Origin of the sequence: Haemophilus sp. HMSC068C11, assembly GCF_001815355.1 — a bacterium.
Classification (GTDB): domain Bacteria; phylum Pseudomonadota; class Gammaproteobacteria; order Enterobacterales; family Pasteurellaceae; genus Haemophilus_D.
This window is the reverse complement of the sequence record NZ_KV820361.1, coordinates 69,797-127,467: the sequence shown is the minus strand read 5'-3', so window position 1 is coordinate 127,467 and position 57,671 is coordinate 69,797. Positions and strand designations below refer to the sequence as shown.

56 protein-coding genes and 3 tRNA genes (1 of these 59 cut by a window edge) are annotated in these 57,671 nt (G+C 39.1%); 21 read left to right on the top strand and 38 right to left on the bottom strand.

What is annotated here, in order from left to right; all coding sequences use genetic code 11:
• Positions 1 to 534, bottom strand: the start of a protein-coding gene (locus HMPREF3020_RS04400; protein ID WP_070775681.1) for a porin. It extends 837 nt beyond the left edge of the window; only the first 534 of its 1,371 coding nucleotides appear in the window; the start codon lies at positions 532 to 534; its stop codon lies beyond the left edge, outside the window.
• A 209-nt stretch (positions 535 to 743) separates the two neighbouring features.
• Here HMPREF3020_RS04400 and HMPREF3020_RS04395 point away from each other — a divergent pair, with 209 nt between their 5' ends.
• The 10 genes from HMPREF3020_RS04395 to mtgA all read left to right on the top strand — a co-directional run bounded on the left by HMPREF3020_RS04395 (position 744) and on the right by mtgA (position 8,478).
• Positions 744 to 1,031 carry a YfcZ/YiiS family protein gene (locus HMPREF3020_RS04395; RefSeq protein ID WP_049369142.1) on the top strand — a complete coding sequence of 96 codons (288 nt, stop codon included), beginning with the start codon at positions 744 to 746 and terminating at the stop codon, positions 1,029 to 1,031.
• A 153-nt stretch (positions 1,032 to 1,184) separates the two neighbouring features.
• Positions 1,185 to 2,222, top strand: coding sequence for a phosphoribosylformylglycinamidine cyclo-ligase (gene purM / locus HMPREF3020_RS04390; protein ID WP_070775680.1), 1,038 nt, complete (start codon positions 1,185 to 1,187; stop codon positions 2,220 to 2,222).
• 68 nt (positions 2,223 to 2,290) lie between these two features.
• Complete coding sequence (gene purN / locus HMPREF3020_RS04385) at positions 2,291 to 2,929, top strand: phosphoribosylglycinamide formyltransferase (protein ID WP_070775679.1); 639 nt, start codon at positions 2,291 to 2,293, stop codon at positions 2,927 to 2,929.
• A 111-nt stretch (positions 2,930 to 3,040) separates the two neighbouring features.
• Entirely contained in the window at positions 3,041 to 3,820 is a 780-nt protein-coding gene (locus HMPREF3020_RS04380) for a beta-methylgalactoside transporter (RefSeq protein WP_070775678.1), read from the top strand.
• A gap of 1 nt (position 3,821) precedes the next feature.
• Positions 3,822 to 4,376 carry a septation protein A gene (locus HMPREF3020_RS04375; RefSeq protein WP_014064871.1) on the top strand — a complete coding sequence of 185 codons (555 nt, stop codon included), beginning with the start codon at positions 3,822 to 3,824 and terminating at the stop codon, positions 4,374 to 4,376.
• On the top strand, positions 4,376 to 4,846 hold the full coding sequence (gene yciA / locus HMPREF3020_RS04370; protein WP_070775677.1) for an acyl-CoA thioester hydrolase YciA: 471 nt from the start codon (positions 4,376 to 4,378) through the stop codon (positions 4,844 to 4,846). The genes HMPREF3020_RS04375 and yciA overlap by 1 nt, the downstream gene beginning before the upstream one ends.
• An 11-nt stretch (positions 4,847 to 4,857) precedes the next feature.
• Positions 4,858 to 5,154, top strand: a complete 297-nt coding sequence (locus HMPREF3020_RS04365; RefSeq protein WP_070775676.1) for a YciI family protein — start codon at positions 4,858 to 4,860, stop codon at positions 5,152 to 5,154.
• Positions 5,155 to 5,220: 66 nt separating this feature from the next.
• Positions 5,221 to 7,413, top strand: coding sequence for a transglycosylase SLT domain-containing protein (locus HMPREF3020_RS04360; RefSeq protein ID WP_070775675.1), 2,193 nt, complete (start codon positions 5,221 to 5,223; stop codon positions 7,411 to 7,413).
• Between the two features lie 32 nt (positions 7,414 to 7,445).
• Positions 7,446 to 7,754, top strand: coding sequence for a trp operon repressor (gene trpR / locus HMPREF3020_RS04355; protein ID WP_065244193.1), 309 nt, complete (start codon positions 7,446 to 7,448; stop codon positions 7,752 to 7,754).
• Positions 7,732 to 8,478 (top strand): monofunctional biosynthetic peptidoglycan transglycosylase, encoded by a 747-nt coding sequence (mtgA, locus tag HMPREF3020_RS04350; protein WP_070775674.1) that lies wholly within the window; start codon positions 7,732 to 7,734, stop codon positions 8,476 to 8,478. Before trpR ends, mtgA begins: the two co-directional genes overlap by 23 nt.
• A gap of 55 nt (positions 8,479 to 8,533) precedes the next feature.
• On the opposite strand, the gene HMPREF3020_RS04345 is transcribed toward mtgA, so the two are convergent.
• Together HMPREF3020_RS04345 and gltX are read right to left on the bottom strand one after the other, a co-directional pair.
• Positions 8,534 to 8,609, bottom strand: a tRNA-Ala gene (locus tag HMPREF3020_RS04345).
• A gap of 80 nt (positions 8,610 to 8,689) precedes the next feature.
• Positions 8,690 to 10,132 carry a glutamate--tRNA ligase gene (gene gltX / locus HMPREF3020_RS04340; protein ID WP_070775673.1) on the bottom strand — a complete coding sequence of 481 codons (1,443 nt, stop codon included), beginning with the start codon at positions 10,130 to 10,132 and terminating at the stop codon, positions 8,690 to 8,692.
• Between the two features lie 172 nt (positions 10,133 to 10,304).
• Here gltX and HMPREF3020_RS04335 point away from each other — a divergent pair.
• Both HMPREF3020_RS04335 and HMPREF3020_RS04330 read left to right on the top strand, forming a co-directional pair.
• Positions 10,305 to 10,380 (top strand) — tRNA-Val (locus HMPREF3020_RS04335).
• Between the two features lie 59 nt (positions 10,381 to 10,439).
• Positions 10,440 to 10,515 (top strand) — tRNA-Val (locus tag HMPREF3020_RS04330).
• Positions 10,516 to 10,633: 118 nt separating this feature from the next.
• Here HMPREF3020_RS04330 and HMPREF3020_RS04325 read toward each other — a convergent pair.
• The 3 genes from HMPREF3020_RS04325 to HMPREF3020_RS04315 form a co-directional block, all read right to left on the bottom strand.
• Positions 10,634 to 11,626: an amidohydrolase family protein gene (locus tag HMPREF3020_RS04325; RefSeq protein WP_049383223.1), complete on the bottom strand. Its 993-nt coding sequence runs from the start codon at positions 11,624 to 11,626 to the stop codon at positions 10,634 to 10,636.
• A gap of 191 nt (positions 11,627 to 11,817) precedes the next feature.
• Positions 11,818 to 13,560, bottom strand: coding sequence for a DUF3413 domain-containing protein (locus tag HMPREF3020_RS04320; protein ID WP_070775672.1), 1,743 nt, complete (start codon positions 13,558 to 13,560; stop codon positions 11,818 to 11,820).
• A gap of 1 nt (position 13,561) precedes the next feature.
• Positions 13,562 to 13,780, bottom strand: coding sequence for a YejL family protein (locus HMPREF3020_RS04315; RefSeq protein ID WP_005698664.1), 219 nt, complete (start codon positions 13,778 to 13,780; stop codon positions 13,562 to 13,564).
• A 138-nt stretch (positions 13,781 to 13,918) separates the two neighbouring features.
• Between HMPREF3020_RS04315 and yejK the strand changes: the two genes are divergently transcribed.
• The 4 genes from yejK to cpxA all read left to right on the top strand — a co-directional run bounded on the left by yejK (position 13,919) and on the right by cpxA (position 17,583).
• The gene (gene yejK, locus HMPREF3020_RS04310) at positions 13,919 to 14,935 is read left to right on the top strand and encodes a nucleoid-associated protein YejK (RefSeq protein ID WP_070775671.1); all 1,017 of its coding nucleotides are present in this window, start codon (positions 13,919 to 13,921) and stop codon (positions 14,933 to 14,935) included.
• Between the two features lie 62 nt (positions 14,936 to 14,997).
• Positions 14,998 to 15,411, top strand: a complete 414-nt coding sequence (bamE, locus tag HMPREF3020_RS04305; RefSeq protein WP_049365683.1) for an outer membrane protein assembly factor BamE — start codon at positions 14,998 to 15,000, stop codon at positions 15,409 to 15,411.
• 64 nt (positions 15,412 to 15,475) lie between these two features.
• Positions 15,476 to 16,180: a response regulator gene (locus HMPREF3020_RS04300; RefSeq protein WP_070775670.1), complete on the top strand. Its 705-nt coding sequence runs from the start codon at positions 15,476 to 15,478 to the stop codon at positions 16,178 to 16,180.
• The gene (gene cpxA, locus HMPREF3020_RS04295) at positions 16,180 to 17,583 is read left to right on the top strand and encodes an envelope stress sensor histidine kinase CpxA (RefSeq protein WP_070775669.1); all 1,404 of its coding nucleotides are present in this window, start codon (positions 16,180 to 16,182) and stop codon (positions 17,581 to 17,583) included. The genes HMPREF3020_RS04300 and cpxA overlap by 1 nt, the downstream gene beginning before the upstream one ends.
• A gap of 37 nt (positions 17,584 to 17,620) precedes the next feature.
• Here the strand turns inward: cpxA and HMPREF3020_RS04290 are convergent, their stop codons facing one another.
• Positions 17,621 to 19,789 carry a heavy metal translocating P-type ATPase gene (locus HMPREF3020_RS04290; RefSeq protein WP_070775668.1) on the bottom strand — a complete coding sequence of 723 codons (2,169 nt, stop codon included), beginning with the start codon at positions 19,787 to 19,789 and terminating at the stop codon, positions 17,621 to 17,623.
• Positions 19,776 to 19,985 (bottom strand): heavy-metal-associated domain-containing protein, encoded by a 210-nt coding sequence (locus HMPREF3020_RS04285; protein ID WP_070775667.1) that lies wholly within the window; start codon positions 19,983 to 19,985, stop codon positions 19,776 to 19,778. The genes HMPREF3020_RS04290 and HMPREF3020_RS04285 overlap by 14 nt, the downstream gene beginning before the upstream one ends.
• Positions 19,986 to 20,065: 80 nt before the next feature.
• Here HMPREF3020_RS04285 and cueR point away from each other — a divergent pair, with 80 nt between their 5' ends.
• Positions 20,066 to 20,452: a Cu(I)-responsive transcriptional regulator gene (cueR, locus tag HMPREF3020_RS04280; protein ID WP_005699815.1), complete on the top strand. Its 387-nt coding sequence runs from the start codon at positions 20,066 to 20,068 to the stop codon at positions 20,450 to 20,452.
• A gap of 1 nt (position 20,453) precedes the next feature.
• Here cueR and metJ read toward each other — a convergent pair whose 3' ends face one another.
• Positions 20,454 to 20,771, bottom strand: a complete 318-nt coding sequence (gene metJ, locus HMPREF3020_RS04275; RefSeq protein WP_005696757.1) for a met regulon transcriptional regulator MetJ — start codon at positions 20,769 to 20,771, stop codon at positions 20,454 to 20,456.
• A gap of 227 nt (positions 20,772 to 20,998) precedes the next feature.
• On the opposite strand from metJ, the gene aqpZ reads away from it, so the two are divergent.
• Positions 20,999 to 21,688 (top strand): aquaporin Z, encoded by a 690-nt coding sequence (gene aqpZ, locus HMPREF3020_RS04270; RefSeq protein WP_065244183.1) that lies wholly within the window; start codon positions 20,999 to 21,001, stop codon positions 21,686 to 21,688.
• Between the two features lie 114 nt (positions 21,689 to 21,802).
• Here the strand turns inward: aqpZ and galU are convergent, their stop codons facing one another.
• The 8 genes from galU to HMPREF3020_RS04230 all read right to left on the bottom strand — a co-directional run bounded on the left by galU (position 21,803) and on the right by HMPREF3020_RS04230 (position 30,452).
• Complete coding sequence (gene galU, locus HMPREF3020_RS04265) at positions 21,803 to 22,690, bottom strand: UTP--glucose-1-phosphate uridylyltransferase GalU (protein WP_070775666.1); 888 nt, start codon at positions 22,688 to 22,690, stop codon at positions 21,803 to 21,805.
• A gap of 226 nt (positions 22,691 to 22,916) precedes the next feature.
• The gene (gene csrA, locus HMPREF3020_RS04260) at positions 22,917 to 23,108 is read right to left on the bottom strand and encodes a carbon storage regulator CsrA (RefSeq protein ID WP_049363188.1); all 192 of its coding nucleotides are present in this window, start codon (positions 23,106 to 23,108) and stop codon (positions 22,917 to 22,919) included.
• Positions 23,109 to 23,186: 78 nt separating this feature from the next.
• Positions 23,187 to 25,811, bottom strand: a complete 2,625-nt coding sequence (gene alaS / locus HMPREF3020_RS04255; protein ID WP_070775665.1) for an alanine--tRNA ligase — start codon at positions 25,809 to 25,811, stop codon at positions 23,187 to 23,189.
• 187 nt (positions 25,812 to 25,998) lie between these two features.
• Positions 25,999 to 26,424, bottom strand: a complete 426-nt coding sequence (uspA, locus tag HMPREF3020_RS04250; RefSeq protein WP_005698692.1) for a universal stress protein UspA — start codon at positions 26,422 to 26,424, stop codon at positions 25,999 to 26,001.
• A gap of 103 nt (positions 26,425 to 26,527) precedes the next feature.
• Positions 26,528 to 27,820 (bottom strand): Xaa-Pro aminopeptidase, encoded by a 1,293-nt coding sequence (gene pepP / locus HMPREF3020_RS04245; protein WP_070775664.1) that lies wholly within the window; start codon positions 27,818 to 27,820, stop codon positions 26,528 to 26,530.
• Positions 27,821 to 27,832: 12 nt separating this feature from the next.
• Entirely contained in the window at positions 27,833 to 28,381 is a 549-nt protein-coding gene (locus tag HMPREF3020_RS04240; protein WP_070775663.1) for a YecA/YgfB family protein, read from the bottom strand.
• A 111-nt stretch (positions 28,382 to 28,492) separates the two neighbouring features.
• Positions 28,493 to 30,139 (bottom strand): chaperonin GroEL, encoded by a 1,647-nt coding sequence (gene groL, locus HMPREF3020_RS04235; protein ID WP_049367871.1) that lies wholly within the window; start codon positions 30,137 to 30,139, stop codon positions 28,493 to 28,495.
• Between the two features lie 22 nt (positions 30,140 to 30,161).
• On the bottom strand, positions 30,162 to 30,452 hold the full coding sequence (locus tag HMPREF3020_RS04230; RefSeq protein WP_005696765.1) for a co-chaperone GroES: 291 nt from the start codon (positions 30,450 to 30,452) through the stop codon (positions 30,162 to 30,164).
• 222 nt (positions 30,453 to 30,674) lie between these two features.
• Here HMPREF3020_RS04230 and aspA point away from each other — a divergent pair, with 222 nt between their 5' ends.
• Positions 30,675 to 32,093 carry an aspartate ammonia-lyase gene (aspA, locus tag HMPREF3020_RS04225; protein WP_005696766.1) on the top strand — a complete coding sequence of 473 codons (1,419 nt, stop codon included), beginning with the start codon at positions 30,675 to 30,677 and terminating at the stop codon, positions 32,091 to 32,093.
• A 67-nt stretch (positions 32,094 to 32,160) separates the two neighbouring features.
• Here aspA and HMPREF3020_RS04220 read toward each other — a convergent pair whose 3' ends face one another.
• The 14 genes from HMPREF3020_RS04220 to pyrH form a co-directional block, all read right to left on the bottom strand.
• Positions 32,161 to 32,760 carry a DJ-1/PfpI family protein gene (locus HMPREF3020_RS04220; protein ID WP_070775662.1) on the bottom strand — a complete coding sequence of 200 codons (600 nt, stop codon included), beginning with the start codon at positions 32,758 to 32,760 and terminating at the stop codon, positions 32,161 to 32,163.
• 34 nt (positions 32,761 to 32,794) lie between these two features.
• Complete coding sequence (rnhB, locus tag HMPREF3020_RS04215; RefSeq protein WP_070775661.1) at positions 32,795 to 33,397, bottom strand: ribonuclease HII; 603 nt, start codon at positions 33,395 to 33,397, stop codon at positions 32,795 to 32,797.
• Entirely contained in the window at positions 33,390 to 34,559 is a 1,170-nt protein-coding gene (gene lpxB, locus HMPREF3020_RS04210; RefSeq protein WP_070775660.1) for a lipid-A-disaccharide synthase, read from the bottom strand. Before lpxB ends, rnhB begins: the two co-directional genes overlap by 8 nt.
• Before the next feature lie 95 nt (positions 34,560 to 34,654).
• On the bottom strand, positions 34,655 to 35,443 hold the full coding sequence (lpxA, locus tag HMPREF3020_RS04205; protein WP_005696773.1) for an acyl-ACP--UDP-N-acetylglucosamine O-acyltransferase: 789 nt from the start codon (positions 35,441 to 35,443) through the stop codon (positions 34,655 to 34,657).
• 23 nt (positions 35,444 to 35,466) lie between these two features.
• Entirely contained in the window at positions 35,467 to 35,916 is a 450-nt protein-coding gene (gene fabZ, locus HMPREF3020_RS04200; protein ID WP_014064844.1) for a 3-hydroxyacyl-ACP dehydratase FabZ, read from the bottom strand.
• Between the two features lie 96 nt (positions 35,917 to 36,012).
• Complete coding sequence (lpxD, locus tag HMPREF3020_RS04195) at positions 36,013 to 37,038, bottom strand: UDP-3-O-(3-hydroxymyristoyl)glucosamine N-acyltransferase (RefSeq protein ID WP_070775659.1); 1,026 nt, start codon at positions 37,036 to 37,038, stop codon at positions 36,013 to 36,015.
• Positions 37,039 to 37,050: 12 nt separating this feature from the next.
• The gene (locus HMPREF3020_RS04190) at positions 37,051 to 37,659 is read right to left on the bottom strand and encodes an OmpH/Skp family outer membrane protein (protein ID WP_049368923.1); all 609 of its coding nucleotides are present in this window, start codon (positions 37,657 to 37,659) and stop codon (positions 37,051 to 37,053) included.
• A 103-nt stretch (positions 37,660 to 37,762) separates the two neighbouring features.
• A complete protein-coding gene (gene bamA, locus HMPREF3020_RS04185) occupies positions 37,763 to 40,141 on the bottom strand; it encodes an outer membrane protein assembly factor BamA (protein WP_070775658.1) in 2,379 nt (792 codons plus the stop codon).
• Positions 40,142 to 40,167: 26 nt separating this feature from the next.
• Positions 40,168 to 41,499 (bottom strand): sigma E protease regulator RseP, encoded by a 1,332-nt coding sequence (gene rseP, locus HMPREF3020_RS04180; protein WP_070775657.1) that lies wholly within the window; start codon positions 41,497 to 41,499, stop codon positions 40,168 to 40,170.
• Positions 41,500 to 41,507: 8 nt separating this feature from the next.
• Entirely contained in the window at positions 41,508 to 42,374 is an 867-nt protein-coding gene (locus tag HMPREF3020_RS04175; RefSeq protein ID WP_070775656.1) for a phosphatidate cytidylyltransferase, read from the bottom strand.
• 11 nt (positions 42,375 to 42,385) lie between these two features.
• Positions 42,386 to 43,105, bottom strand: coding sequence for a polyprenyl diphosphate synthase (gene uppS, locus HMPREF3020_RS04170; RefSeq protein WP_070775655.1), 720 nt, complete (start codon positions 43,103 to 43,105; stop codon positions 42,386 to 42,388).
• Between the two features lie 40 nt (positions 43,106 to 43,145).
• Positions 43,146 to 44,345: a 1-deoxy-D-xylulose-5-phosphate reductoisomerase gene (gene ispC, locus HMPREF3020_RS04165; RefSeq protein WP_070775654.1), complete on the bottom strand. Its 1,200-nt coding sequence runs from the start codon at positions 44,343 to 44,345 to the stop codon at positions 43,146 to 43,148.
• An 89-nt stretch (positions 44,346 to 44,434) separates the two neighbouring features.
• Positions 44,435 to 44,992, bottom strand: coding sequence for a ribosome recycling factor (gene frr, locus HMPREF3020_RS04160; RefSeq protein ID WP_005696784.1), 558 nt, complete (start codon positions 44,990 to 44,992; stop codon positions 44,435 to 44,437).
• 124 nt (positions 44,993 to 45,116) lie between these two features.
• The gene (gene pyrH, locus HMPREF3020_RS04155) at positions 45,117 to 45,830 is read right to left on the bottom strand and encodes a UMP kinase (protein ID WP_049367890.1); all 714 of its coding nucleotides are present in this window, start codon (positions 45,828 to 45,830) and stop codon (positions 45,117 to 45,119) included.
• Positions 45,831 to 45,955: 125 nt separating this feature from the next.
• On the opposite strand from pyrH, the gene HMPREF3020_RS04150 reads away from it, so the two are divergent.
• Positions 45,956 to 47,515: a phosphoethanolamine transferase gene (locus HMPREF3020_RS04150; protein WP_070775653.1), complete on the top strand. Its 1,560-nt coding sequence runs from the start codon at positions 45,956 to 45,958 to the stop codon at positions 47,513 to 47,515.
• 71 nt (positions 47,516 to 47,586) lie between these two features.
• Here HMPREF3020_RS04150 and tsf read toward each other — a convergent pair whose 3' ends face one another.
• The 4 genes from tsf to mtr form a co-directional block, all read right to left on the bottom strand.
• Entirely contained in the window at positions 47,587 to 48,438 is an 852-nt protein-coding gene (tsf, locus tag HMPREF3020_RS04145; RefSeq protein WP_049381735.1) for a translation elongation factor Ts, read from the bottom strand.
• Between the two features lie 133 nt (positions 48,439 to 48,571).
• Complete coding sequence (gene rpsB, locus HMPREF3020_RS04140) at positions 48,572 to 49,294, bottom strand: 30S ribosomal protein S2 (protein ID WP_005698638.1); 723 nt, start codon at positions 49,292 to 49,294, stop codon at positions 48,572 to 48,574.
• Positions 49,295 to 49,463: 169 nt separating this feature from the next.
• Positions 49,464 to 50,237: a class I SAM-dependent methyltransferase gene (locus tag HMPREF3020_RS04135; protein WP_070775652.1), complete on the bottom strand. Its 774-nt coding sequence runs from the start codon at positions 50,235 to 50,237 to the stop codon at positions 49,464 to 49,466.
• 65 nt (positions 50,238 to 50,302) lie between these two features.
• Positions 50,303 to 51,559, bottom strand: coding sequence for a tryptophan permease (gene mtr / locus HMPREF3020_RS04130; protein WP_070775651.1), 1,257 nt, complete (start codon positions 51,557 to 51,559; stop codon positions 50,303 to 50,305).
• 121 nt (positions 51,560 to 51,680) lie between these two features.
• Here mtr and HMPREF3020_RS04125 point away from each other — a divergent pair, with 121 nt between their 5' ends.
• Positions 51,681 to 52,460 (top strand): M48 family metallopeptidase, encoded by a 780-nt coding sequence (locus tag HMPREF3020_RS04125; protein WP_070775650.1) that lies wholly within the window; start codon positions 51,681 to 51,683, stop codon positions 52,458 to 52,460.
• A gap of 129 nt (positions 52,461 to 52,589) precedes the next feature.
• Here HMPREF3020_RS04125 and HMPREF3020_RS04120 read toward each other — a convergent pair whose 3' ends face one another.
• Genes HMPREF3020_RS04120 through HMPREF3020_RS04110 form a run of 3 tightly spaced genes read right to left on the bottom strand, consistent with a single transcriptional unit; the run spans position 52,590 to position 57,528 of the window.
• A complete protein-coding gene (locus HMPREF3020_RS04120) occupies positions 52,590 to 55,694 on the bottom strand; it encodes a multidrug efflux RND transporter permease subunit AcrB (protein WP_070775649.1) in 3,105 nt (1,034 codons plus the stop codon).
• A gap of 13 nt (positions 55,695 to 55,707) precedes the next feature.
• Positions 55,708 to 56,904, bottom strand: a complete 1,197-nt coding sequence (locus tag HMPREF3020_RS04115) for a multidrug efflux RND transporter periplasmic adaptor subunit AcrA (RefSeq protein WP_070775648.1) — start codon at positions 56,902 to 56,904, stop codon at positions 55,708 to 55,710.
• A gap of 30 nt (positions 56,905 to 56,934) precedes the next feature.
• Positions 56,935 to 57,528, bottom strand: coding sequence for a TetR/AcrR family transcriptional regulator (locus HMPREF3020_RS04110; RefSeq protein ID WP_070775647.1), 594 nt, complete (start codon positions 57,526 to 57,528; stop codon positions 56,935 to 56,937).
• Positions 57,529 to 57,671: the final 143 nt, after the last annotated feature.

The window sequence follows — 57,671 nt, the reverse complement described above, 5'->3', positions numbered from 1 at the left end:
TGCATTTAAACCCACACCAGCAGTTAAACCTTGAGAGACACGATATGAACCGCTTAAATTTAAGTTAATCGCACTTAAATCAGTTTTACCGCCGAATACTCCCGCGTTGTAATCTGATTCATATTCACTTTTTAATCCAAAATTCACATTCATACCACCACCAATGGCAAATTTGTCATTAATTGGTGCTACAAAATACATATTCGGAATCAATGAGCCAGGAACAACACTATTATGATCTGCAGAACCTACAGCAACAGTACGACCTAGCGCATTAACTGTAACTGGACCACTCATGTGAATTTTAGAATCTACATAAACGCCACCCACAGAGAATTGATTGGTTTTGAATAAGCTCATTAATGCAGGGTTAGTTGCAACCACTGAAGCATTATCAGCAATTGCTGCTTCACCAGCATAAGCACGACCAAGACCTGATGTAGAAACTTCTGCTAATTGGAATGCGGCTGCATTTGCACCGCTTGCTGCTAACAATATGGTCATTGCTAATAGCGTTTTATTAAATTTTCTCATTTGGAACCTTTTGTTATTAATAATAATGAAAAAAGCCGCGAGATTCTAAAACTCCAATAAATGGAGTGCAAATTATTTTAGATTAATTTTAAAGTGTTCCGACCAGTTATAAATAAATGATATTTAAATTAAAAAAATGTGGCTACTTTGGCAGAGCGTTTTAAAAATGCTAGAATATAACCAATCTTAATTTTAAATAAGGAAATCCTATGACAGTAACATGCAAAGCAGAAGAATCTCTCACTTGTAGTTGTGTTGATGTGGGTACGATTATTGACGGTTCAGATTGTTCTGTTGATATTCATCAAACCTATGCGAATAAAGCTGAAGCTGAAGCTGCACTTAATCGTTTCATTGAAAAAGCTCGCAAAACAGAAAGCGATCCTTGCGAGATTAAAAGTGAAATCACAGAAACTGAAAATGGCGCCAATTTAACGGCGCGTTTTACATTTAGCTGCCAAGCTGAAGCGATGATTTTTGAATTAGCGAATCGCTAAAAACTTTTTAGAAATTGACCGCACTTTATCCTTTAAAATAAAGTGCGGTTATTTTTTTAGTTAAAACCCAATTAAATCACTATCGCAAACGTTTGCTTAATCTGATACAATCACGCCGTTTTATCATTTAACCTAAAAATATAGGATAACATTGTGAGCAAACCATCATTAAGTTATAAAGATGCAGGCGTGGATATTAATGCCGGTAATGAATTAGTTGAACGTATTAAACCACACGTGAAACGAACTACTCGTCCTGAAGTCATCGGGGGATTAGGTGGGTTTGGCGCATTATGTGCTATTCCGGGCAAATATAAAGAACCGATCCTCGTTTCAGGTACAGACGGTGTAGGAACAAAACTACGTTTAGCCATTGACTTAAAAAAACACGATACCATTGGTATTGATTTGGTTGCGATGTGTGTTAACGATTTAGTGGTTCAAGGCGCCGAACCATTATTCTTCTTAGACTACTATGCGACAGGAAAACTTGATGTGGATGTTGCCTCTGATGTGGTAAAAGGCATTGCAGAAGGCTGTGTACAATCGGGTTGTGCATTAGTGGGTGGTGAAACCGCTGAAATGCCGGGTATGTACCACGCTGGCGATTATGACCTAGCAGGTTTCTGTGTGGGTGTCGTCGAAAAATCAGAAATCATTGATGGTAGCCAAGTTAAAGTAGGAGATGCTTTAATTGCACTAGGTTCAAGTGGCCCGCATTCAAATGGTTATTCTTTAATTCGTAAAGTCATTGATGTTGCTGGCGTCAACCCAGCCACTGAGCAATTAGATGGTCATCCATTAAGTGAACAAGTGCTTGCACCGACAAAAATCTATGTAAAATCTGTTCTCGCTTTAATCAAACAAACGGAAGTCCATGCTATCGCACACTTAACGGGTGGCGGTTTCTGGGAAAATATCCCTCGTGTATTACCGAAAAATACAAAAGCGGTTATTGATGAAAGCAGTTGGGAATGGCAACCCGTATTCAAATGGTTACAAGAAAAAGGCAACATTGAAACCTATGAAATGTACCGTACATTTAACTGTGGCGTTGGTATGGTGATTGCATTACCACAATCGCAAGTGGAAACTGCTTTAGCGATTTTAAAACAATCCGGTGAAAATGTCTGGTTAATCGGTCATATTGAAAATGCGACAGATAACGAACCACAAGTCATTATTAAATAATTTCTCTTTTCCATTTCAGGGCGAAAATTTCAGAATGAAAGGTTCGCCCTTCTTTTATGTAGAATAATATGAAAAAAATTGCCGTCCTGATTTCAGGGCAAGGATCAAATCTTCAAGCGATAATTGAGGCTTGTCAAACTGGGTTTATTCCAGGAAAGGTCGTGACTGTCATCAGTAATAAAATTGATTCATTTGGCTTAGAACGCGCTGAAAGTGCGGGCATTCCTAGCCGAGTTTTTTTGCACCAAGATTTTAGTTCCAATCCCGCTATGGATAAGGCTATAGGGGATTATTTAGACGCTCTCAATATTGATCTCATTGTGTTAGCCGGTTACATGAAAATCTTAACCAAGCCATTCACACAACGTTTTACTGGGAAAATTTTAAATATTCATCCTTCCCTTCTGCCAAAATATCCTGGGTTACATACTTATCAAAGAGCACTTAAGAATGGCGACAGCGAACACGGTACAACTGTGCATTTTGTCAATGAAGAGATCGATGGTGGTGCCATTGTGTTACAAGCTAAAGTGCCTATTTTCCCTGGTGATACCGTCGAGGAAATTGAACTTCGTACGCGTGAACAGGAATATAATATTTATCCTTTAGTGATTAAATGGTTTATTGAAGAGCGATTAAAACTGATTGAAAATCAAGCTTATTTAGATGGTAAGTTGCTACCGCCTAATGGCTATGCTTATGAATAAAACGATATTCTCTCTTGAAAATGGTAAATGAAATCACCATTAAATAACCTGATTTTATGAAAAAAACAATAAACCCTGTATAATCGGGGTTTTATTATTGTGGGATATAGTATGCAAATTAATTTTACTCAGATTTTTCAAGATAGCCTCAACTTTATGCGTAATCAGCGAAAAACCGTGCTGATTTTCATTGGTATTTTCGTCATCTCACAATTGATTAATGCACTAGTCAGTGTCCCAATGCCGAGTTTGGGTGATAATCCTAATCCATCACAACAGGATATTATTGATGCATTGAGCAAAGTGGAGCCAACTGTGCTGATTGGATCTTTTTTATTCCAACAATTGTTAATGTCTTTTATTGCAACCTTCGGTATTGCAACTATTCATCATATTAGTCAACAAAATGAAAATCCGATTAATCAAGGTCTCATGCTGACATTGCGTCGTTTTTTAGGTGTGGTCGTTTTAGATATTTTTATGAGTTTGCCACTTTTATTTGGCCTTGCTGATGTTATGAGCTCATTTTTAAGCAAAGATGAGCTCTCTCCTTTAAGCCAAAATGCGCTCTCTCCCCTAGCCTTTGTTTCAATGGTATTTGGTTTATTTTTCTTTGTTCGCCTATGCTTATCGCCTGTGCATTACATTGCATCCAATCAATCTATAGGACAAAGTGCTTTACAAGTGTGGCGTGCGGGTGTTAAACGTAATGGCATATTGATTATTTATGCTTTGATCACTTATTTACTTCTACCTTTATTAGTGAATAGCGTTGGTGCAATCCTAGGTACATCATTTCTAAGTGTGATTTTTGGTATTTTGGTAGCATTATTTCAAATATTTATTTTGGTATTTACTTACCGTTTTTACAGCTTATTTATGAAGGCTTAATATGAAACAACTTCTTGAATTTATTCCGCTTGTTCTCTTTTTCATCACCTACAAAATGTTTGGTGTGCGTGAGGCGGCGATTGTCTTAGTTATCGCGACCATCATTCAGATGGTTGTACTAAAACTGAAATATGGCATGATTGAGAAACAACAAAAAATCATGGCAATTGCTGTCGTCTTTTTTGGTTTGCTCACTGCCTATTTCAATGAAATCAAATACCTACAATGGAAAGTCACGATTATTAATGCCTTATTTGCCATTGTTTTATTGGTTGCACAATTCCAATTCAATACGCCACTGGTGAAAAAGTTATTAGGCAAAGAAATCCAATTACCGGATAATGTGTGGAACAAATTGAATTTAGGCTGGGCAGGATTTTTCATTCTGTGTATGCTTGTAAATATTTATATCAGCCAAAATATGTCTGAAGATGCTTGGGTTGATTTCAAATCTTTTGGTTTACTTGGTATGACCTTTGTTGCAACAATCGTCAGCGGTGCTTATATTTACCGTTACTTACCTAAAGATGATCAAAAAAATGATGGGGAAAAATAATGGTTTCAAATCTTACTGATAAAGAAGGTCGTCAATCTAAAGGCGTATTATTATTACGTACCTTAGCAATGCCTTCAGATACCAACGCCAATGGCGATATTTTCGGTGGTTGGATTATGTCACAAATGGATATGGGCGGAGCGATTCTAGCGAAAGAAATCGCTCATGGCCGTGTGGTCACCGTTGCCGTAGAAAGTATGAACTTCATTAAGCCTATCTCGGTAGGGGATGTGGTTTGCTGCTACGGACAATGTCTTAAAGTGGGTCGTTCTTCTATTAAAATTAAAGTAGAAGTCTGGGTAAAAAAAGTCTCTAGCGAACCCATTGGTGAACGCTATTGTGTCACCGATGCGGTATTTACCTTCGTTGCAGTGGATGCTGACGGAAAATCTCGCAGCATCCCACGTGAAGGCAACCATGAATTAGAACAAGCCTTAAAAACGATTGAAGAATTGCACTTAAGTTGCTAATAGGAGAAGCTATGTACTATGTAATTTTTGCCCAAGACATTCCCGGCACCTTAGAAAAACGTCTTGCTGTACGTGAACAACATCTTGCTCGTTTAAAACAATTACAAGAAGAAGGTCGTTTATTAACCGCAGGTCCTAATCCGGCCATTGATGATGAAAATCCAGGTGAAGCTGGCTTTACAGGCTCGACTGTGATTGCTCAATTCGAAAGCCTGTCTGCAGCAAAAGACTGGGCGGCACAAGATCCTTATGTTGAAGCTGGCGTTTACGGTGATGTGATTGTGAAGCCTTTCAAAAAAGTTTTCTAAATAAAACGAACTCTACACTCAAAGACGGATCTAAATATCCGTCTTTCTCTTTATATGGAATCTCCTATGCGAGCACTTAAACACACGACAATTTCGTTATTAATTTTAACCGCACTTTCAGGCTCAGCTTTGGCTAATCAGCATGCCCATAAAAGCAAAAATGAAACGGTGCCACAAACTAACCTTGCAGAAGAACAAGCCAAATGGGCACAACAACAGCACGCGCATGAATTAAAGCTGATTGAACAACGCGCGACTTTTCTGCAACTAGAATCGCTTCTAAAAAGTGCGGTCAAAAATAATCATGTTTCTAATAATGCCAAATTATTTCTTGGGCTTATTGATTCTTTAAAAGGCTATCCATTGCAAGCTGATGCTATGGCGGCTTATTTAGATGCGCGTGTAAAAACCGTTAATCGCGATACGCCTCGTGAAGAAGTAAATGCATTACGAACAAACATTGAACAATTTATTCAGCAGCATGCCTCTCATTTTCTACGCGGAAAATTAGAACAAAGCATTTTTACGTTATTCACCAATGCTGAAGATACTCAAGCGCTCGCTAAACTCACGCCAAATAATTTGGAAACACAAATTGCCGTGCTCACGGCTAAATATCAAATAGAAGCAGCCAATACCAATCAAACAGCAGAAAACCAATCAAACGATAAGAATAAATCGGCTATTTTGTCTGAATATGAACAACTTTGGCTCAATAATGCTGAACTTCCTAATGATGCGCAACTCTGGACGGCATGGTATTCACAGGGTGGACGTACTCCAGACAAAATATATCAAAAAGCGGAAATGCTCTTCAGTAAAAATGACGCGAAAGGATTAGAAATACTCGCTAAAGAGTTAGAAAAAATTGAGAATGCTAAAGAAGATGAGCAAGTGGTCACTAATTTAGCACTTTATCAGGATCTCTTAAAAAATCCGGCAAACTTAAAAACACTTGCGGATGCATCACCATTAATTGATAACAATACAAATAGCATTATCAACAAATTTGCTGTATTACAAGGCTTTGGTCGTTATTTGCGGACGATTCCGGAAAATATGAATGAGCCAACGTTTACCCTTTACGAACAATGGGCGAAAAATTGGCAATTAAATGAAACGGAATTACGTGATTGGAAAATCGCCTTTATTAGCCGTTTCTTTGATAATGAAAGCCCTAATTTTGCCCAATGGCGCGATCAGGAACTTCTCAAACTTAATGCCGATAATCTCATTGAGCGTCGTTTACGTACAGCTATTTGGCAAAAAACGGATTTACTCGCCTGGTTAAATGCACTTTCAGATGAAGCAAAACAAAAACAAGAATGGCGTTATTGGATGGCTAAAACAACCGCTCAAGCATCCGATAAAGAGGCAAAACAACACTTAGAAGCTTTATCGAAAGAACGTGGTTTTTATCCAATGTTGGCTGCGGTCAAATTAGGCCATTCCTATAAACTGGAAATGCCTAAAATTCCTCAAGAGTCCAATATCCAAGAGAAATATGCAACTGAATTAGCTGAGATTGCAGAACTACGCCAATTAGATCGATTAGGTGCAGCCAAACAACGCTGGCGTTCTCTATTGGAAAAATTACCGCAAGAGAAACAACTTGCGTTAAGCCAATATGCGAATGAACAAAATTGGTTTGAATTGGGCGTAGATGGCTCGATTATTGCAAAAGCTTGGGATTATATCGACTTACGCTTACCAAATGCTTACAGTCAATATTTTGATATTGCCCTCAGCAATGTGAACCTCAGCGTAACAGAACCTCAAGCCATTGTGGATAATCGTGTTACCAAAACCTTCGCCATGGCCATTGCGCGCCAAGAAAGTGCTTGGAATCCAATGGCACAATCTTCCGCAAATGCTCGAGGATTAATGCAGCTATTACCAAGTACTGCGCAAAAAACAGCAGAAAATCAACAGCTTCCTTATAACGGCGAATCAGATCTATTCAAACCGCTTAATAATATTTTACTCGGTACAGCTCACTTAAATGAACTAAATGCTAAATATCCAAATAATCGTATTTTGATCGCCTCTGCCTATAATGCGGGAGCAAGCCGTGTAGAAAAATGGCTTTCGAGAGCCAATGGCAAATTGGCTATGGATGAATTTATTGCCTCTATTCCGTTCTTTGAAACGCGAGGTTATGTTCAAAACGTATTAACTTACGATTTTTACTATCAACACCTACAAGACAAAGAAAAATTACAAACCTTTAGCAAAGAGGAATACGATCGGCTATACTAGTCGCACTAGTTTAATAGTATAGGATTGTTGATATGTATATTAGTCGCAATTTAGAACAATGGAATGCTTTCCTCGCGACCTTGCAAGCCGCGTTTGAACAAGGGAAAGCACAAGATTTATTAACGCTTCTGCTCACGCCAGATGAGCGTGATGCAGTGGGTTTACGTTTACAAATCGTGGCGCAGTTATTGGATAAAAATCTCTCACAACGAGAGATTCAACAAAATCTCAATACCAGTGCGGCAACCATTACTCGTGGTTCTAATATGCTCAAAACAATGGATCCAGATTTTATAAACTGGGTGAAAAGCCAACTCGATGAGCAAGCTGCAAAAAACTAAGCGAATTCTGACCGCACTTTTACATCTTTTTCGCCCATCTTGGTGGAAAAAAAATTGGCAGCGGGTTGCGTGGTGTTTTTCTCTCGCAATCCTGGCATTTTTCATTTGCTTCCGCTTTATCCCTGTTCCCTTCTCTGCCTATATGGCACAGCAAAAAATCGGGCACTTATTACAGTTGGATTTCAGCTATTCAATCAAATACGATTGGGTGAGCCTTGATGAAATCTCACCAAATATGCAGCTTGCGGTGATTGCCGCTGAAGATCAAAAATTTCCCAACCACTGGGGCTTTGATTTTGAGGCGATTCAAAAGGCCTTTAAATTTAATGAAAAATCTCGCCGAACCCGAGGCGCTTCAACGATTTCTCAACAAACAGCAAAAAACCTCGTTCTCTGGCATGGACAAAGTTGGTTTCGCAAAGGATTAGAAGTTCCCACAACGGCATTAATGGAAATCTTTTGGTCCAAAGAACGCATTTTAGAAGTGTATTTGAACATCGCAGAATTTGGTAATGGCATCTTTGGTGTAGAAGCGGCTAGTCGCTATTACTTCAAAAAATCAGCGAAGAATTTAACTCAATCAGAAGCGGCATTACTCGCAGCGGTTTTACCAAACCCTATCATCTATAAAGTGAATAAGCCTAGTGCGTTAGTTCGTAAAAAACAAAGTTGGATTATGCGACAAATGAATGGATTAGGCTTAAATTACCTAAAAGAAATGTAGATTTGCCATAAAGAAAAAACCTTGAAACTCACTTTAAGTTTCAAGGTTTTAAATTTGGTGGAGATAATCGGGATCGAACCGACGACCTCTTGAATGCCATTCAAGCGCTCTCCCAACTGAGCTATATCCCCAAATAACGCAAGCTATGATAAATTTCGGCTGATAAACTGTCAATATTGAAATAATCAAATCTCGCTTATCAGCCTAAATATTAAGCGTTTTGAGATTTAATAAAATCAATGGCACGTTGGATACGCGCTAACACACGTTCACGACCGATACCCACTAATGTCACATCCATAGAAGGTGATTGACCTGAGCCTGTTACAGCTACGCGTAATGGCATCCCGACTTTACCCATACCCACTTCTAATTCAGCCGCGGTTTGTTCAATCGCTTCATGCGTAGAATGTAAATCCCAGCTAGAAAGTGCGGTCAATTTTTCTTTTACTTTTTCAAGTGGTTCAATCGCCGCTACTTTAAAGTGTTTCTTCACCGCTGCTTCATCAAAACTTTCAAACTCTTCGAAGAAATAACGGCTTGCTGATGCCATTTCTTTTAAGGTTTTACAACGTTCTGCAAGCATCGTCACGATTTCAGTTAATGCTGGGCCATTTGATGTATCAATACCTTGATCTTTATAGTGCCATGCAAGGTGTTTTGCCACATATTCAGGTGGTAATTCACGAATATAGTGGTGATTTAACCACAATAATTTTTCTGTGTTAAATGCACTTGCAGATTTACTCACGTGATCTAATTCGAAGAATTTAATCATTTCTTCACGTGTAAAGATCTCTTGGTCACCATGGCCCCAACCTAAACGAACAAGATAATTGATTAAGGCTTCTGGTAAATAACCGTCATCACGATATTGCATCACACTTACCGCACCATGACGTTTTGAGAGTTTTTGGCCATCATCACCATTAATCATGGAAACGTGCGCATATACTGGAATTGGTGCGCCTAACGCTTTTAAGATATTAATTTGACGCGGGGTGTTGTTAATATGGTCTTCACCACGCACAACATGAGTAATGCCCATATCCCAGTCATCCACTACCACACAGAAGTTGTAGGTTGGTGAACCATCGGTACGACGAATAATTAAATCATCTAATTCACTGTTGCTGATTTCAATGCGACCACGCACCGCATCATCAAATACGACTGAACCTTCTGTTGGATTTTTAAAACGCACAACATGTGGCTCATCGGCTGCATGATTGTGATCATGTAAACAATGACGGTCATAACGTGGTTTTTCTTTGTTTTGCTCTTGTGTATGACGTAATTCTTCAAGGCGCTCTTTAGAGCAATAGCAACGATAAGCCAAGCCTTGTTCAATCATTTCATCAATCACTTGATTGTAACGATCAAAGCGTTTGGTTTGATAATAAGGACCATGCTCCCAAGCAAGGTTTAACCACTCCATCCCTTCAATGATTGCCGCTGTTGCTTCCGGTGTAGAACGCTCTAAATCGGTATCTTCAATACGTAATACAAATTCACCGTTGTTATGTTTTGCAAATAACCAAGAATAAAGGGCTGTACGTGCACCGCCCACGTGCAAATAACCTGTCGGGCTTGGGGCAAAACGCGTACGTACTTTGACATTCGGATCTAATTCAAAAGGAGGATCAATTTTCATTTTCTTAATAACCTATTCATTTACAAAAATTACCTTTATTTTACTACGACTTGCGTGACTTCTAAATAAAAAATCTGATTTTATGCCTATTTTTGCAACAACTAGACGCTTTTTCATAAAAATATATTGACTGAAATCTCATTATACTTATAATGCCAATCCACAACATTAAGGGCGATTAGCTCAGTTGGGAGAGCACCTCCCTTACAAGGAGGGGGTCACTGGTTCGAGACCGGTATCGCCCACCACTTTTCTAAAGTGTTCTTTCCGCTCAAACTTTCCCATTATTTAAACGCTTTTCTTATGTGGGCGATTAGCTCAGTTGGGAGAGCACCTCCCTTACAAGGAGGGGGTCACTGGTTCGAGACCGGTATCGCCCACCACTTTTCTTAAAGTCCGTTTTAAAATCAGTCAAATTAGCATTAGTTCTGTTTTATCTTATAAATAAAAACGGCCACAAAACGTTTCGTTTTATGACCGCACTTCTATCTAACTTTTGGATTAAACTGGCTCTAAACCTAACACTTTACGTCCGTTGATACTCGCAATATCAACCATTGCATCAAGATGTGGGAAACGACAGCCTGCAGCAAGCAAACTTAGCTCTTGCCACAAATCCCCTTCGCAAAGTGGTACCATGTAATCACAGATATTATCCGTACCTAATGCCACGGTAATTCCCTCTGGAATCATTTCATCTGCCGGTGTCAGTGCATTATGGAAAGGCATTAAATCTTCTTTGCGATTACTATCAATCCACGCCATTGGACAAGCAATCATCATCATTTTTGCCTGACGCATTTTCTCATAAAGTTTATAGCGGTATTCTTTGCTATGTGCACCAATGGAAATACCATGGATTGCCACGACTCGACCTTCCATACCATGTTCGATGGTTTTGTCACAAAGCTGCTCAGTTTCTTTTTCTTTCGGAGAGTTGAATTGATCCACATGCACATGACACATAATTCCGCGAGATTTAGCAGTATCAAGCAGAATGTCCATTGCTTCAAGGCCGCGACCATAATCAAGCTCATCACGATAAGGCAAGCCACCAATCATATCGACCATATCAGAGCCAATATCAAACCATTTGCGAGCTTCTGGCTCAATGACCCCTTTTAAGGTCTGATTTGCGAATTTCAAAATAATGTCATGCTTATAGACTTCGCGAGCTTTGTGTGCAGCAATGATGGCTCTGTCTTCACAAATCGGGTCAATATCCACAAAAGTACCAAATGCCGTCACCCCTTGGGAAATCATCAACTCAATCGATTGACAGAAACGAGCGTAATAATCATCAACACTGGATGTGCGTTTAACTTCGTCCACTAAATCCCATTTTTGTTGAAGATTACTGTTGTGGTAAATGCCAATTTTTTCGGGTGTCATTGTAAAAGCACGATCTGCGTGAGCATGGGCATTAACCCAGCCACCTTTTTTAATAATTTCGTCTCGAATAAACGTTTTAAAGCTACGAACGTGATTTCTCATAATAACTCCGCCAAAAAAGAAAGGAAAAGAGAGACGAGAAGTGTATTAATTGAAAAGCAAACCCAATAAAGGATCTGAGCTATTGTGAATTGTTTACAATGTTATGAAAAATTCGCAGATTTTAATTAATAACATCTTTTCAGTCTTTCAACTGGGTGCAAAGTATAAAATTTTAAGCACAAAAAAGCTATCTATTTATTGATAAAAGAACGCTCTTGTTTGAAAACCTCTAAGAATAAGCCGAGCGGTGGGCGGCTAGAAGATTGCTCAGTATAAGTGCGGTCAAATTTCTTATAGTTTCCTTTGCGATCAATATGATACTGTGTGCCATCCGGCTGAATAATGACATTCCAACGGAAATTCGATGCCAACGCCCAAGGATCGCCATTAAGCTCAAATAAATTGCGACCTTGTGCATAATCCGAAACTGGATTTTTCACTTTAAAGATTGATGACATCAATGCCGGTAACAAATCAGTATGACTCGTTAATTTAGAGACTTCTTGCACCGGTAAATCTTTCCAGTAAACAATAAACGGCACTTGGATTTCATCACGACCGAAATAGTTTTCTTGTGCTTTTTCATCCAGTTTATTAAACGTTTTACCATGCTCTGCCGTAATAATAACAATCGTATTATCTAAGGAAACTGATGCTAAAGTGTCATCAATTTGTTGATCAATCTCCGCAAGGGATTTGGTGTAATTTTCTTCCGTTAGATCCGCAATATCTAAATCCACATAAGCAAACCAAGGTTTATCCTCTTTTAAGAGAGATAAAACGCTATTTATCGCTTCTTTTGGCGAAGAGGCTTTCACTTTAGGTAATTTCACATTACGGAACAAGGCTTGTTTAAATAAGCTGTCTTTAAATGCCGTAGACGAATAAGCAACAAATTGATATTTCTCGTCTTGTAGCTTTTTAATTAATACCGACGGTGTGTGATTACTCAAAATACTGTCCGTATAATTCGCATTCAATCCATAGAATAAGCCTACTAAGCCGGCATTGTTCGTATTGCCGCTGCTGTAATGATTCGTAAATTGAGTAGAACTTGTGGCAAACTCAAACAATTTAGGCATTTTCTCGCTCGTTAGCGCATCATAACGTAAGCCTGAAACGGTAATCACGAGAATATTTGGTTTGTTTTCAACTTGCTCAAACTGAAGATCTTTTTTCGGATAATCAATTTTTAATGCATCCAAACGCCCTTCTTGCTCTAAACGCTGAGAATATGTTTCCGCATTAATAAATCCTTGTTTTTCCAAAAAGGTTCTTGCGGTCATTGGATAAGAAAGTGGGAAGTTTGAACGCTGCATAGTAATCGGACGATATAAAAATGCATCCGCCCAAGCGTAAATTAAGTGTGTCGCGACAAACGTGGAAGTCAGCACTAATCCAACTTTCTTCAGCCATTTCTGACGTTCTAAGCTACGTAATTTTTCCCAACTCCAACGGGAGAAAAGCATTTGGATTAGCAAAATAATCGGCATTGGCGCAAAGAAAATTTGCCAATCCCGTGAGAGATCGCCCTTTTCAGGGTTCACTAACAAATTCCAAACAATAGAAGAAAGGTGGATATTAAAGCGATTAAAAACTTCCGTATCAAACAGTAATAAAGTAGTACAAATCGTGGCAATAATTACCGTTAATCCACGGAAAGTGCGGTGATTTTTGATGATAAAGCTCAGCGGAAAAATAACCAGCAAATACAGGGCAAAAACACAAAAACTGAAATGGCCTAATAAGCTGATAAAGAAATAAATTTTGCCGAGTAAGGTATCTGGCCAGTCAATGAGAAAGGCATAACGACTGCCAATAAGAATTGCGATGATAATGTTAAAAAAAGCAAACCAATGTCCCCACGAAATTTTTCGTGAGGTTTCTTCACGGTATTCACGTCCGTTGAATTTGCTCTTTTTAAACCAAAACATTTTATTTTATTTTTACCGAATTCATTAGAGAGTTGGCAAAGGCTTGAGCTAAAGCTTCACGCTGTGCGGCTGGCACGCTAGTGGTCAATAAATTACTGGCCATATTGCCTAAAGCGATAAGAGAAAGATCAACGGGTGCTTTGTGAGTTTCAAGCACGCTAATCATGTCATTAATGATGGCATTAACTTGCCCATCTGAATACTTTGAATGTTGAGCCATTTGGAATATTTAAGCCTGTTCTAAATGCAAAAAACTTCTCATATCATACCCGATAATTTGTCCAATCTGAATAATTTCTTTTTTCTTGCTTAAAAAGTGCGGTTATAATTTAAGGTAAATTTTACGAAGGAAAAAATTATGAGCATTACGGTTAATCAAATCGTGCTACATCAATTAGTTAAGCACGCTGAAAATGAAACCACTACCATGGAAAGCGTGTTGCGTGATGAACTTCTCACCATTACGCCAGAAGTTGAACAAATGATGTTGCAATTACATCAAGGTTATCAAAATAAAGGCAAAGCATTTGGTGTCTTCCAAGAGAATTCCATCTTTGCACAAGATCTGAATCGTTTATTAGAAAATGAAATCAACTTTTTAAATTTCAGCCAACAATCCACAAAATTATTAGCGCAAGAATTGGGCAAATATAATTTTGCAGACAGCGGTACACTTATCCTATGCCAATATAACTTTTTAGCGACGGATTACCTATTCATTGCACTATTAGATAGTCGTATCAGCATGTTAGTTGACGAAAATCTTGAAATTCGTCGTACGGAATACTTAGATATTACACAATTTGATATTGCTGCGCGAATTAACTTAACTGATTTGCAAGTGAATGCAAACTCAAACCGCTATCTCACCTTCATTAAAGGTCGTGTTGGTCGTAAAATTAGTGACTTCTTTATGGATTTCTTAGGTGCAGAAGAAGGTTTAAATCCGCAAGTTCAAAACCAATGCCTATTACAAGCAGTCAGTGACTACTGTGAACAAGGTGAATTGAACAAAGAACAAACCCAAGCCGTGAAAAAGCAGGTATTTGAGTACTGCAAAGGGCAATTAGCAAGCGGTGATGAAATTGCCTTAACTGAACTTTCAGCCAATTTGCCGACTCTAAACGAGCGCCCTTTTGTCACCTTTACAGAAGATCAAGATTACGGCTTGGAAGAAACGATTCCGCCAGTACGTTCAGCCTTAAAAACATTAACGAAATTTTCGGGTTCTGGTAAAGGTGTGACATTAAGTTTTGATGCGGATTTATTGAATAACCGTATTGAATGGGATCCACTTACAGATACTTTAACAATCAAAGGGATACCACCAAATCTGAAAGATCAACTTCAAAAAGCATTAAAGTGCGATAATTAATTTGGCAAGATCATAAAGTTTCGGTATCATTCGACATAATTTTGCAGTAAAAGGTAAAAAATATGCAATTAAGAACATTTTTAGGTGCAGTTGTTTTAGCATTAAGTTTAACTTCTTGTTCAACGGTGCAAAAAGTTGTTTATCGTATTGATGTTCCACAAGGTAACTACTTAGAAGCAGCGACTGTGGCACAAGTTAAACCGGGCATGACAGCTCAACAAGTACAATATTTGCTTGGCACACCGGTTTTAATCGATCCTTATAGTAACCTAACTTGGTATTACGTGTTCTTACAACAACACTCTTACCAAAAACCTGAACAGCACACATTTACGGTGAAATTCGATCAAAACGGTCTAGTAAGCAGTGCTGAATTAGATAAGCCATTACCTGAAGTGGCAAAACAAGATGAAAATAATACTATTATTAGCACACCTGAAAATGCAGGTAAGAAAAGCTGGTGGAAATTCTGGTAATCATTAAAAAAATAACACCTGCTTGCCATATCAAGCAGGTTCGTTATATTACAAGGGAATAAAAATGTCAAAAATTCTATTAGTTGATGATGATATTGAACTAACAGATTTACTTGCAGAAGTTTTACGATTGACTGGTTTTGAAGTCGAAGTCGCGAATAATGGTCAAGAAGCATTAGACAAGTTAAATTCAAGCCACCAATTAGTCTTATTGGATGTCATGATGCCTGTATTAAATGGCATTGAAACACTCAAGAAAATTCGTCAAACATCAAACGTCCCTGTAATGATGCTTACTGCGCGTGGTGAAGAAATCGATCGTGTGCTGGGCTTAGAACTTGGTGCCGATGATTATTTACCAAAACCATTTAATGATCGTGAGTTGGTTGCCCGCATTAAAGCTATTTTGCGTCGCGTTAGCCCATCAGAAAGTTCTCAAAATTCGACCGCACTTCCATCAGAAGAGAATACATTGGAATTTTGTGGTTTAGTCCTTCATTCTGGTCTTCAACAAGCCTCTTATAAAGGCCAAGATCTCGGTCTAACCGGCTCTGAATTTGCCCTACTTCATAAACTTGTGCTTCGCCCTGGACAAATTGTCTCGCGTGAAGAATTAAGTATGAATGTGCTTGGCAAACACCTTTCTCCTTTCGATCGCTCGATTGATATGCATATGTCAAACTTGCGCAAAAAACTTCCAGAAAGAGACAATGGCTTACCATGGCTGAAAACGCTACGTGGTCGTGGTTATTTATTGGTTTGTGAATAATGCTTATTAAGAAATTCAGCTTAAATCAGCTCACTATACGCACATTCACTGTCTTTTGGTTGGCATTCTTTGCCATGACCGCGCTTTTGGTTGCCCTCCCTTATTTTGATAGCCGCTTATACTCAGATTTAAATCAAAATGAAATATCGAGCTATCAAAAGAAACTCGTCGAATCGATTCGTAACAATAGAATCAATGGTATCCTCGCTGGCGTTCCTGTGCTTCCAACCGATAAATTCGACTCTGCTCGCCCTGTCATCATGACGCCTGAAAAAGAAATCTTCGGCGCTTTAGGCGAAGAAAGAATACATATTGCTCAGTTCGCCCAAGAATCAAGTAACTTCGCCCAGCCACAACGCAAAACGTTTAAAGATATTCAAATTGCAGGACCTTTTAAAGTCTATATTGGTGATTCCGACCAAGCATCCGAATTATTCTTTGTGTCTCGAGCAAATGGCCAACAAGAAATCTTACGTTATATGCTTGATCACCCTTGGATCTTGCTGCTCTTAACGTTAATTATCACGACTCCTTTGCTTTGGTGGTTCACTCATACCATCGTCAAACCGATTACCAATTTGCAAAAAGCCGCTAATAGCGTGGCTTTGGGGCACTTCAAAGTTGATAATGAGTTAGCGAATCATGGCCCATCAGAATTGCGAGAAGTCGGTCAAAGTTTTAACAAAATGTCGATTGCGATTGATAATCTAATTTCAAACCAACACAATCTACTTTCATCCATCTCACATGAATTAAAAACACCATTAACGCGTTTACAGCTTTCCACTGCGCTAGTTCGTCATCAAACAGGTGATATTGAACCCGTCAAACGTATTGAAAAAGAAATCCAACGAATGGACAAAATGATTAGCGAGTTGTTACTCATTTCTCGTCAACAAACGCATTCTCAAATGGAGCATAATTTATTCCCTATCAATCAGCTTTGGGATGATGTGATAAAAGATGCCTTATTTGAAGCTGAGCAGCGCCATATTACCTGCGATATCAATATTTCTATTTTACATCCTGAAAAACATATGATTTATGGCAACCTAAGTTTGCTCACCAGTGCGATTGAAAATATCATTCGAAATGCCTTGAAATACACGAAAGATCGTATTTTCTTAACCATTGATTTACATAAAAATGAACAGGATGATAATTGTCTGCAAATTCGAGTAGATGATAATGGCTTGGGATTACCACCAGAAGAATTTGATAAAATCTTTAAACCATTCTATCGAGTTGATGAAACCAGAACACGGGCCACTGGCGGAACAGGACTAGGTTTAACAATTGTCTATAATGTAGTGAATGAACACAATGGAAAAGTATGGGCGGAATCCAGTAATTTAGGTGGACTTGCCGTCACGATTCAACTTCCAGTATGGAAACAAAGTTAGTTCAAACAAAAGGCGATATTTTCATATCGCCTTTTTCTTATCTAATTTTCACTCGTTTTAATCGCAATGCATTGGATAGCACAGAAAGTGAACTCATCGCCATTGCTGCGCCCGCTAATACAGGACTTAAATAGCCCAATGCGGCAAGTGGAATACCTAGCACATTGTAAATGAGAGCAAAGAATAAGTTTTGCTTAATATTCTTTAATGTCGCACGAGAAATCATTAATCCATCGACTAACTGATCCACCGAATGCTGCATGAGTGTCGCCGATGCAGTTTGTTCTGCAACATCAGAGCCCGATTTCATCGCAAAGCTTACGTTAGCCATTGCTAATGCGGGTGCATCATTCACACCATCACCAACCATTGCGACCACTTTGCCTTGCTGACGTAATCTCTCAATATAAGTCGCTTTGTCACGTGGACTGCAATTACCCTGTGCAGTTTTCACACCTACTTGCTGGGCAACATAATCAACGACAGATTGTTGATCACCACTCATCATCACCACATCAATATTATGTTGATGTAAACGTTGAATCGCCTGCAAACTATCCTCTTTTAGACTGTCTGCTAATGCAAAAGCACCAATTGGATTATTATCTACAGATACCGCAACAATACTCGCGATTTGCCAAATTTGAGGCATATTATCTGGTAAGGTTAAGTCACAATAAGTCGGCTTACCCACTTTAACCAAACCAACTCCTTCAATGTGAGCCGAGATGCCTATACCCACTTCTGAATGAACTGAAAGTGCGGTCGGAATTTCAAGTGATTTTTCCTGTGCAGCCAGGACTATCGCTTTAGCTAAAGGGTGATTGGCATTTTGCTCAACGGAAGCCGCAATACGATATAAATCTTCCTCAGAATAGATCGCACTTTGTGGTTGCCAAACAGCAGCTATTTTTAGCTCTCCTTGAGTTAGTGTTCCTGTTTTATCTAATACCACCGTATCAACATGAGCCGCCTCTTCCATAGATGCCGCATCTTTAAACCAAATCCCTGCATTGACTGCTTTCCCCATTCCCACCATTATGGCAGCAGGTGTAGCAAGCCCTAACGCACAAGGACAAGCGATAACTAACACTGCAACCGAATGAATTAAGGCAGTAACCCAATCTCCTTTTATCCACCAAGTTAATCCAAATGTTATCGCTGAAATCAACAACACGGCAGGCACAAATACAGCAGCAACTTTATCAGCAAAACGAGCAATAGGTGCTTTTGTACCTTGCGCCTCAGAGAGCGCTTTCATCATATCGCCCAATAGGGTTTGCTGACCGAGTTGATTGGCTCGATAAATAAGGCTACCTTGTGTCACCATTGCCCCCGCAAGCACAGGACTTTGAGACATTTTTTCTAATGGTTGAGATTCACCGGTTAAATGACTCTCATCGCACCAACCACTCCCCTGTTCAACTACGCCATCAGCTGCAATACGTTCACCTTGATTAGCTCGTAAAATATCGCCTATTTTTACTTGATCGAGAGGAATCGTTTCCCAACGATTTTCACGTTGAACACTAACTTGTTTTGGGGTGAGTTGTAATAATAGCCCTAAACTGTTTAAGCTTTGTTTCTTCGTTCTTTCCTCAAGAAATTTCCCAAGGCTGACAAAACCAATGACCATTACTGATGCTTCAAAATAAACATGAGATGCGCCATCATGCCCCATTGACTGATGATAAAACAGCATAAAGACCGAATAGAGATAAATCGCCAACGTACCAGTACTCACGAGTACATCCATATTGGCCAAACCACCTCGAATACTACCAATCGCACCTTTATAAAAAGGAATGGCTAACCCAAGTTGCACAATGCTCGCAAGAACAAATTGCCATATTGGTGGCATCATCCAAGAATGATGATTAAACATCATCCCGATCATTCCGATTAAAAAAGGAATGTTAATGAACAAAAGCAACCATAAACGCGGACTAATCTTCGTTTCATTAGGTGCGCTAGGCAGCACATTTTGCTTTAGAATGCCATTAAATCCAGCTTTTTGAATAATTGTCAAAATATCTTGTTCTGAAGCCTGAGATGAATCAAATACTACGTGCGCTTCCTCTGCCGCAAAATTCACGCCTGCTTCAGAGACAAAATCTTTTCGATTCAACACCTTTTCAATCCGATTAGCACAGGATTGGCAGGTCATCCCCTCGATTTGAATGGCTATTTTTTTATTTTGTTGCATAAAAACCTGCGTCTTCAATTGTTTCAATTAATTGTGCAATACTGACCGCACTTTCATCAAAGGTAACCACTGCTTTACCATCATCAAGTGTTACTACGGCTTTTTCTACGCCATTAAGTTCTTCCAACACTCTTGTGACGCTTTTCACACAACCACCACAAGTCATTCCTGTTACATGTAATGTAATTGATTTCATATTTACTCCTTAATTATTGATATAGATTGAAATTAAGCTTACTATAAACCTTAACATAAGGTTAAGGTCAAGGATTTTTTATGAACATTAGTGAAGTAGCAAAATTAGTCGGTTTATCAAGTAAACAAATTCGGGATTATGAGAAGTCCGGCTTATTAAAACCAGCACAGCGAAGCCTTTCCGGTTATCGCCACTATGAAGAAAAGGATTTAGAACGACTACGTTTTATTCGTCACTCTCGAGATGTTGGTTTTTCCCTCCAACAAATTCACCAACTTTTGCAATTACAAGATAATCCCAATCGTAGTAGCCGAGAAGTTAAAGCACTTACGACGCAGCATATTAAAACATTGAATGAGCAAATTCATCACTTGCAAAAAATGGTAGAGGAATTGGAACGATGGCATAACGCTTGTCAGGGCAATGATTGCCCTGAATGCAGTATTTTAGAAGGATTAAAAGGATAAATTAATATTCCCAGCTTTCAGGATCGATGCCTAAATCACGCATGATCTCTTTGGCATTTTCAGGAATCTCATCATGGCGTTCTTTCATTAAATCTGCATCAGTCGGTAATGGCTGACCTGTAAAAGCATGCAAGAATGCCTCACAAAGCAATTCACTATTTGTTGCATGGCGCAAACTTTTCAGCTGACGACGCGTACGCTCGTTCGTCAAAATTTCCAATACTTTAATTGGAATAGACACTGTAATTTTTTTGACTTGCTCGCTCTTTTTGCCATGCTCTGCATAAGGGCTAATATATTTGCCATCCCAGTTTGCCATAATGCACCTTAAATAACCTGATAATTTATCCGTATTTTAATGAAAAATAAGCAAAATGACAATCTAGACGGCTAAAAGTATAGCATGCTATTTCCCTTACATTCACTTACAAACATTTACAATAATTTGCAGAACTAAAAATCATTACCTTTGACTAAATGCCTGTTGCATTCGCAATACATTATTGTTATTTGAAGATAACGACATGTTTAATATTGAGGTCTATTATGTCAAAAAAACTTTTTGCTGAATTCTTCGGCACATTTTGGTTAGTGTTTGGTGGTTGTGGTAGTGCAATCTTTGCCGCTTCTGTCAACCTAGGTATCGGTTATGTAGGCGTTGCATTTGCGTTTGGTTTAACCGTATTAACCATGGCTTATGCTGTAGGTCACATTTCTGGTGGTCACTTTAACCCAGCTGTAACACTTGGTTTAGTGGCTGGCGGTCGTTTCTCTGCGAAAGATGCTCTTCCATACATTATTTCTCAAGTAGTTGGTGGTTTAGTAGCGGGTGCAGCACTTTATCTTATCGCATCAGGTAAAGCGGGCTTTGATGTGACTGCCGGTTTCGCATCTAATGGCTACGGCGAACATTCTCCTGAAGGTTATTCTTTAGAAGCGGTATTCGTAGCAGAAGTATTATTGACTGCATTCTTCTTATTAATCATCATGGGTTCAACTCATAAAAATGCAGCTGCAGGTTTTGCGCCAATTGCAATTGGTTTAGGCTTAACGTTAATCCACTTAATCAGCATTCCTGTATCAAATACCTCTGTAAACCCGGCTCGTAGTACTGCAGTTGCGGTATTCCAAGGTTCTTGGGCAATCGACCAATTATGGTTATTCTGGGTTGCGCCGATTATCGGTGGTATTTTAGGTGGTATTATCTACCGCACTTTATTAGCGAAAAATAACTAAGATTTCGTTTCATAGAAAAAGAAGAAGGCATCATTAGATGCCTTCTTCTTTTATCTTTTATATTGTGTAATCCAAATATATAAATAAAAACCACCTTTCGGTGGTTTCAGTCTATTATAAGGTTTTTGCAAGATCTTTTAGGAAAGCTTTAAACTCTTTACCTAATTTATCATGACGAAGACCATATTCTACAAAAGCTTCCATATAGCCAATCTTGTCACCACAGTCAAAGCTTCTGCCTGTCATATGGAACGCTTCAACGGTCTCTTTCTCAATAAGCATATCGATTGCATCCGTTAATTGGATTTCATCGCCCACACCAACTGGTGTTTTTTCTAATAAATCCCAAATTTCAGCAGAGAACACATAACGACCAACAACAGCAAGATTTGATGGTGCCTCTTCCACAGATGGTTTTTCAACAATGCTATTAATTTTAACGCTATCGCCACCTTTTAACTCTACGCCACCACAATCTGCGATACCATAGCTACTCACTTCATCCGCGGCAACAGGTGCTACCATAATTTGGCTTGCTTGTGTTTCTTTAAAACGTTTAATCATTGCTGAAAGATTTTCTTTCTTTTGATTTGCCGTAAAATCTGCTAAAAGCACATCAGGTAACACCACTGCAAACGGCTCGTTTCCAACGACAGGACGACCACATAGCACAGCATGGCCTAAACCTTTCGCATTGCCTTGACGAACGTGCATGATGGTTACATCTTTAGGACAAATAGAACGAACCTCTTCCAAAAGTTGACGTTTAACACGTTTCTCAAGCATGGTTTCCAACTCAAAAGACGTATCAAAGTGGTTTTCAATCGCATTTTTAGAAGAATGTGTAACTAACACGATTTCTTTAATTCCTGCTGCGACACACTCATTAACAACATATTGAATCAGTGGTTTATCCACAAGCGTTAACATTTCTTTTGGAATCGCTTTTGTTGCTGGCAACATACGGGTGCCTAGACCGGCTACGGGAATAATTGCTTTCATTGATTTTCCTTTTTGTTTAAATATTCAATGACCACACTTCTGTAACACAAAAGTGCGGTCATTATTTATTAAATTTTAATAGATTTAAGTTGGAAAAGTTCCTTCTCTACCTTTATAACTCAAATTCCGTTATTTTTAAAATCTTGCAAACCAATGGGTTTAATTTTTTGAAAAAACGTTAATTAAATTATAAATAGAATGTAAAACATTCATAAAACTCGTCGGTCTAAGATGCCCCATCTATATGTTCATCTTTTGACTGCAGAATTCGTTGGTAAATTTCCTCTCGGTGAACGGATACTTCTTTAGGCGCTTGCACACCGAGTTTGACTTGGTTTCCACGTACACTCAAAACCGTGATAGAAATATCGTCTCCAATGAGAACACTTTCGCCAACTTTTCGAGTTAAGATTAACATCTTTTATCTCCTTAGTTTGCATTTATTAGATATCCCTATCAATCAAGTAAAGATCGGCATCCCACCGACCTGCTTGTACTACAGATTATTGCTTAACCAGTTTTGTGCGACAGTTAATGCTAGATTCACATTTTCTGGTTGGGAGCCTCCTGCCATTGCCATATCAGGGCGACCACCGCCTTTCCCACCAACTTGCTGAGCCATTAAATTCACTAGCTCACCAGCCTTCACTTTAGTAGTTAAATCGCTTGTTACGCCAACGACGAGGTTGACTTTATCATCTAAAATAGATGCAAATACAATTACGCCTGAACCAAGTTGATTTTTTAAATCATCAACCATCACACGTAACGATTTAGTTTCAATTCCGTCTAGTTGATGTACGATTACAGAAACATCATTAATTTTAACCGCACTTTTCACTAAATCGGACCCCGCTTGCATTGCGGCTTTTTCTTTTAATCCTTGTAATTCTTTTTCTGCTTTCTTCGCTTTATCTTGAAGTTGCTGAATTTTCTCAACAAGGGTATTAACGTCAGATTTAAATAAATCTGCACTTTGAGTAAGAATACGTTGTTGGTTATGTAACCAATTAATTGCATTTTCACCCGTTACCGCTTCAATACGACGAACACCTGCTGCAACTGCAGTTTCCGCCACAATTTTAAATAAACCGATATCACCGGTACGTTTAGCATGAATGCCACCACAAAGTTCAATGGAGAAATCCCCCATTGTTAAAACACGTACCACATCAGCATATTTTTCACCGAATAACGCCATTGCACCTTTTGCTTTTGCCGCTTCGATATCCATTACATCCGTTTGAACCACATAATTCTCACGTACTTTTTGGTTTACCAACGTTTCAATTTCGTTAAGCTGTGCTTTGGTAATCGCTTCCGGATGAGCAAAGTCAAAACGTAATGCGGTATCGGATACTAATGATCCTTTTTGCACTACATGGTGACCTAAAACTTGACGCAATGCGGCGTGTAATAAGTGTGTTGCAGAATGGTTAAGTGACGTTTGATGACGTCTTGCTGCATCCACAACCGCATTGACTGTTTGTCCGACTTTTAAACTACCTTGCTCCAACTCACCAATATGGCCGAATACTTGACCATATTTTTGAGTATCTTTTACATTAAACTGAATACCTTGAGAGGTTAAATAACCGCTGTCGCCAATTTGGCCACCCGATTCTGCATAGAATGGAGTGTTTTCTAAAATTACCACAGCGCTTTGGCCTGCAGTAATACTCTCTACTGATTTACCATCATGGAAAAGTGCGGTCACTTTGGCTAAAGATTCTGATTCAGTATAACCTTCAAATTTCGTTTCACCTTCTACACGAATAACATTGTTGTAATCCATGCCGAATTGGCTTGCAGATTGTGCGCGTACACGTTGTGCTTCCATTTCACGCTCAAAACCGGCTTCATCAATTGCAATATCACGCTCACGACATACGTCTGCAGTTAAATCAAGTGGGAAGCCATAAGTATCATAAAGTTTAAAGGCTACTTCACCTGACAACACACCATCTTTCACTTGAGCTAGCGCATCATCTAATAAGCTTAATCCACGCTCTAATGTACGAGCAAATTGTTCTTCTTCTAAACGAAGTAATTTTTCTACATTGGCTTGTTTTTCTTTAACTTCTTTGCCAGCTTCCGCCATGACTTCAATTAAGGTTGGCACAAGTTTATAGAAGAACGCTTCTTTTGCCCCTAACAAGTGGCCATGACGCACTGCACGACGAATAATACGACGTAATACATAACCACGACCTTCGTTTGATGGAATCACGCCATCTGCAATTAAATATGCACAAGAACGAATGTGGTCAGCAATTACGCGTAATGATTTATTAGTTAAATCTGTTGTTCCTACGATTTCTGCTGTTTTTGCAATTAATTTTTGGAAAATATCGATCTCATAGTTAGAGTTTACGTGCTGTAATACAGCAGAAATACGCTCTAAACCCATCCCGGTATCAACCGATGGACGTGGTAATTTTTCCATTGTACCGTCTGCTTGACGGTTAAATTGCATGAATACCACGTTCCAAATTTCAATATAGCGGTCACCATCTTCTTCTGGTGAGCCTGGAGGGCCACCCCAAATGTGATCACCGTGATCGTAAAAAATTTCAGTACATGGACCACAAGGACCTGTGTCACCCATTGCCCAGAAGTTATCTGATGCATAAGGCGCACCTTTGTTATCACCGATACGAATAATACGTTCTGCTGGCACACCAACTTCTTTATGCCAAATATCATAAGCTTCATTATCGGTTTCATACACGGTTACCCATAATTTTTCTTTTGGTAACCCGAGCCATTGTGGAGAAGTCAAATACTCCCAGGCAAAATTAATCGCATCATGTTTGAAATAGTCGCCAAAACTGAAGTTGCCGAGCATTTCAAAGAAAGTATGGTGACGCGCCGTATAACCGACGTTTTCTAAGTCATTATGCTTACCACCTGCGCGCACACAACGTTGTGCAGTTGTCGCACGTGAGTAAGGACGTTTGTCCATACCAAGGAACACGTCTTTAAATTGGTTCATCCCGGCATTGGTAAAAAGCAATGTCGGATCGTTTTCAGGTACAAGTGAACTACTTGCGACGACCTGATGCCCCTTGCTATGGAAAAAATCAAGGAATGACTGTCTAATTTCTGCTGTTGTTTTCATTGATAAAACCTTGTGTCTCTATCTCGATCACGATTTATAAAATAAGCTTGCTATTCTTGCATATTTTGACCTAGAGAAAAAGGCTTTTTCACTGATCTTAAAAAAGAAAACCGCACTCTACTGCATTGATTGAGAAGTGCGGTTAAAATTTACGTTATTTTAATAGAGCTAAAATAATTTTTGATCACTATTCGTCGCGAAGTGGCACAACCAACATATCAATTTTAATGGTATTCATCACTTGACGTGTTGAAGACATTAATTTACTCCAGAAATCTTGGTGATGACCTGTCACTAGTAGATCTACATCATACTGATCAATAGCGTCCGTCAAAACTTGACCTAAATCACCGCTACCGCTCAATTTTTCTTTTATTGGATAACCAGCATGTTCCGCTAAATTAATTAGCGCTTTTTGGGTTTCGCTCGAGATTCTATCTTGCATTGATGACATATTGACATCAATTAAACCAGTATAGAGATCCGAGAAGTTTACATCTACATGAATAATGGAAAGTTGCGCATCATTACGTTTTGCAATTCCCACGGCTTTTTTGAGTAGAAATTCACTTTCGTCAGAAAGATCTACCGCAACTAAAACGTGTTTGTACATAATCGACTCCTTACTGATTTGATTGGCCTTTTTTATCTAACTGTATATTAGCACCTTAGTTGCACAAAAAACTTGCACTAGATCACAATTTTGAGAATTCTTCTCAATTTTTCATTAAATTTTCAATGTCATCAATTTCTTTTGGAGCCGCTGCAGTCAGATTTTTATTGCCATATTCTGTCATTAGCAAGTTATCTTCAATACGCACACCAATGCCTTTATATTGAGCTGGCACATCCGCCTCTTCTGAAATATAAATACCTGGCTCAACAGTGATAACCATCCCCACTTCAAGTGTACGGCTACGATCATCATCATAGCGGCCAACATCGTGCACATCCAAGCCAAGCCAGTGCCCTAAACCATGCATATAAAACTGGCGATAAGCTTTCTCTTCAATCAGCTTATCCACATCCCCTTTCAGAATGCCTAAATCAACCAAACCTTGAGTTTTAATACGAATCACTTCGTCATTCGCCAGTTTAATTGAATTTCCTGGCACTAATAACTCAATGGCACGTTTTTGTGCTTTTAACACTAATTCATAAATCTCACGTTGTGGCTGAGTAAATTTACCATTCACAGGGAACGTACGTGTGATATCGCCTGCATACATAGCAAACTCACAGCCTGCATCAATTAATACAAGATCGCCATCTTTTAATGGTTGATCATTTTCGGTGTAATGCAAAATACAGGCATTATCGCCCCCGGCAATAATGGAATTGTAAGACGGGAATCTTGCCCCATGACGATTAAATTCATGCAGAATTTCGCTTTCAATTTCATATTCAAAACGATTCTGACGAGTTACTTGCATCGCTTTAATATGTCCAAATGCTGTAATTTGTCCCGCTTGCTGCATTAATCGAATTTCATTTGGTGATTTAATTAAGCGCATCTCACTTAACATCGGCTGCCAATCAAAAACAGCGTAAAATTTCACCGCACTTTCAGCTATTAATTTATCGCCCCAAGGATGACGATCAGCCACATGATAAAGTGCGGTCAATTTTTCCGTTAATTTTGGAAATTCTGTTTTGAAATCATCAATAGAATAGGCTTCATCGACATTGAGTTTTTGCGGTGCGCGCTCAACGCCTAATCGGCGACCATTCCACGTTTCAAGCAAAGGATCTCGTGGACGAAGAAATACAACCGCCTTTTCCGCATCTTCCGTTTTAATCAATAACAATGCGGCATTGGGTTCATTAAAACCCGTTAAATACCAAAAGTAACTGTCTTGACGGAAAGGAAAATCACAGTCGTTATTACGACGTTTTTCAATTTCGGAAAATAGCAACAAGGCAGAATTTGGCTGCATTTGTGCTAACACCTTTTGACGACGTTCTGCAAATTCTTCTTGCGGTAATGCCACCATGTATGCGAGATCCATGTTTCGCTCCTCTTAATGTAATATCGGTTTTATTTCTTGTTCATCATCGTTGAAATGGGTGTAAAACAACATCGCAATGGTGCGAACATATTCAATAATTTCTTCTAGAGCTTCAGCAAGCTCTTCTTCGTCATCTTCTTCATCATAACCAAGCTGACAAATATCTTGTAAATCATCCACTGCTTCGCCAATTTCGCCTTTTTCTTTATCCAATTCTGTCTGAACAAGACCTAAACCCAGTAAAAATTGGTTTGCCCAGTCTGATAGACTGTCTGCGCGAGCAAACACGCTCTCATCTTCTGTTAAGCCCAATTCAAAATCAAACCCTTCTACATCCCCTAAAGTTTTACCAATCTGTTCATAGATTTCGGTAATTGGCTGAATTAATGCGGTTGGATAAGCGTGGTTATCGTTACTGAATTGATATAAAAGTGGTAACCAACTTTGGTCTTTCAGTCCACCACAAATTAAGCCGCTCAAAAAGCCATGTAATTCTGTTGCATTAATGCCAATACCAGCAGATTTGAGTTGTTGATTAAGTTCAGTTTGGGAAATTGTCATTGTTATACCTATAAAATCATCGAAAACCATTAAAGTGTAGCACCACACAAATAAAAATGCGATCGCATTTCTATAAAGAAAAACGATCGCACTTTCTTTCGCAAAGGGGAATTACATCATTCCGCCCATGCCTCCCATACCGCCCATTCCGGCAGCACCTAAATCGGCTTTATCATCTTTTGGAAGATCGGTAACCATACATTCTGTGGTAATCATTAAGCCCGCTACAGAAGCTGCGAATTGTAACGCAGAACGAGTTACTTTAGTTGGGTCTAAAATACCCATTTCGATCATATCACCGTACTGTTCAGTACCTGCGTTATAACCAAAGTTTCCTTCGCCATTTTTAACCGCACTTGCTACAACTGATGCTTCTTCACCTGCGTTAGTGACGATTTGACGAAGCGGCGCTTCCATTGCACGTAATGCAAGTTTAATACCTACATCTTGTTCTTCGTTATCACCTTTTAAGGTTGCAGCTACTTTGCTTGCTGCACGAACTAAGGCAACCCCACCACCTGCAACGATACCTTCTTCAACCGCAGCACGAGTTGCGTGTAACGCATCATCTACACGATCTTTTTTCTCTTTCATTTCAACTTCAGTTGCTGCACCAACTTTGATTACAGCCACACCGCCAGCAAGTTTAGCTACGCGTTCTTGAAGTTTTTCTTTATCATAATCAGAAGTTGATTCTTCGATTTGTTGGCGAATTTGAGCTACGCGACCTTTGATTTGAGCTTCATCACCCACACCATCGATGATCGTGGTATTGTCTTTGTTGATAACAACACGTTTCGCTTGACCTAAATCTTCTAATGTCGCTTTTTCAAGTTCCATACCGATTTCTTCAGAAATCACAGTACCTGCTGTTAAGATCGCAATATCTTGTAACATTGCTTTACGACGATCGCCAAAACCTGGCGCTTTTACTGCTGCCACTTTTACGATACCGCGCATAGTGTTAACCACTAAGGTTGCAAGCGCTTCACCTTCGATGTCTTCAGCGATAATTAATAATGGTTTACCCGCTTTTGCGACACCTTCTAATACTGGAAGTAATTCACGGATATTTGATACTTTTTTATCTACTAAAAGAATGTATGGGTTGTCTAATTCAACCGTTGCCGTTTCTGGTTTGTTGATGAAATAAGGTGATAAGTAACCACGATCGAATTGCATCCCTTCCACAACGGCTAATTCATCGTCAAGACCTGTACCGTCTTCTACGGTAATCACACCTTCTTTACCCACTTTCTCCATTGCTTGAGCAATTAACTGACCCACAATGCTGTCAGAGTTAGCAGAAATTGTCCCTACTTGCTCAATTTCTTTAGAAGTTTCGCAAGGTTTAGATAAATTTTTAAGCTCAGAAACAACCGCACTTACTGCTTTATCAATACCGCGTTTTAAATCCATTGGATTCATGCCCGCAGCCACCGCTTTTAAACCTTCATTTACGATAGCTTGAGCAAGAACTGTTGCAGTAGTAGTACCGTCACCCGCTGCATCATTGGCTTTAGAGGCAACCTCTTTCACCATTTGTGCACCCATGTTTTCAAATTTATCTTCTAATTCAATTTCACGTGCGACAGACACTCCATCTTTAGTGATGGTTGGTGCACCAAATGATTTATCTAAAATTACATTACGACCTTTAGGGCCAAGGGTAACTTTTACCGCATCTGCTAGTACATTCACACCTTTAAGCATTTTTACACGTGCATCGTTACCAAATTTTACGTCTTTTGCTGCCATTTTCTTTTTTCCTTAATTTAAATTATTCCACAATCGCCAAAATATCGTTTTCAGAAATGATTAACACTTCTTCACCGTCGATTTTTTCACTTTTCACGCCATAGCCATCATTGAAAATGACCGTATCACCAACTTTTACATCTAAAGGTTGAACGGTACCATTTTCCAAAATACGACCTTTACCTACTGCTAATACTTTTGCACGGGTTGATTTAGTCGCTGCTGAACCGGTTAATACAATACCGCCAGCTGAAAGGGTTTCTACTTCTTCACGTTTAATGATTACACGATCATGTAAAGGACGAATATTCATGATTAATTTCCTTCTTATTAAAATAAAGTGTTTTAAATGTGGGGATAACTTTTTCGGTTTCAAGGGGATAAATAAAAAAATTCTTGCCCTAAAAAAACTTATGCGAGAAATGAAAATATCTCTCATACTTCTTCTTTAAAATGTGATCAATATCAAATTTATTTTCAGTGTAAATTCCTATAATTACCTCAAATTAATTAACAACCAAAAAAGGTGATTCAAATGACTCAATACAGAAAAGAAGTGGATTTATTAGGCGAACGTGATGTGCCGGCGGATGCGTACTGGGGTATCCACACATTAAGAGCGGTCGAAAACTTCAATATTTCTAATGTAACCATTTCTGATGTACCGGAATTTGTACGCGGCATGGTGATGGTAAAAAAAGCAACTGCCCTAGCGAATGGTGAATTAGGTGCTATTCCAAGTGATATTGCAAAAGCGATTGTAGCTGCTTGTGATGAAATTCTTACCACGGGGAAATGCTTAGATCAATTCCCATCTGATGTATATCAAGGTGGTGCGGGTACTTCTGTCAATATGAATACCAACGAAGTCGTTGCTAACCTCGCACTTGAAAAAATTGGTCATAAAAAAGGTGAATATGATGTTATTAACCCAATGGACCACGTGAACGCTAGCCAATCTACCAACGATGCGTATCCTACCGGTTTCCGTATTGCGGTATATAACAGCATTTTGAAACTTATCGACAAAATCCAATACTTGCATGATGGTTTCGATAATAAAGCAAAAGAATTTGCTAAAATTTTAAAAATGGGTCGTACCCAATTACAAGATGCGGTACCTATGACGGTTGGTCAAGAGTTTAAAGCCTTTGCCGTATTACTTGAAGAAGAAGTACGTAACTTGAAACGTACCGCTGAGTTACTCCTTGAAGTCAACCTTGGTGCAACAGCAATCGGTACTGGTTTAAATACACCAAAAGGTTATACAGAATTAGTGGTAAAACACCTTGCTGAAGTAACTGGATTACCTTGTGTACCTGCTGAAAACCTAATCGAAGCAACATCTGACTGTGGTGCTTATGTCATGGTTCACGGTGCATTAAAACGTACCGCAGTAAAACTCTCTAAAGTATGTAACGACTTACGTTTACTCTCTTCTGGTCCACGTGCAGGTATTAAAGAAATTAACTTACCTGAATTACAAGCAGGTTCTTCTATCATGCCTGCAAAAGTTAATCCTGTTATTCCAGAAGTGGTAAACCAAGTTTGCTTTAAAGTAATTGGTAACGATACTACTGTTACTTTCGCATCTGAAGCGGGTCAATTACAATTAAACGTAATGGAACCAGTGATTGGGCAAGCAATGTTTGAATCTATCGACATCTTAACTAATGCTTGCGTGAACTTACGCGATAAATGTGTAGACGGTATTACTGTAAACAAAGAAATTTGTGAAAACTACGTATTTAACTCAATCGGTATCGTGACTTACTTAAATCCATTTATCGGTCACCATAATGGCGACTTAGTGGGTAAAATCTGTGCTCAAACCGGTAAAGGTGTACGCGAAGTCGTATTAGAAAAAGGTTTATTAACAGCAGAACAATTGGATGACATCCTTTCTGTAGAAAACTTAATGAACCCAACTTATAAAGCGAAATTAAATAAATAATCTCTCGAAGATGTAAAAAGAGCGGTCAATTTTGACCGCTCTTTTGTTTAATCTAAAACTAAATCTATTATTCATATCCATAGATTCGAGCAAAATTATCTACGCTAGGATCTTTTTGCCAATAATATTCGGTGTGGTTAGCAATGTCTTGAGCCAAGTCACTGCCATAATAATCAGCAATAAACCCAAGTGCCATATCCATACCAGCAGAAACGCCTGATGAAGTGTAAAACTTGCCATCTTTCACCCATCTTGCAACGGGCTGCCATTTTACAGCTGGGCGACATTGCTTTACCCATTCAAAAGATTTTTTATTAGAAGTCGCTTTTAAACTATCTAATCGCCCCGTACAAGCCAATAATGCTGAACCTGTACAAACACTGAGACAAATCTCTGACTCATCAATCCATTTACCAAGCTGATTAATAAATTGTTCATCTTTTACTAACTGACGAGTTCCCTGTCCCCCAACAACCAATAACACACTATGAGGTAATAAATGTTCTAGCTTTTCTGTTTCAATATAAAATCCTTGCTTACTATGAATTAATCCACCAACTTGGGATACATAGCGAAGCTTAACATTAGGGACTCTTGCTAAAAACTCAACAGGACCCATTAGATCTAACGTTTCATAGTCATCAAAGACAAGGCAATAAATGTCCATTTTATATCCTTCAATCTTAGAACCTTCAAGCTCACTACTCTTCTATGCCTAGGGCTTTCTTCACTGGAGAAAAACTTCGACGATACTCTGGTAAAGGGCCCAGTTCCGCTAATTTTTCCAAGTGTAATTTGGTTGGATAGCCTTTATGTTGAGCAAACGCATATTCAGGATACTTTTTATCTAATGCTTCCATTTCTTGATCGCGTGCAACTTTTGCCAAAATAGAGGCGGCGCTAATTTCAGCCACAAGTGAATCCCCTTTCACTACCGCTTGAGCAGGCAAACCAAGGTTAGGTGGAATACGATTGCCATCCACCAACACAAAGTGCGGTTGAATTTCTAAGGCTTTTACGGCTCGTTCCATGGCTAACATCGAAGCATGAAGAATATTTAATTCATCAATCTCAGCTGGCTCAGCTCGTCCCATTGCCCAAGCTAAGGCTTTCTCTTTAATTTCTGCTGCGAGTGCAAGACGTTTTTTCTCACTGAGTTTTTTAGAATCCGCCAAACCAGCAATCGGCTTATTCGGATCTAAGATCACCGCAGCCGTGACAACTGCCCCCACTAAAGGGCCTCGGCCAACTTCATCCACCCCGGCAAATAGCTGATAACCTTCAGGATAAACAAAATCAGTCATGTCTTTGCTCCAATAAATCAACCACAGCTTGTGCGGCTTGGCTATCCGCATCACATTGAATCAATTTATGCAATTCTGTAAAACGTTGAATTAAAACACTGCGAGATTTGACCGCACTTTCGTCATCGCCTAAATACTGAGCAAGTTGCTCTGCTAATTTTTGCGGTTCGCAATCTTCTTGAATCATTTCTGGCACAAGCATTTCATCCGCTAACAAATTAGGCAATGAAATATATTTTGTTTTGACTAATCGTTTTGCCAAGAAATATGTGAAAGGTTTCATTCGATAGCCTACTACCATTGGCGATTTACACAACATTGCCTCGAGCGCTGCGGTACCTGAAGCAAGTAAAGTCGCTTCGGCGGCAATCATCACTTGGCGTGCTTTACCATCAATTAAATGCATATCAAGATCAGGAGCAATCTGAGCCTTTATTTCCTCAAATTGCTGGCGACGTTTTTCATTCACCAAAGGGACTAAAAACTGCAAGTCTGGATATTTTTCTTTTAATAACAAAGCAGTTTTTAAAAATGGCTCTGTAAGGAAGCCCACTTCACTACCACGGCTCCCCACTAAAATGGCAAGATAACGTCCTTTTTCATCAATATCTAAGGTCTGGCAAGCTTCTGTACGATTTGGTTTTAATGGAATTGCATCCGCCATGGTATGGCCAATAAAACGGCAAGGCACATTAAAACGATCATAAAAAGCTTTTTCAAAAGGAAGAAAAGCCAATACTTGATGGGTTGCTTTAGCAATTTTATAGATACGATTTTGGCGCCAAGCCCATACAGATGGACTCACGTAATGAATGGTTTTAATCCCTTTTTCTTTTAATTTAAGTTCAACGGTAAGATTAAAATCCGGTGCATCAATACCGATAAATACATCTGGTTTAATAGCAGAAAGTTGCTCGATAACACTGCGACGAATTTTAAGCAATCGAGGTAAATGTCTAAGTACTTCTACTAGCCCCATGACAGAGAGCTCTTCCATATCAAAAAAGCTTTCAAAACCTTGAGCAATCATTCTCTCTCCGCCAATCCCGACAAACTTAGCTTGCGGATAGTGGCGTTTAAGCGCTTGAATGAGACCTGCACCAAGAATATCACCAGATACTTCACCGGCAACAATTGCAATAGTCGGATTTTCTTTTATCATTAAATTTATCCTAAAAAACGACCGCACTTTGAACAAATCATCGTGCGGTCTCTTTGTTATTCATCATTTTCTCTTAATGAGAAAAGAAATGTTAATTAACGAATAATGCCACGGGTAGAACGTTTGAAGAATTCCACAAAGAAACTAATTGCAGATTCAGTTTGCGCAATTTGTTCAATTTCCGGCAATACTTCTTCAAGGGTTTTACCGCTACGGTAAATCATTTTATAAACATTACGGATAGCATGCATAGTTGGTTTATCAAAACCACGACGTTTTAATCCTTCAAGGTTGACACCGAAAGGTTGCGCATGGTTACCTTGTGCCATCACATAAGGCGGCACATCTTGGCTAACCATAGAGCCACCACCTAACATTACGTGCGCACCGACGATCACAAATTGATGGATCGCAGACATACCACCTACAATAACAAAATCATCTAATTCAACGTGACCTGCAAGGGTTGCATTGTTTGCCAAAATACAGTTATTTTTGATTTGGCAATCGTGGGCAATGTGGACATTGATCATCAATAAGTTGTTGTTACCAATACGTGTTACACCACCACCTTGGATAGTGCCGCGATGAATCGTCACATGTTCACGAATAAGGTTGCCATTACCAATAATGGTTTTTGTTGCTTCGCCCTTATATTTTAAATCTTGGTTGACTTCACCAATACTGGCGAATTGATAAATCTGGTTATCTTCACCAATCACGGTGTCGCCTTTCACGACAATGTGAGAATTTAAAACGGTACGCGCTTTAATCTCAACACTCCCTTCAATAATACAGAAAGGACCGATAACAACGTCTTCGCCAATAACTGCGCCATCAGCAACAAGCGCGGTCGGGTGAATTTTTGCACTTGGGTGGATCATACTTACCCCTTAATTTTCTTTAATTATCGACGAGCACACATTAATTTGGCTTCACAAGCTACTTCACCGTTTACAGTTGCAATACCCGTGAATGCTGTAATACCACGACGTTCTTTAATCACTTGAACGTTCAATTCCATTTGATCTCCAGGTAATACTGGGCGTTTGAAACGCGCTTCATCAATACCTGCGAAATAGAATAATTCGCCACCTTTTAATTCATGGGTTTTAAATGCAAGGATCCCCATTGATTGCGCCAAAGCTTCAAGAATTAACACACCTGGTAAAATTGGCTCTCCAGGGAAATGACCGGTAAAACAAGGTTCGTTTACGCTAATATTTTTAATTGCTTTTAACCATTCACCTTCTTTGTAGTCTAACACACGATCCACTAATAAAAATGGATAACGATGTGGCAATAAGGTCATAATTTCTTTTGCTTCAATTACTTTACTTACTTGATTCTCTGACACGTCTAATACCTTTAAAATAAATAATAATAAAACACTGGAATTATACGATATTTCTGTATAAAAATAAAACGCACCCTAGGGTACGTTTTAAAAATCTTAGCCAAGTTTTTTCTCAAGGGCTTTCAGTCGTTTATTCATACCATCAATCCCCAAAGTAAGTGCGGCTGTTTTTCGCCACTCTTTATTGGTTTGTAATGGGATACCCGATGAGTAAACGCCTGGTTCAGTAATTGGACGCATTACCATCCCCATGCCAGTCACTGTGACTTTATCGCAGATTTCCATGTGACCATTAATCACACTTGCTCCGCCAATTAAACAATAACGCCCCACTTTTAGGCTACCCGCCATAATGACACCGCCAGCTACAGCTGTACCTGTGCCGATATGAACGTTATGCGCAATTTGACAAAGGTTATCAATGATGACGTTATCTTCAATGACTGTTGCGTCTAAGGCGCCACGGTCAATACAGGTACAAGCACCGATTTCGACATTATTACCAATAATCACTTGACCAACTTGTGGAATTTTCACCCAGCGGCCACGATCATTTGCATAACCAAAACCATCACTACCAATCACAGCACCTGATTGAATTAAGCAATTTTGTCCAATTTCTACTTCATGGTAAACGCTTACATTTGCCCAAAGCTGTGTACCTGCACCAATTTTGGTGAATTTACCTACAAAACAACCTGCGCCAATAATCACGTTATCGCCTAATACAACACCTTCTTCAATCACGGCATTTGCACCAATTGATACATTTTCACCCATTGAAGCTTTTTCAGAAATAACCGCACTTGGGTGGATATTTTGAGCCGCTTTTGGGGTAGTATCCATATATTGAGCTAATACTGCATAAGCAACATAAGGATCTTTAACGATAAGTAAATTACTTTCAGGTGAGCAAAATTCCACATCTGCTTCTGACACCACAAGAATACCTGCTTTAGATTCAGCTAATAAAGGGCGAAATTTTGCATTAGAAATGAACGTAAGCTGATTTGCATCTGCTTTTGAAAGAGCAGCAATACTATTAACGACAACGTCGGCGTTACCACGAAGGGTACCGCCGACTTTTGCTGCTAATTCCTGTAAAGAATAGGATTTTTGCATTATGAGAACCTATTATTTTTTCTCTTCAGTTTTTGCTGGAGCTGCTTTTTCAGTTGCAGGAATAGATTTTAATACATCTTCAGTAATGTCTTTACCATCTACCGCAAATACTACAGAGTTAGCATCTAAAACATAAGTATAACCTTTTGCTTTTGCTAAGTTATTAGTTGCAACTTGAATGCTTTCTAATAATTTACCACGCTCTTCAGTTTGACGTTTTTCGTTTAACTCTTGGAACTCTGCCACTTTTTTATCTTGCTCTTCCATTAATTTATTTAATGCAGCTTCTTCATCTGAACCAAATTTAGTGATTTCTTCTTGGCGTTTTTGAATTTCAGCTTGACGTAAACGAGGTGCATCTTTTTGTAAAGCTGCAACTTTTGCTTCTACTTTTTTACGAGATGCTACGATTTTGTCATCAATTTCTTTCTTACTTGCAGCAAGTTTATCCGCCATTGGTTTGAATTCTGCATCTAACTTATCTGCTACAGCTTGACGATCTGGGTGGTTTTGGAATAAGTAACCAGCGTTGATGAATGCGATATTTTCATCTGCAGCAGCAAAACCTGATGCAAGTGCAAGACCTAAAGAAAGTGCGGTAACTTTTACTACGTTTTTCATGTTTGAATTTCCTTAAATTAGTTTAGTAAATATTCCTGTGCCAGCTAACTCACTGACACAGAACGAAGATTTTGACTTAAATAGAACGTAAAAGTTCAATTTATTAGAAAGAACCACCAATACTGAATTGGAATTGTTCTACATCATCATTTTCATATTTTTTGATTGGTTTCGCATAAGAGAATACCAATGGTCCAATTGGTGATTGCCATTGGAAAGCAACACCAGTTGAAGCTCGGACTCGACCCGCTTTGCTGTAATCAGGTAATGTTGAATAAATCGGAGATGATTTTAAGCCCTCTTTATCTGATTTCCATTTTGTATTCCAAACGCTCGCTGCATCAACGAAAAGCGAGGTTCTCACGCTATTTTGGCTTTTATCTCCAACAAATGGGGTTGGAACAATAAGTTCGACACTTGCTGTAGCCATCGCGTTACCACCAACGACATCAGTACTTTGATACCATTGGCCATATTTGTCTTGATAAATCGCATTAGGACCTACTGCACCGTAAGCAAAGCCACGTAATGAACCGATACCACCCGCCGTATAAAGTTGATAGAACGGTACACGTTTACCACCTAAGCCATTTGCATAAGAAGCGGTTGCTTTTCCAGATAATACCCAACGATGATCACGATCTAATGGGTAGAAACCTTGAAGCTCAGCGCTTAATTTATAATATTTATTGTCAGATCCTGGAATGGTGACACGACCACCTAAACTTGCTTTCACACCTTTAGTTGGGAAATAGCCACGGTTTAGGCTGTTGTAATTCCAACCAAATGAGAAATCAAAATCATTAGTTTTGATTGAGTTTCCAGTCAAATTCATTGACTTCATGTATAAATCACGGTTGTATTCATACGCGAAGTTACTGATTTTATTATAAGTATAACCTAATCCCACGTAATATGAGTTATTCTCATTAACTGGGAATCCTAATGTGACATTACCACCGTAAGTTGTACGTTTATAGGTTGATAAAGTATCACTTTTCGAGTTATCGTAAGTTTCATAGAATACGTTTCCACCTAAACTTACTCCATCTTTAGTAAAGTATGGTTCTGTATAACCCAAGTTTACACTTGTACCGTAGTCATTACGTGTACCTGCTAAACTTACCGCTGCACCTGTTCCCAAGAAATTGTCTTGTTTCACACTTGCTTGATAGCTGATACCACTTTCTGTACCATAACCGATACCAAAGTTAATACTACCGGTATTACGTTCTCTTACTTTATATACGACATCGACTTCATCATTAGAACCTTGAATTGGTTCAACACGATTTTCTACACTCTCAAAGAAACCCGTTCTATCTAAACGTACTTTACCTAACTCAACTAATTGAGAGTTATACCAAGTACCTTCTTGCTGGCGCATTTCTTGACGCAATGTGCTATCTGCAGAAACCGTATTACCTTCAAAGCGAACTTGACGAACAGATAAACGACGTCCCGCATCAACCACAAAGGTTAATGCTAATGTTTTATTCGCATCATCGAAAGTTGGTACAGTATTCACTGTTGCACTACCGTAACCACGTTCACCTAATTTATCTTTAATTAAGCTTTCAACATTTTGCACATCCGCACGACTGAATGTATCATTTAAGTGAAGTTCACCTAATAATGGTTGTAATTCATCAGCCATACCACCTAAGTTACCGACGATACGAGCAGAACTTAAATTGTATTTTTCACCTTCACTTACATCAATAGTGACATCTGCTTTTGTATGTTCTTCATTCAACTGAACATCTGTTTTTGTCACTCTTGCTTTTGCATAACCATTATTTTGGTAATAGTCTTGGATAGCTTGAATATCTTTATCAAATTGAGAACCATCAAACTTATTACCCCAAAGTTTCCACCAAGAATCAGGTTGAAGTTCCATTTGTTCTTGTAACTTACTGCTAGAAATCGCTTCATTTCCATTAAAAGTAACAGAACGAAGTTTTGCCGTATCATCTTCATCAATTTGAAGTGTAATTTCTGCACGGTTATTCGGTAAAGTTGTCACTATCGGATCAACTTTCGCATTATAACGACCTATACTCTTATAATGTTCTCTTAAGGTTTTCGCAAACTCTTCTAATTTCGCACGATTTAAGACATCACCACTTTTGAAACCATTTGCATCAAGGTTTTGTTTTAATGCTTCTGTTGGAATAACTGAGTTACCTTTAATATTCACTTCAGAAATAATTGGTTTCGCAATAACGCTCACAACTAATGCGTCGCCATCTTGGAAAGCTTTAACATCATCAAACTGTCCACTTACGAATAATGAACGTACAATATTGGCTACATCTTTATCCGTTACACGCTGACCACTACGAACAGGAAGGCTTGCTAGAATTTGCTGTTCTAAGTCTCCTTGAGCACCGTCAACACGAATGTCTTTTGCTACAAATGGTGCCGCAAATACACTCGTTGTAGTACCGAATAATAAACTTGCGATTAGAAGTTTTTTCATCGACTTTATCCTATAAAAAACAATAGTTATAAACGAAAGAAATCATTAAAAAGCACAAAAATTGTTTGAATTAACAAGATTGTTAGCCCTACACGATAACTTAAATTTTGTACCCGTTCTGAAACAGGTTTTCCTTTGATAGCTTCCGCCGCCAAAAATACGAGATGTCCACCATCTAAAACTGGCAACGGAAATAAATTCATTATGCCTAAATTAACACTAATTAACGCGAGAAAACTTAAGAAATAAATCACGCCTGCGTTAGAAGATGCGCCTGCACCTTGAGCAATTGAAATTGGCCCAGCCAAACTGGAAAATGAAAGTTCACCACTAAACAATTTCCCGATTGCCTTCACAATAAACCAAGAAATTTGGCCTGTCTTTTCCACACCTTTTTGTAGCGCATCAAGAATACCATATTTTAATTCAGTTCGATACTGTTCGCCAACTTTTAAGAACGTCGGACTTAACCCTACAAACCATTTACCCTCTCGATTCTTCTCAGGTTGCAAGGTTTTGTCAAAAATTTCTTGATTACGTTCGATCTTGATTGTAAAAGGCTGACCTTGTTGTACCAGTGCGACAAAAGCTTTCCAATCAAGTGCGGTCGAATTTTCTGCTAAAATTTTATCGCCAATCAATAAGCCCGCTTTTTCTGCTGGAGAGTTTTCCACCACTTTTGATAATGTCATCTCCACTTTACTTGAAACGGGATTAATTCCTAATGTTTCAAATGATGTTTCTTTATCAGGTTCAAATGTCCAATTTTGCAGATTAATGGTTCGTTGATAAGGTTGGTCTTCACCAAAAGGCGTTAATGTGAGTTCAACCGAATCAGAACCTAACTTATCAGTGAGCAATAAATTAATGGTTTCCCAATCAGGGGTATTCTTCCCATCAATTGCCAAAATCTGGCTATTTGGTTCAATTTGAGCCATCGCAGCTGGAGAATTTGGCGTGACGTTTTCAATGACCGGTTTAACACTCGGAATCCCAACAGAATAAATCACCCAATATACCAAAATCGCAAAAATAAAATTAGCAAGGGGACCTGCAACAATCACAAAAGCACGTTGCGCAACAGATTTACTTTCAAATGCCTGCGATTTTAATTCTGCGGGAACTTCTTCATTTCGCCCGTCAAGCATTTTTACATAACCGCCAAGCGGAATGGCTGAAATCGCAAACTCTGTGCCTAATTTATCTGTACGTTGCCAAATTACTTTACCAAAGCCAATCGAAAAACGATGAACTTTAATACCGCACTTTCTTGCTGCCCAAAAGTGACCGTATTCGTGTACGGCAACCAGTACAGCAATTGCAACAATAAATGAGCCAAGCGACCACAAAAACGACATGTTCTATCCTATAACACAAAGAAATAGAAGTATGTGAAGAACGGTACTGCGGCTGTTAAGCTATCAATACGATCTAAAATACCGCCATGGCCTGGAATTAATTGACTGCTGTCTTTAATGCCTGATTCACGTTTAAACATACTTTCGGCTAAGTCACCTAATACAGAAATAGCCACTGTTGCCACAGAAAGCACAACAAAACCACTCATTGCACGACTACCTAATAAGGTTTCACCTGAGAAGTGGATAAACACAAATGCCAATGCCGCCGCGGTGATCATGCCTCCAAATACACCTTGCCATGTTTTCCCAGGTGATACTTTCGGTGCAAGTTTGTGCTTACCAAAAGCTCGTCCGGCAAAATAGGCACCTGAGTCAGCTGCCCATACCAATACAAACACATAAAGCAATAAGAATAAACCATGATGAGGATCAGCTGTATAATTATCTAAACGTAAACGTAAGACTGCTGCAATAAAAGGAATCAGCGTAGAGAAAGCAAACAACACTTGTAAAGGGATATTTTTACCCCAAAACTTCGCTGAGCTTGGATAAGTCACCACTAATACTAATGCAAGCGCCCACCAACCGACTGAATTTAACAATAAAAGCGGCAAGTAGTTTTCAAATACCCGACCCGCATCTAAATAATTACCTTCGTTATAAAGCCAAAGGAAGATAAATGCGCCTAAAAATGCCGCGATACAAAGGCGCGCCAAAGGATTTTTAAAACGAGCAAATTGAGCCCATTCCCAAATACCAAGCGTCGCCACAAAGCCTAAGGCTAGGGCAAAATAAAATGGGGTAAATAAGAACAAGGCACATAATACCAAAGCAATCAATACAATGGCTGATAATACACGTTCTTTAAGCATAAGTTCTCCGCTTATTCTGTCGCGCCAAAACGGCGATGACGTTGTTGATAGCAGGCAATTGCCTGATTAAAATCTTTTTCACTAAAATCCGGCCAAAGCACTTCTAAAAAACATAATTCCGCATACGCAATTTGCCAAAGTAAGAAATTACTAATGCGTTGCTCACCGCTCGTCCGAATTAACAAATCGACTGGTGGCTCATCTTGTGTGACTAAATGTTGCTGGAAAAGTGATTCATTAATATCACTCACCGAAATCTCATTATTTTTTACTTTTTCAGCGAGTTGTTGAGTCGCTTGAACAATATCCCAACAACCACCGTAATTAGCCGCAATATTTAACGTCAGTGCAGTATTATTTCCCGTTAAATTTTCTGCTTTTGCGATCTTCTCTTGCAATTTTTCACTAAAACGAGAAACATCACCGATAATCTTTAAACGAATATTATTTTTATGTAATTTTTTGACTTCTCGATCAAGCGCTTGCATAAAGAGCGTCATTAAAGCGCTCACTTCTTGCTCTGGACGATTCCAGTTTTCGCTGCTAAACGCATATAACGTCAAAAATTTAACACCCGTTTGTCGTGCATAGCTCACCGCTCGGCGCACGGCTGCCACCCCATTTGTATGGCCAAAAATACGCAACTTATTTTGTTGCTTCGCCCAGCGCCCATTACCATCCATTATGATGGCAACGTGTTCGGGAATATTATTGTTATCAAGTTCTTTCATTCTAAAATATTCGGATTTTATGACCGCACTTTGGTGTATTCTACATTAACTTTTTAATCAGCGAAGCGGCTAATTCACGTGCTTGCTTATCTACGGCTAAGACATCATCAATGCTTGAAATAGTAGAAGCTGGCATTTGCTCAACCGTTGCTTGGTTAATTTTCGCAATATCTGTAAATTTAATATAGCCATCTAAAAAGGCTTGTACTGCGATTTCATTTGCCGCATTCATTGCGGTTGTCGCATACTGCCCTTCTGCAAAAGCATCGATCGCTAATTTTAAATTTGGATAACGATTAAAATCAGGTTCGATAAATGTCAATTCTTTGATTTTAAAGAAGTCTAATGGTTCCACACCACTGACTGTACGATTTGGATAAGCCATGGTTTCCGCAATTGGTGTGCGCATATCCGGATTGCCCATTTGAGCAATGACCGAACCATCTACATAACGTACCATTGAATGAATAATAGATTGAGGATGAATAATCACTTCCATTTCATCAGCCGATGCATTGAAGAGCCAGCGGGCTTCAATGTACTCTAAACCTTTATTCATCATCGTGGCAGAATCCACGGAGATTTTTTTACCCATTGACCAGTTTGGGTGAGCGACGGCTTGTTCTGGCGTAATATGTTCAAACTCGTTTAATGGCGTATAACGGAAAGGCCCACCAGAACCAGTTAAGACAATTTTACTGACCCCCAATTCTTTCAAAGGACAGAACCCAACCTTTTCTTGTGCCTCAGGCGGTAAGGATTGAAAAATCGCGTTATGTTCGCTATCAACAGGCAATAATTTTACTTTTGACTGCTTCACTGCATCAATAAAGATCTGGCCACAAGTCACCAACGATTCTTTATTCGCAAGCAAGACTTTCTTACTTGCTTTTACCGCAGAAAGGGTCGGTAGTAATCCCGCCGCACCAACAATGGCTGCCATAACTTGATCAGCATCTGGATGTGCTGCCAGCTCACAAATAGTTTTCTGCCCAGCTAAGACTTCCGTTTTAATGTGGTGTGAAGCTAATTTTTCTCGCAATACTTTTGCTGCATTTTCATCATCTAACGCAGCAAAGTGCGGTTGAAATTTCACGCATTGTTCAAACATTGTCTCAACATTTTTGCCCCCTACTAACGCAAAGGCATGGTATTTGTCAGGATTATGTTCGATAACAGAAAGGGTGCTATGACCAATAGAACCGGTTGATCCTAAAATAACAAGATTTTGTTTTTGCATAAAATTTCGACCGCACTTTGTGCTTTTATTTTTTAATCAGAATAGAACAAGGGCAGACACTTGGTCTGCCCCAAAACATGGTTCGACAATTAGAAATCCATTAATTCTTTTTCTTTATCTGCTAAGATCTCATCCACTTTTTTGATATAGCTATCAGTGACTTTTTGAATGATTTCTTCTGCTTTGTGTTGATCGTTTTCGCTGATTTCTTTGTCTTTTAATAATGCTTTGATTTTATCATTTGCATCACGACGTACATTACGAATCGCGACTTTACCTTGCTCACCTTCGCTTTTTACGATTTTGATTAAATCACGACGGCGTTCTTCAGTTAATGGAGGAAGAGGCACGCGAATTGTTGTACCTGCTGAAGATGGGTTTAAACCTAAATCAGACGTTAAAATTGCTTTTTCTACTGCACTGATTAAAGAACGGTCAAATACTGTTACCGCTAAAGTACGAGCATCTTCTGCAACAACGTTAGCTAATTGACGAAGTGGTGTCGCCGCACCATAGTATTCCACTTGGATTGCATCTAATAAGCTTGGTTGTGCACGGCCTGTACGGATTTTTGCAATATGCCCACGCAACGCTTCGAGGCTTTTTTCCATGCGAGCTTCAGCATCTTGTTTGATTTCATTAATCATTCATCTGTCCTTTTCAATAAATAAAGATAAAACACAGTGATTTTACTGGATTTTTAGGGAGTTTTGAATAAATTTATTCACAAAAAAGGCGAGATACTTTCTCGCCGTTTTATTCGTTTAAAAATTAACTAATCGTTGTACCTTCTTCTGTACCGAGTACAACTTGGCGTAACGCACCTGGTTTGCACATATTAAATACACGAATTGGCATACCGTGGTCACGAGCAAGCGTGAATGCTGCCAAATCCATTACTTGTAATTCTTTATCAATCACTTCTGCATAAGATAATTTATGGTATAGCTTCGCATTAGGATTTTTTGCAGGGTCGCAATCATACACGCCATCAACTTTGGTCGCTTTTAACACGATATCCGCTTCAATTTCGATACCACGTAAACATGCCGCAGAATCTGTAGTAAAGAACGGGCTACCGGTACCGGCTGAGAAAATGACTACACGTTTTTCACGCAACATTTTGATGGCTTCAGACCAGTTATAGGTATCGCAAATCCCATTTAATTGGAATGCAGACATTAATTTTGCATTCACATCTGCACGATGAAGCGCATCACGCATTGCCAAGCCATTCATCACCGTTGCAAGCATCCCCATATGGTCGCCCACTACGCGATTCATGCCGGCTTTAGCTAATTTTGCACCACGGAATAAGTTACCACCACCGAGCACAACACCAACTTCCACGCCCATTTCAATTAATTCTTTAATCTCTAACGCCATACGATCAAGGATCGAAGGATCGATACCGAAGCCCTCATCACCTTGCAATGCTTCACCACTTAATTTCAATAAAATACGTTTGTAAATTGGTTGGCTCATTTGTCTTTTCCTTTGTCGGTTACAAAATTTGGCTTATTCTAGCAAAAGAGCGAAAAAGTTAAAAATGGAAATTAGTCAGAAAAGTGCGATAAAATATCGCTGTTTTGATTTTATAGGTAAACTTTATGAAGATTTCAAAAACCTCACAAATTTTAACCGCACTTTTTTCTTTGGCTTGCGCCATTGCTGCGGGTTATTTGATTTTACGAGGTTCAGGGATGTTTCCTGAGCCATCTATTAGTCTGATTTTACTCGCGGCTATTTTCATTATTTTATTAAGTAGTAGCCGAAAATCTTTCTATTTTATTTTATTACCCTTAGTTTGCTTACACGCAATTTATACGCCAACAGGCTTAAATTTTGGTGCACCAAGCTACCAATATATTGCATCGGTTCTCGCGACAGATATGTTAGAGACCAAAGAGTTTCTCATGCAAATCCCTGTAAGCAGCTATTTAGCTGCATTAGCTATTCCAGTTTTAGTCTTTTTACATTACAAAAGTGCGGTCAAGTTTGGGGTGAAATTTTATCGCAATAAAACATTCATTGCCCTCGCTACCCTGTTGATTGGTTACAACTTACCCATTGCTGCGCCATTAAAAGAAACGATAGATTCGAGTGTACAAATCGTTAATGAATGGCAAAAATTGAAAAAAATGTCACAGGAAAGCAGCTGGGGACAATCCACATTAGAAAATTCTAAATACCAAGATTATGTGATTATTTTGGGTGAAAGTGCGAGAAAAGATTACTTGCATGCGTATGGATACCCCGTCAATGACACACCATTTATGTCATCTGCAAATGGTACACTGATTGATGGTATGACATCTGCAGGAACCAACACTGTCGCCTCATTGCGCTTAATGTTAACGTTACCTGATAAAGAAAAATGGGAACCAAACTATGATTTAAGCTTAGTGGATCTCATTAAGTCTGCAGGTCTGAAAACCTACTGGCTGTCTAATCAAGGTTTCTTAGGTGAATACGATACGCCAGTCGCTTCGCTTGCATCAAAATCTGATGAAACCATTTTCTTGAAAAAAGGTGGGAGCTTTAATTCGACAAACTACAGCGATTTTGATTTAATCCCTAAATTTGCCCAAGTTTTAGAAGATCCAACACAAGGTAAACGCTTTATTGTATTACACATTTATGGTTCACATCCGCTCGCTTGCGATCGCATTGAAGATTACCCGAAAATTTTCAATGACAATGACATTGAGAAAAAGAACGAATACTTAAATTGCTATATTACATCCATTAAGAAAACCGATGATTTCATCAAGAAAGTGTATGAAACGCTCAAAGAAAACGAGCAAAAAACACACCGCACTTTCTCCATGATTTATTTTTCAGATCATGGTTTATGTCATCAGGAAGATGATAAACATGGCGTCACCTTGTTTAACCAAAACTGCCACAGCCAATTACATCATAATATTCCGCTCTTTAAAATTTCATCTGATGATACGGCACGTAAAGAATACAAAGCCTTTAAATCTGGTTTGAATTTCTTAGAAGGTATTGCTAATTGGATTGGAATTAAAAATCCGAAGCTCACATTAGAAGAAGATTTATTCTCTGAACAAGCTGACAAAGATGACTATGGACTGAAAAAACTGATTGAAGAAAAATATCGTAAAGATGCAGACCCTGCCATCGATATTCGTCCAAAGAAATAGAAAATCTTAAATTTCAGACAACAAAAAAGCCGATATTCAATATCGGCTTTTTTATATCTCAATGGAGAAAATTAAGCGTTACCGCCAGTGATTTTTGCAACTTCAGCTGCGAAATCTTCTTCTTTTTTCTCGATACCTTCACCCACTTCTAAACGGATGAAGTTAGACACTGAAGTGTTTACTGATTTTAAGAAGTCACCTACAGATACAGAAGGATCCATGACGAATGGTTGACCTGTTAATGAAACTTCACCAGTGAATTTCTTCATACGGCCTTCAACCATTTTCTCTGCGATTTCTTTTGGTTTACCAGAGTTAACTGCGATATCAATTTGAATTTGACGCTCGTGTTCAACAACATCTGCAGGTACATCTTCTGGGTTCACGAATTCTGGTTTAGATGCCGCTACGTGCATTGCCACTTTTTTAAGTTCATCTTCTGAACCTTCACCTGCAACTAATACACCGATTTTTGCACCGTGTAAGTATTGAGCAATCACTTGACCATCTAAGTAAGCAACACGACGGATGTTCATGTTCTCACCGATTTTAGCCACTAATGCAGCACGTTTTTCTTCAAATTGTGCTTGTAACGCTTCGATAGTGGTACCTTTGTGTGCTGCTGCGAAATCAGCTACTTCGTTTGCTAAACCTAAGAAACCAGCATCTTTTGCTACGAAGTCAGTTTCACAGTTCATTTCAACTAATACACCGAAACCATTTTCTACACGAGCAAGGATAACACCTTCAGCTGCAACACGGCCTGCTTTTTTAGCAGCTTTAGCTTGACCAGATTTACGCATGTTGTCGATTGCTAACTCGATATCACCGTTTGCTTCAACTAATGCTTTTTTACATTCCATCATACCGGCACCGGTACGTTCACGAAGTTCTTTTACTAATGATGCTGTGATTTCAGCCATTTTAAAAATCCTCTGTCGAAAGTACGATTCATTTTGACCGCACTTTTAGATAAAAATATAGGGGCTAAATTTTAGCCCCTATGCCAATTAATCGTTTGATTATTAAGGGCTTCGCCTTATTGCAAAACTTAAATTATTCTGCGTCAGCTGCTAATTCTTCAGCAACTTGAGCTTCGTTACCACGACCTTCTTTAACCGCTGCTGCAGCTGCAGAAACGTAAAGTTGGATAGCACGAGTCGCATCATCGTTACCAGGGATAACGAAATCTACGCCAGCTGGAGTTGAGTTAGTATCAACGATAGCAAATACAGGAATACCTAGGTTATTTGCTTCTTTAACAGCGATATGTTCGTGGTCTGCACCGATAACGAATAACGCATCTGGTAAGCCGCCCATATCTTTGATACCGCCAAGGCTTAATTCAAGTTTTTCCATCTCACGGGTACGCATTAACGCTTCTTTTTTGGTTAATTTGTCAAAAGTACCGTCTTGAGATTGAGTTTCTAAATCTTTTAAACGTTTAATTGATTGACGAACGGTTTTCCAGTTAGTCAACATACCACCTAACCAACGGTGGTTTACATAATATTGTTGACAGTCTAATGCTGCAGCTTGTACTGCTTCTTGAGCCGCGCGTTTAGTACCAACGAATAATACTTTACCGTTGTTGCTAGCAATACGGGTTAATTCCGCTAAAGCTTCGTTGAATAAAGGTAAAGTTTTTTCTAAGTTGATGATATGAACACCGTTACGAGCACCAAAAATGAAAGGTTTCATTTGTGGATTCCAGTAACGAGTTTGGTGTCCGAAGTGTACGCCCGCGTTGATCATGTCGCGCATTGAAACTTGTGCCATAATATTTTCCTTTTGTTGGGGTTGAGCCTCCACATATCAGCTAATCGACCGTTTGGCACCCCGATTAAGCCTTAATGATATGTGTGTGTTGTTAATAATTAAAAACGCTGCTTTTGAAACCCAAAAACAGCGGTGCGATTTATACCATAAAGTGCGGTCAAAAACCAGCTTATTTTGTTAAATTCATCACTTTTCTTGCTTTAATAAACAATAAAGGGGGACGATGCCGCAAATCTTTAAATTCATCATGCCATTGTGGCTGCTCGGCTAACATGGGTTCAGCCATTTGTTCAATTTGAAAACCTGCAGCAATTAAATCATTAATAATCGTTGCCGTCGTGCGGTGATAGGTTTTAAAAGGTTGTTGAAACCAATTCCGCTCTCTCAATCCTTCATCACGGTAATGATTTAAACGATAAGCGACTTGCTGTTTTTTCTCATTTTTTTCCCAGCGCTCCCCTTCTTTATGGCAAGTTGTAATCGGATGCTCTTGGGAAAAAACCAGTGTGCCGTTAGGCTTAAGTTTGTTGGCAATGGAAGCTAATAAAGCTGGAAAATCTTCAATATAATGAAAAGCAAAAGAGCTAGTAATGACATCAAAATCACGTTCTGGCAATTCTGACAATTTTTCCATCGGTAGCTGATATAACGAAAAACGACCTGAAAACTGACCGCACTTTTGCAGATCTTTTTCAGCTTGTTCGAGCATTTTTTCGGAAAGATCGGTTCCAATCACTTTATCCGCACCTCGTTCTAGATAAAGTTGTAAATGCCCGCCAGTGCCACAACCTAGGTCTAGTAATTTCTTCCCTTGCAAATCAGGTAACAGGAAAAGCATCGTTGGCTTTTCCACTATTTCATTGAGACTGATGGGATTAGATCGAAGTTTTTGATAAAGCTCAAAGAAGTTTTCTTTATCGTAAACACTCGTTTTGTTATTCATTTTGTTTCCTATGCAAAATTAAAAAGGGCGTATTTGATACGCCCCTGCTATATTAACGTGAAAACTTATCCTGCGAAACTTGCAAACCATCCTAAGTTTGCGCCTACTTGTGCCACAATATTTAACACACCGAATAAGATCACAAAGCCAATCATAAAATTACCGCCATACACTTTATAAGTTGCATTTGGGAATTTTTGACGACTGGCTTTAGCAAGTAGTGCTGGCACGATTGCTGCCCAAATGGTTGCGGCTAATCCGGCATAACCAATAGCGATCACAAAGCCATAAGGGAATTGTAAACTTAACAATAGTGGCGGTAAGAATGTCACCAATGTGGTTTTTGTTCTGCCTAATAAGCTGTCATCAAATTTAAATAAGTCGGCAATATAATCAAATAAACCTAACGTTACCCCTAAGAATGAGGTTGCAATAGCCATATAAGCAAAGAAATTCAACACAACGGCAATGTATTCCACTTCAATGTATTTATGTAACGCTTCCAATAATGCTGATACATCGCCACCTTTTGCAATCACCGGAGCAAACTCGGTACGCGGTAAATTACCTTGCACCGCAAGCTGCCATAAAATGTAAATCACTAAGGCTAAACCTGTACCAATAAAGATCGATTTCATCACGCGACGACCATCACGATCGTAATATTTGACGAGACTCGGTACATTTCCGTGGAAACCAAAAGACACTAAGCAAACTGGAAGTGCGGTCAATAAATAAGGCAAATAGCTTTGTTCACCTTCCGCAATGGTATTGAATAACACCTCTGTTTTTACAGAGCTCAATAAGCCTGCAGTAGAAAGGAAGAAAGCGACTACCATCCCAACAATCAATACCGTCGTGAAACGGTCCACCGCTTTAGTAGAAAGCCATACAAAAGCCGCAAGAATAAAACAGAAAATTAAGGAACCGGAAGTACGCCCAATATCGACCGCACTTTCTGCTGAGCCAAAAGCTTGATTAAGCAAGTTTTGTGTAATACCACCACCAGAGGTGATATAAGCATAAGTTAAAATATATAAGACGAAAGCAACAGAAAGACCATTGATAATATTCCAACCTTTCCCTAACAAATCTTTTACGATGGTGTCAAAGCTTGAGCCGGTAGGATAATGTAAGTTGGCTTCTAGAATCATCAAACCTGATGTGGTCATACAGAACCAAGTGTAAATCAAAGCCAGAATAGAGCCGATAAACCATACACCTGCTGTCGAGGTTGGGTTAGCAAGCATGCCAGCACCAATCGCGGTCCCCGCAATAATCATGGCGCCGCCTAATAAAGAAGGAGATTTTTTTATTGTCATCGTTAAGTCCTAAAACAAAAATTTGCACTATTATAGTAGTACAAATTTAAAAGACAATCTTTTTGTATCGACAAAACACAATAAATTTATATAATCAGCCATCTCAACAAAAGGATAATTTATGAAAAAACAACTCAAAAGTTTTGCTTTTGCTGTATTAGCAGGGGCGGTTATCACGTCTTGTGCGGATTCTGCCTCAATCAATCAAGAAGCAGCAAGCAGCTATACACAAGAAATGGGGAAAATTCGCTCACAAGGTGCGATTGATACCACATCAAATACCGCAAGACGTATTCATCATGTCTTTAACAAAATGGTGCCTTATGCAAACCAAGAGAATGAAACTGGCTTAAAGTTTAATTGGCAAATCAATGTCATTAAATCTAAAGAGCTCAATGCTTGGGCAATGCCTGGCGGGAAAATGGCTTTCTACACAGGTTTAGTAGATACTTTACAACTAAACGATAATGAAATCGCGGTTGTAATGGGTCATGAAATGGCTCACGCCTTAAAAGAGCACGGTAAAGCCAAAGCCAACTTCGGCACCATGAGTGCGATTGCTGGCGCTATTGGTGGAACAGCTCTGTCTGTTGTCGTTGGAGCCGATGTGACTGATTTAGTGACACTTACTAAAGACTTTGCTTTAGATAAACCGTACTCTCGTAGCGCAGAAACTGAAGCGGATGAAGTTGGATTAATGCTAATGGCTCGCTCAGGTTACAATCCACAAGTTGCGCCTGGTTTATGGCAAAAAATGGCTAAAGCCTCTGGTGGTTCTAAAGGTGCGCTTGACGTGTTAGCTTCTACTCACCCAAGTGATGAGTCCCGTCAAGAAAACTTACAACGCTTATTACCAGAAGCGATGGAACTTTACAAAGCCGCTAAAAATAAAAATGGCTAAATAAAAATGGTTAAAAAATTGACCGCACTTTCATAAATAAAAAGCCAACATCATGTTCGCTTTTTTAATCTCCAAAAGAAAACCGCACTTGAAAAATCAAAGTGCGGTTTGTTTTTATCGTATTTTCAATTAATGTTGTTCGTTAATGTGACCTTCAATTGGTTTTACATTTTCATCAAACACTGGTAACGGTTTGTGTTCGCTTGCAATGTAAGAATAAATCACTGGCAACACGAACAAGGTAAACAATGTACCGATAGCCAAGCCTGCCACAATAACGATACCAATACTGAAACGAGATACCGCACCCGCACCTGTTGCATAAAGCAACGGTACAAGACCTGCAATCATCGCAGCGGTAGTCATCAAAATTGGACGTAAACGTACTTTAGCCGCTTCAGTGATCGCTTCAATACGCGTTTTACCGTGGTTTAACTGCTCTTCTTTCGCTACTTCACACATCAAAATACCGTGTTTCGTAATAAGACCAACCAGGGTAATCAAACCCACTTGTGAGTAGATATTGAGTGTCGTTCCAGCAATCCCTACAAATCCAAAGGCATTTAAGGCTAATAACGCACCACTTACAGCTAACGGCACAGAAATCATAATCACGATTGGATCGCGAATTGATTCAAACTGAATTGCCAAGACTAAGAAAATAATCACTACCGCAAGTAAGAACGTTACAGCAAGCGCATTACCTTCTTGTACTAACTGACGCGCTTCACTTTTAAAGTCATAGTTATAACCCTGTGGTAACGTATTTTTCGCATTGTCCTGTAACCATTGGATCGCATCACCAATTGAAGTACCTGGCATCGGTACAGCACTAATCACCGCAGAGTTTAACTGGCTGAAACGAGGCAATGTACTTGGTTGTGGTTCCAATGTAGCCGTCACCAAGCTGCTTAATGGAACAGAGGTACCATTTGCTGCGGTGATGTAATACTTATTAAAACTTTCCGGAGATAAACGATTGTCACGTTTTACTTGGGAAATAATTTTGTAAGCTCGACCATCAATATCCACACGTTCAATGGTTGCGGCAGATAAGAAGCTGCCTAACGTACGGCTGATTTGTTGCATTGTAATGCCATAAGTTCCTGCTTTTTCACGATCGATCTTAATACGCATTTGAGCAGTATCAAATTTAAGATCGAGATTGGTATAAACGAACTTGCTGGATTTTTGCATATCCTCTAAGAATTTACCCGCCACATTTGCTAAATCACCGTAGTCTTGTGATGTGCTGATCACAAAACCAATTGGAGGACCTTGCTCCCCTGTATTAATTTCTGGGAACGCAAAGCCTTGTACAGACACTTCAGGAATAGATTTCGCTTTTTCATTCAGCTCATTCATGATAGCTGTTTGGCTTTTTGAGCGTTCTTTCCAATCTTTTAAAATTACAACGTTTAAAGATTGGTTAGAGCTTGGTGCCCCTGAAATCGTCATCGCAAACTGTACTTCTGGCGTATTGGTTAAAATCTCTTGATAAGGTGTCATCGCATTTTGCACATAATCCACGTTTACGTTAGACGGTGCAGAACCGATTGCCAAAAATGCGCCTTTGTCTTCCGTTGGTGTTAATTCACTTGAAAGTGATTTAAACAACACTGGTAAGGTTGCAAAAATGATTGCCGCAAACATCAACATACATTTACGGTTTACCATCGCCAAATCAAGTACATACGCATAAGCTGCATTCACTTTACTAAGGGTATGCTCTACTCGTTGTTCCAATTTACTTGGAGCCTCATTGGATTTTAGCAATTTACTGGTCATCATTGGTGAAAGCGTTAATGCTACGATACCGGAAATAAATACTGCTCCAGCAAGGGTTAAAGCAAACTCTTTAAACAACGTACCCGTAATACCGCCCATTAACGCCATTGGAGAATATACCGCAATCAAGGTAATGGTCATGGAAATAACCGGAACGGCAATTTCACGCGTACCGATAATCGCCGCACGGAATGGCGTTTCACCTAACTTAATGTGGCGGTCTACGTTTTCCAATACCACAATTGCATCATCCACCACCAAACCGATGGCTAGAACCAATGCCAGCAACGTCATCAGGTTAATAGAAAAATCAAATGATTGAAGCAACATGATTACCCCAATTAATGAAATCGGAATGGTGATAAGCGGGATTAAAATCGCGCGGAATGAACCAATAAACATGGTAATCACCACTAACACGATTATCGTTGCCTCAACAATCGTTTTGATTACTTCATTAATTGAGTTATTAATCGCAATTGTACTGTCATATAAGATGTCAGATTCAATAGCATCCGGTAGATTATTTTTAATACTGTCATATAGCGGACGTACTTTCGCAGCTACCGTTAATGGGTTTGCTGATGAGGTTGGGTTAATCTCTAATACAACAGAATCTGCGCCATTGGCTACCGCACGTGAGCTATCGCTTGATTTATTTAACTCAATATCAGCGATATCGCGTAAACGTACTAACTTATCACCGTTAGACGTCACAATTAAGTTACCTAATTCTTCAACCGATTTTGTTGTGGTTTCTACTTTGTTTTTATAGGTTACAAAATAGCCATTATCATTACCAGCCGCCGTTTGAACGTTATTCGCTGATAATGCAGACATCACTTTTGTGGCTGAAAGGTTTTGAGCCGCCATTTTTTCTGGATCTAACCAAATACGAAGTGCGTACTCAGATGCACCAAAGATCTGCACACTCGCCACCCCTTCTACAGTAAAGAACTGAGGTTTGACTACGCGTTGAATATAGTCAGTCACTTGGCTTGCATCAAGCTTGTCAGAACGGAAACTAATATACATAATCCCCGAACCACCGGTTGATGAAGAAATCGTTGGATCTTCAATACCACTTGGCAATTCAGAACGAACTGAGTTAACTTTAGCTAAAACATCTGCCAATGCCGCATTCGGATCCGTATTTAATTTCATTTTTACGGTGACTGTTGAAGAACTTGGGCTAGAACTTGAAGACATATAGTCCACATTATCCGCTTGCGCTACCGCCTCTTCAATTTTGGAAGTGACAAACGCTTGAATTAAGTTTGCATCCGCCCCTGGATATGCTGTGGTTACCGTAATTACCGTTGTGGTCATTTTCGGATATTCGCGCACAGCCAATTTCGAAATTGCTTGTAAACCTAAAATAATGATTAACAAGCTAATCGAAACTGCCAAAACAGGACGACGAATAAATATATCGGTAAATTTCATTCGCTTTTCCTAATTAAAGATTCGTTTTATTCGCAGGTTGTTCAGTACCTACGCCCGCTTTATCTACAACAGACACTAATGAGCCGTTACTTAAGTTTTGCTGACCGCCGGTCACAATTTTATCGCCGACTTTGACTTCATCGCCTTTTAATTGCGCATAAATGCCTTGACGATCTTTCGTAAATACAGTGATTGATTTTGCACGGTACATATTCGCCGCTTTTTCTGCGCCGCCTAATTTCTCAATATCTTCATCGGAAAGTGCGGTCAAAATATAAAGCGATTCGCCATACATGTTGTAGCTCACTGCCACTTGTGGCACAACGATTTGATTATGCTCAGTTGGTAAAGCGACATGTAAGCGGGTAAACATTCCAGATAATAATTTTGCCCCATCTTCCGGCTCAAATGTTGCTTGAACATCTACTAAACCGGTTGAAGAATTAATTGCCGGCTCAATGGCAGTAACTTTTGCTGCAAAGGTTTCACCTTTACGCGCATCCGCCGTAGCCGTTACTTTTTGACCAATATGCAATTTATCTAATAGGTTTTGAGCAATTGCAAAATCCACTTTCATAGAAGAACGATCTTCCACACGCACAATTTCAGTACCGTTTGAAACGTACTGACCAACATTCACTTTCACGATACCGGCTTTACCATCAAATGGTGCCACGATTTGGCGACGTTCAATTGCTGCTTTTAATGACTCAATATTTGCCGCTTGTGCTTCATAAGCTGCTTTTGCATTATCTAATTCTTGACGAGAAACAGCCCCGCTGCCTGCAAGGTTTGCATAACGTTGATAAGTTTGACGTAATGACACCACCTGAGCTTGTGCGGCTTGTAAGCTTGCACGCTCAACTGAGCTATCTAACTCAACTAACAAATCACCTTTTTTCACGCTCTGACCATTTTGTACGAGCACTTTAGACACCGTTCCTGCACTTTGAGCGCTTAACATCGCCCCTTGATTCGGACGAACAAGACCTGTCGTTTCAATGATTGGTGTCCATTCTGAAGCCTTAACTGTCATTGCAGTCACAGGAGAGGCTGTTTCTGGTTTATTTGCTAAGAAATCAGCAATGCCTTTTGCCTTCATTTGATTAAGGAAAATCATTGCTGCAAAAATTAACACAAACACGCCTAACGCTAATTTCAAAAAGAAAACGTGTGAGCGCTTTGGTCTATTAGTTTGAGTTATACTCATTTGGAAAACTCCATTAAGACAATAAAATGACTACTTCTGAATTGCACGCCAAGAGCGTTCAATGACAGATTCTAACACCGCATCGGTAACCGCTATACCGAGAAATTTGTTATCTGAGGCTAAAACTATTGCAGTATCTAGACTCAGCAAAAATAAAATTCGAGGTTCTAAATCAGCTAACACATTTGCTGCTTGTCCATTGAGACAAAACTGATCCCAACACGAACACTCCATTTCTTTGCAGGTTTCAAGAAACTCCGGCAAAGATTTATACTGATTCATATTTGAAAAAATTTTTGGATTTTCTTGAAGAAAATGCCAAATATTCCACCACATTTTTCTGTATTGTTCGAAAAAAGGTTGGCTTTCATCAAAACCTTCTTCAATCGCCAAAACAAACTTATTGAACACTCGACGAGCAAATTGTGCTAATAACTCGTCTTTACTCTTAAAATAAAGATAAATCGTACCTGCTGCGATGCCTGCTTCCTTAGCTAACTTATGCATAGAAAGCTTATGCATAGAAAGATGATGTAATCCTTCTTTTGCCATAAGACGATCTGTTGCATCAAAGATCTGCTCACTGACATCAAGCTTCGTTTTAGAGGCTTTTACTTGTCGCATAATAAAAAATTAAATTCTTAGGGTTATATATGAGAAAGGTCATTTAAGATGAATATCAAAAATGAATAAACGTTCATTTTATTGATTTTTCGTTTTTTGGCAAGTGAAAATATAAAAAAAGTGCGGTTATTTTTAACCGCACT

What these genes read in the sequence shown, in the direction of transcription:
- HMPREF3020_RS04135 (WP_070775652.1), bottom strand. Translation starts at nt 50,237, where the DNA reads ATGAATAACAAAACGAGTGTTTACGATAAAGAAAACTTCTTTGAGCTT.
- bamE (WP_049365683.1), top strand. Translation starts at nt 14,998, where the DNA reads ATGCAATTAAGAACATTTTTAGGTGCAGTTGTTTTAGCATTAAGTTTA.
- ispC (WP_070775654.1), bottom strand. Translation starts at nt 44,345, where the DNA reads ATGCAAAAACAAAATCTTGTTATTTTAGGATCAACCGGTTCTATTGGT.
- rpsB (WP_005698638.1), bottom strand. Translation starts at nt 49,294, where the DNA reads ATGGCACAAGTTTCAATGCGCGACATGATCAACGCGGGCGTACACTTC.
- lpxD (WP_070775659.1), bottom strand. Translation starts at nt 37,038, where the DNA reads ATGCAAAAATCCTATTCTTTACAGGAATTAGCAGCAAAAGTCGGCGGT.
- bamA (WP_070775658.1), bottom strand. Translation starts at nt 40,141, where the DNA reads ATGAAAAAACTTCTAATCGCAAGTTTATTATTCGGTACTACAACGAGT.
- mtr (WP_070775651.1), bottom strand. Translation starts at nt 51,559, where the DNA reads ATGACAATAAAAAAATCTCCTTCTTTATTAGGCGGCGCCATGATTATT.
- HMPREF3020_RS04120 (WP_070775649.1), bottom strand. Translation starts at nt 55,694, where the DNA reads ATGAAATTTACCGATATATTTATTCGTCGTCCTGTTTTGGCAGTTTCG.
- uspA (WP_005698692.1), bottom strand. Translation starts at nt 26,424, where the DNA reads ATGTACAAACACGTTTTAGTTGCGGTAGATCTTTCTGACGAAAGTGAA.
- csrA (WP_049363188.1), bottom strand. Translation starts at nt 23,108, where the DNA reads ATGTTAATCTTAACTCGAAAAGTTGGCGAAAGTGTTCTCATTGGAGAC.
- HMPREF3020_RS04285 (WP_070775667.1), bottom strand. Translation starts at nt 19,985, where the DNA reads ATGAAATCAATTACATTACATGTAACAGGAATGACTTGTGGTGGTTGT.
- gltX (WP_070775673.1), bottom strand. Translation starts at nt 10,132, where the DNA reads ATGAAAATTGATCCTCCTTTTGAATTAGATCCGAATGTCAAAGTACGT.
- mtgA (WP_070775674.1), top strand. Translation starts at nt 7,732, where the DNA reads ATGAGCAAGCTGCAAAAAACTAAGCGAATTCTGACCGCACTTTTACAT.
- frr (WP_005696784.1), bottom strand. Translation starts at nt 44,992, where the DNA reads ATGATTAATGAAATCAAACAAGATGCTGAAGCTCGCATGGAAAAAAGC.
- HMPREF3020_RS04190 (WP_049368923.1), bottom strand. Translation starts at nt 37,659, where the DNA reads ATGAAAAACGTAGTAAAAGTTACCGCACTTTCTTTAGGTCTTGCACTT.
- HMPREF3020_RS04150 (WP_070775653.1), top strand. Translation starts at nt 45,956, where the DNA reads ATGAAGATTTCAAAAACCTCACAAATTTTAACCGCACTTTTTTCTTTG.
- pepP (WP_070775664.1), bottom strand. Translation starts at nt 27,820, where the DNA reads ATGGATCTCGCATACATGGTGGCATTACCGCAAGAAGAATTTGCAGAA.
- groL (WP_049367871.1), bottom strand. Translation starts at nt 30,139, where the DNA reads ATGGCAGCAAAAGACGTAAAATTTGGTAACGATGCACGTGTAAAAATG.
- HMPREF3020_RS04175 (WP_070775656.1), bottom strand. Translation starts at nt 42,374, where the DNA reads ATGCTTAAAGAACGTGTATTATCAGCCATTGTATTGATTGCTTTGGTA.
- trpR (WP_065244193.1), top strand. Translation starts at nt 7,446, where the DNA reads ATGTATATTAGTCGCAATTTAGAACAATGGAATGCTTTCCTCGCGACC.
- yciA (WP_070775677.1), top strand. Translation starts at nt 4,376, where the DNA reads ATGGTTTCAAATCTTACTGATAAAGAAGGTCGTCAATCTAAAGGCGTA.
- lpxA (WP_005696773.1), bottom strand. Translation starts at nt 35,443, where the DNA reads ATGATCCACCCAAGTGCAAAAATTCACCCGACCGCGCTTGTTGCTGAT.
- lpxB (WP_070775660.1), bottom strand. Translation starts at nt 34,559, where the DNA reads ATGATAAAAGAAAATCCGACTATTGCAATTGTTGCCGGTGAAGTATCT.
- HMPREF3020_RS04315 (WP_005698664.1), bottom strand. Translation starts at nt 13,780, where the DNA reads ATGGCTCAACATTCAAAGTATTCAGATGGGCAAGTTAATGCCATCATT.
- uppS (WP_070775655.1), bottom strand. Translation starts at nt 43,105, where the DNA reads ATGAAAGAACTTGATAACAATAATATTCCCGAACACGTTGCCATCATA.
- HMPREF3020_RS04320 (WP_070775672.1), bottom strand. Translation starts at nt 13,560, where the DNA reads ATGTTTTGGTTTAAAAAGAGCAAATTCAACGGACGTGAATACCGTGAA.
- HMPREF3020_RS04380 (WP_070775678.1), top strand. Translation starts at nt 3,041, where the DNA reads ATGCAAATTAATTTTACTCAGATTTTTCAAGATAGCCTCAACTTTATG.
- yejK (WP_070775671.1), top strand. Translation starts at nt 13,919, where the DNA reads ATGAGCATTACGGTTAATCAAATCGTGCTACATCAATTAGTTAAGCAC.
- tsf (WP_049381735.1), bottom strand. Translation starts at nt 48,438, where the DNA reads ATGGCTGAAATCACAGCATCATTAGTAAAAGAACTTCGTGAACGTACC.
- HMPREF3020_RS04300 (WP_070775670.1), top strand. Translation starts at nt 15,476, where the DNA reads ATGTCAAAAATTCTATTAGTTGATGATGATATTGAACTAACAGATTTA.
- alaS (WP_070775665.1), bottom strand. Translation starts at nt 25,811, where the DNA reads ATGAAAACAACAGCAGAAATTAGACAGTCATTCCTTGATTTTTTCCAT.
- metJ (WP_005696757.1), bottom strand. Translation starts at nt 20,771, where the DNA reads ATGGCAAACTGGGATGGCAAATATATTAGCCCTTATGCAGAGCATGGC.
- cpxA (WP_070775669.1), top strand. Translation starts at nt 16,180, where the DNA reads ATGCTTATTAAGAAATTCAGCTTAAATCAGCTCACTATACGCACATTC.
- aqpZ (WP_065244183.1), top strand. Translation starts at nt 20,999, where the DNA reads ATGTCAAAAAAACTTTTTGCTGAATTCTTCGGCACATTTTGGTTAGTG.
- HMPREF3020_RS04395 (WP_049369142.1), top strand. Translation starts at nt 744, where the DNA reads ATGACAGTAACATGCAAAGCAGAAGAATCTCTCACTTGTAGTTGTGTT.
- HMPREF3020_RS04365 (WP_070775676.1), top strand. Translation starts at nt 4,858, where the DNA reads ATGTACTATGTAATTTTTGCCCAAGACATTCCCGGCACCTTAGAAAAA.
- pyrH (WP_049367890.1), bottom strand. Translation starts at nt 45,830, where the DNA reads ATGAGCCAACCAATTTACAAACGTATTTTATTGAAATTAAGTGGTGAA.
- HMPREF3020_RS04230 (WP_005696765.1), bottom strand. Translation starts at nt 30,452, where the DNA reads ATGAATATTCGTCCTTTACATGATCGTGTAATCATTAAACGTGAAGAA.
- HMPREF3020_RS04240 (WP_070775663.1), bottom strand. Translation starts at nt 28,381, where the DNA reads ATGACAATTTCCCAAACTGAACTTAATCAACAACTCAAATCTGCTGGT.
- HMPREF3020_RS04375 (WP_014064871.1), top strand. Translation starts at nt 3,822, where the DNA reads ATGAAACAACTTCTTGAATTTATTCCGCTTGTTCTCTTTTTCATCACC.
- purN (WP_070775679.1), top strand. Translation starts at nt 2,291, where the DNA reads ATGAAAAAAATTGCCGTCCTGATTTCAGGGCAAGGATCAAATCTTCAA.
- rnhB (WP_070775661.1), bottom strand. Translation starts at nt 33,397, where the DNA reads ATGACTGATTTTGTTTATCCTGAAGGTTATCAGCTATTTGCCGGGGTG.
- aspA (WP_005696766.1), top strand. Translation starts at nt 30,675, where the DNA reads ATGACTCAATACAGAAAAGAAGTGGATTTATTAGGCGAACGTGATGTG.
- HMPREF3020_RS04125 (WP_070775650.1), top strand. Translation starts at nt 51,681, where the DNA reads ATGAAAAAACAACTCAAAAGTTTTGCTTTTGCTGTATTAGCAGGGGCG.
- HMPREF3020_RS04325 (WP_049383223.1), bottom strand. Translation starts at nt 11,626, where the DNA reads ATGAGAAATCACGTTCGTAGCTTTAAAACGTTTATTCGAGACGAAATT.
- rseP (WP_070775657.1), bottom strand. Translation starts at nt 41,499, where the DNA reads ATGTCGTTTTTGTGGTCGCTTGGCTCATTTATTGTTGCAATTGCTGTA.
- HMPREF3020_RS04290 (WP_070775668.1), bottom strand. Translation starts at nt 19,789, where the DNA reads ATGCAACAAAATAAAAAAATAGCCATTCAAATCGAGGGGATGACCTGC.
- galU (WP_070775666.1), bottom strand. Translation starts at nt 22,690, where the DNA reads ATGAAAGCAATTATTCCCGTAGCCGGTCTAGGCACCCGTATGTTGCCA.
- cueR (WP_005699815.1), top strand. Translation starts at nt 20,066, where the DNA reads ATGAACATTAGTGAAGTAGCAAAATTAGTCGGTTTATCAAGTAAACAA.
- HMPREF3020_RS04220 (WP_070775662.1), bottom strand. Translation starts at nt 32,760, where the DNA reads ATGGACATTTATTGCCTTGTCTTTGATGACTATGAAACGTTAGATCTA.
- HMPREF3020_RS04115 (WP_070775648.1), bottom strand. Translation starts at nt 56,904, where the DNA reads ATGAGTATAACTCAAACTAATAGACCAAAGCGCTCACACGTTTTCTTT.
- HMPREF3020_RS04110 (WP_070775647.1), bottom strand. Translation starts at nt 57,528, where the DNA reads ATGCGACAAGTAAAAGCCTCTAAAACGAAGCTTGATGTCAGTGAGCAG.
- HMPREF3020_RS04360 (WP_070775675.1), top strand. Translation starts at nt 5,221, where the DNA reads ATGCGAGCACTTAAACACACGACAATTTCGTTATTAATTTTAACCGCA.